The 42,396-nt window shown below is 64.6% G+C and carries 35 protein-coding genes and 1 CRISPR repeat array (1 of these 36 cut by a window edge); of the genes, 22 read left to right on the plus strand and 13 right to left on the minus strand.

All coding sequences use genetic code 11. The features are described from left to right. Both cas1e and cas2e read left to right on the plus strand, forming a co-directional pair. On the plus strand, positions 1-43 hold the final stretch of the coding sequence (gene cas1e, locus CYR32_RS09725; protein ID WP_101824194.1) for a type I-E CRISPR-associated endonuclease Cas1e. 833 nt of this gene lie to the left of the window's left edge; the window shows 43 of its 876 coding nt (coding positions 834-876); the start codon falls outside the window, past its left edge; the stop codon is at positions 41-43. Continuing rightward, positions 21-305, plus strand: a complete 285-nt coding sequence (gene cas2e, locus CYR32_RS09730; protein WP_101824195.1) for a type I-E CRISPR-associated endoribonuclease Cas2e — start codon at positions 21-23, stop codon at positions 303-305. Before cas1e ends, cas2e begins: the two co-directional genes overlap by 23 nt. A 168-nt stretch (positions 306-473) precedes the next feature. Beyond that, positions 474-1,355: a CRISPR direct-repeat array (repeat unit 28 nt; unit sequence GAAACACCCCCACGCACGTGGGGAAGAG). Positions 1,356-1,488: 133 nt separating this feature from the next. Here cas2e and CYR32_RS09735 read toward each other — a convergent pair. After that, positions 1,489-3,288, minus strand: a complete 1,800-nt coding sequence (locus CYR32_RS09735) for a thiamine pyrophosphate-requiring protein (RefSeq protein ID WP_101824196.1) — start codon at positions 3,286-3,288, stop codon at positions 1,489-1,491. Positions 3,289-3,510: 222 nt separating this feature from the next. Between CYR32_RS09735 and CYR32_RS09740 the strand changes: the two genes are divergently transcribed. The 4 genes from CYR32_RS09740 (at position 3,511) to CYR32_RS09755 (ending at position 5,618) form a co-directional block, all read left to right on the plus strand. Beyond that, positions 3,511-3,762 (plus strand): type II toxin-antitoxin system Phd/YefM family antitoxin, encoded by a 252-nt coding sequence (locus tag CYR32_RS09740; RefSeq protein ID WP_101824197.1) that lies wholly within the window; start codon positions 3,511-3,513, stop codon positions 3,760-3,762. Next, positions 3,763-4,146: a type II toxin-antitoxin system RelE family toxin gene (locus CYR32_RS09745; RefSeq protein WP_101824198.1), complete on the plus strand. Its 384-nt coding sequence runs from the start codon at positions 3,763-3,765 to the stop codon at positions 4,144-4,146. It abuts the gene before it with no gap. Continuing rightward, positions 4,139-4,546: a VOC family protein gene (locus CYR32_RS09750; protein WP_101824199.1), complete on the plus strand. Its 408-nt coding sequence runs from the start codon at positions 4,139-4,141 to the stop codon at positions 4,544-4,546. Before CYR32_RS09745 ends, CYR32_RS09750 begins: the two co-directional genes overlap by 8 nt. Before the next feature lie 100 nt (positions 4,547-4,646). Further along, a complete protein-coding gene (locus tag CYR32_RS09755; RefSeq protein WP_101824200.1) occupies positions 4,647-5,618 on the plus strand; it encodes an XdhC family protein in 972 nt (323 codons plus the stop codon). Between the two features lie 159 nt (positions 5,619-5,777). On the opposite strand, the gene CYR32_RS09760 is transcribed toward CYR32_RS09755, so the two are convergent. Genes CYR32_RS09760 through CYR32_RS09770 form a run of 3 tightly spaced genes read right to left on the minus strand, consistent with a single transcriptional unit; the run spans position 5,778 to position 9,581 of the window. After that, the gene (locus CYR32_RS09760) at positions 5,778-8,105 is read right to left on the minus strand and encodes a xanthine dehydrogenase family protein molybdopterin-binding subunit (RefSeq protein WP_101824201.1); all 2,328 of its coding nucleotides are present in this window, start codon (positions 8,103-8,105) and stop codon (positions 5,778-5,780) included. Continuing rightward, the gene (locus tag CYR32_RS09765; protein WP_101824202.1) at positions 8,102-9,097 is read right to left on the minus strand and encodes an FAD binding domain-containing protein; all 996 of its coding nucleotides are present in this window, start codon (positions 9,095-9,097) and stop codon (positions 8,102-8,104) included. The genes CYR32_RS09760 and CYR32_RS09765 overlap by 4 nt, the downstream gene beginning before the upstream one ends. Next, entirely contained in the window at positions 9,084-9,581 is a 498-nt protein-coding gene (locus tag CYR32_RS09770; protein ID WP_101824203.1) for a (2Fe-2S)-binding protein, read from the minus strand. Before CYR32_RS09770 ends, CYR32_RS09765 begins: the two co-directional genes overlap by 14 nt. A 190-nt stretch (positions 9,582-9,771) precedes the next feature. Between CYR32_RS09770 and CYR32_RS09775 the strand changes: the two genes are divergently transcribed. Both CYR32_RS09775 and CYR32_RS09780 read left to right on the plus strand, forming a co-directional pair. After that, entirely contained in the window at positions 9,772-10,116 is a 345-nt protein-coding gene (locus tag CYR32_RS09775) for a hypothetical protein (RefSeq protein WP_101824204.1), read from the plus strand. A 125-nt stretch (positions 10,117-10,241) separates the two neighbouring features. Continuing rightward, a complete protein-coding gene (locus tag CYR32_RS09780; protein ID WP_101824205.1) occupies positions 10,242-10,451 on the plus strand; it encodes a hypothetical protein in 210 nt (69 codons plus the stop codon). Here the strand turns inward: CYR32_RS09780 and CYR32_RS09785 are convergent. The 4 genes from CYR32_RS09785 to CYR32_RS09800 form a co-directional block, all read right to left on the minus strand. Continuing rightward, positions 10,448-11,935, minus strand: coding sequence for a carboxylesterase/lipase family protein (locus CYR32_RS09785; RefSeq protein WP_101824206.1), 1,488 nt, complete (start codon positions 11,933-11,935; stop codon positions 10,448-10,450). The genes CYR32_RS09780 and CYR32_RS09785 overlap by 4 nt on opposite strands. Next, positions 11,932-13,038, minus strand: coding sequence for an amidohydrolase family protein (locus CYR32_RS09790; protein WP_101824235.1), 1,107 nt, complete (start codon positions 13,036-13,038; stop codon positions 11,932-11,934). The genes CYR32_RS09785 and CYR32_RS09790 overlap by 4 nt, the downstream gene beginning before the upstream one ends. 135 nt (positions 13,039-13,173) lie before the next feature. Then, entirely contained in the window at positions 13,174-13,821 is a 648-nt protein-coding gene (locus CYR32_RS09795; protein WP_101824207.1) for a TetR/AcrR family transcriptional regulator, read from the minus strand. A 72-nt stretch (positions 13,822-13,893) separates the two neighbouring features. After that, the gene (locus CYR32_RS09800; protein ID WP_101824208.1) at positions 13,894-15,033 is read right to left on the minus strand and encodes an MFS transporter; all 1,140 of its coding nucleotides are present in this window, start codon (positions 15,031-15,033) and stop codon (positions 13,894-13,896) included. Positions 15,034-15,132: 99 nt separating this feature from the next. Between CYR32_RS09800 and CYR32_RS09805 the strand changes: the two genes are divergently transcribed. The 3 genes from CYR32_RS09805 (at position 15,133) to CYR32_RS09815 (ending at position 18,455) form a co-directional block, all read left to right on the plus strand. Then, positions 15,133-15,864 carry an IclR family transcriptional regulator gene (locus tag CYR32_RS09805; protein ID WP_101824209.1) on the plus strand — a complete coding sequence of 244 codons (732 nt, stop codon included), beginning with the start codon at positions 15,133-15,135 and terminating at the stop codon, positions 15,862-15,864. A gap of 287 nt (positions 15,865-16,151) precedes the next feature. Next, entirely contained in the window at positions 16,152-17,465 is a 1,314-nt protein-coding gene (locus tag CYR32_RS09810; protein ID WP_101824210.1) for a carbohydrate porin, read from the plus strand. Positions 17,466-17,474: 9 nt separating this feature from the next. Next, positions 17,475-18,455 carry a nucleoside hydrolase gene (locus tag CYR32_RS09815; RefSeq protein WP_101824211.1) on the plus strand — a complete coding sequence of 327 codons (981 nt, stop codon included), beginning with the start codon at positions 17,475-17,477 and terminating at the stop codon, positions 18,453-18,455. Between the two features lie 57 nt (positions 18,456-18,512). Here CYR32_RS09815 and CYR32_RS09820 read toward each other — a convergent pair whose 3' ends face one another. Continuing rightward, positions 18,513-20,756, minus strand: a complete 2,244-nt coding sequence (locus CYR32_RS09820; RefSeq protein ID WP_101824212.1) for a TonB-dependent receptor — start codon at positions 20,754-20,756, stop codon at positions 18,513-18,515. Between the two features lie 186 nt (positions 20,757-20,942). On the opposite strand from CYR32_RS09820, the gene CYR32_RS09825 reads away from it, so the two are divergent. Then, on the plus strand, positions 20,943-21,407 hold the full coding sequence (locus CYR32_RS09825; RefSeq protein ID WP_101824213.1) for a hypothetical protein: 465 nt from the start codon (positions 20,943-20,945) through the stop codon (positions 21,405-21,407). Positions 21,408-21,456: 49 nt separating this feature from the next. On the opposite strand, the gene CYR32_RS09830 is transcribed toward CYR32_RS09825, so the two are convergent. Further along, the gene (locus CYR32_RS09830) at positions 21,457-21,870 is read right to left on the minus strand and encodes a DUF2000 domain-containing protein (RefSeq protein ID WP_101824214.1); all 414 of its coding nucleotides are present in this window, start codon (positions 21,868-21,870) and stop codon (positions 21,457-21,459) included. Positions 21,871-22,008: 138 nt separating this feature from the next. On the opposite strand from CYR32_RS09830, the gene CYR32_RS09835 reads away from it, so the two are divergent. After that, positions 22,009-22,473, plus strand: a complete 465-nt coding sequence (locus CYR32_RS09835) for an Lrp/AsnC family transcriptional regulator (protein ID WP_101824215.1) — start codon at positions 22,009-22,011, stop codon at positions 22,471-22,473. A 218-nt stretch (positions 22,474-22,691) separates the two neighbouring features. Here CYR32_RS09835 and CYR32_RS09840 read toward each other — a convergent pair whose 3' ends face one another. Both CYR32_RS09840 and CYR32_RS09845 read right to left on the minus strand, forming a co-directional pair. Beyond that, entirely contained in the window at positions 22,692-23,675 is a 984-nt protein-coding gene (locus tag CYR32_RS09840; RefSeq protein WP_101824216.1) for an NAD(P)H-quinone oxidoreductase, read from the minus strand. Positions 23,676-23,760: 85 nt separating this feature from the next. Further along, a complete protein-coding gene (locus tag CYR32_RS09845; protein ID WP_101824217.1) occupies positions 23,761-24,888 on the minus strand; it encodes a DUF1615 domain-containing protein in 1,128 nt (375 codons plus the stop codon). Between the two features lie 242 nt (positions 24,889-25,130). On the opposite strand from CYR32_RS09845, the gene CYR32_RS09850 reads away from it, so the two are divergent. Both CYR32_RS09850 and CYR32_RS09855 read left to right on the plus strand, forming a co-directional pair. Continuing rightward, the gene (locus CYR32_RS09850; RefSeq protein WP_101824218.1) at positions 25,131-27,425 is read left to right on the plus strand and encodes an FdhF/YdeP family oxidoreductase; all 2,295 of its coding nucleotides are present in this window, start codon (positions 25,131-25,133) and stop codon (positions 27,423-27,425) included. Between the two features lie 155 nt (positions 27,426-27,580). After that, positions 27,581-28,027: a GNAT family N-acetyltransferase gene (locus CYR32_RS09855; protein WP_165698217.1), complete on the plus strand. Its 447-nt coding sequence runs from the start codon at positions 27,581-27,583 to the stop codon at positions 28,025-28,027. Between the two features lie 4 nt (positions 28,028-28,031). On the opposite strand, the gene CYR32_RS09860 is transcribed toward CYR32_RS09855, so the two are convergent. After that, complete coding sequence (locus CYR32_RS09860) at positions 28,032-28,601, minus strand: hypothetical protein (protein ID WP_101824220.1); 570 nt, start codon at positions 28,599-28,601, stop codon at positions 28,032-28,034. Positions 28,602-28,817: 216 nt separating this feature from the next. Between CYR32_RS09860 and CYR32_RS09865 the strand changes: the two genes are divergently transcribed. The 7 genes from CYR32_RS09865 (at position 28,818) to CYR32_RS09895 (ending at position 42,358) form a co-directional block, all read left to right on the plus strand. Next, complete coding sequence (locus CYR32_RS09865; RefSeq protein ID WP_101824221.1) at positions 28,818-30,584, plus strand: sensor domain-containing diguanylate cyclase; 1,767 nt, start codon at positions 28,818-28,820, stop codon at positions 30,582-30,584. 172 nt (positions 30,585-30,756) lie between these two features. Next, positions 30,757-31,704, plus strand: a complete 948-nt coding sequence (locus CYR32_RS09870) for a magnesium and cobalt transport protein CorA (RefSeq protein WP_241523799.1) — start codon at positions 30,757-30,759, stop codon at positions 31,702-31,704. 91 nt (positions 31,705-31,795) lie between these two features. Further along, on the plus strand, positions 31,796-33,052 hold the full coding sequence (locus CYR32_RS09875) for an acid phosphatase (RefSeq protein ID WP_101824223.1): 1,257 nt from the start codon (positions 31,796-31,798) through the stop codon (positions 33,050-33,052). A gap of 300 nt (positions 33,053-33,352) precedes the next feature. Further along, complete coding sequence (locus CYR32_RS09880) at positions 33,353-34,633, plus strand: MdtA/MuxA family multidrug efflux RND transporter periplasmic adaptor subunit (protein WP_101824224.1); 1,281 nt, start codon at positions 33,353-33,355, stop codon at positions 34,631-34,633. Then, on the plus strand, positions 34,630-37,791 hold the full coding sequence (locus CYR32_RS09885) for a multidrug efflux RND transporter permease subunit (protein ID WP_101824225.1): 3,162 nt from the start codon (positions 34,630-34,632) through the stop codon (positions 37,789-37,791). Before CYR32_RS09880 ends, CYR32_RS09885 begins: the two co-directional genes overlap by 4 nt. A 32-nt stretch (positions 37,792-37,823) precedes the next feature. Beyond that, entirely contained in the window at positions 37,824-40,943 is a 3,120-nt protein-coding gene (locus CYR32_RS09890; RefSeq protein ID WP_101824236.1) for a multidrug efflux RND transporter permease subunit, read from the plus strand. A 2-nt stretch (positions 40,944-40,945) separates the two neighbouring features. Further along, entirely contained in the window at positions 40,946-42,358 is a 1,413-nt protein-coding gene (locus tag CYR32_RS09895; RefSeq protein WP_101824226.1) for an efflux transporter outer membrane subunit, read from the plus strand. Positions 42,359-42,396 lie beyond the last annotated feature (38 nt).

Here is a 42,396-nt window from a genome sequence, read left to right on the forward strand (position 1 = left end):
CACACTGATGGAGGGAAAACGTGCTGGTCGTCGTCGCCAATGATCTGCCGCCGGCGGTACGCGGGCGCATGAAACTTTGGTTCGTTGAACCGAAACCTCATGTTTTTGTTTCCGGTTTAAAAGACGCGGTCGCGATAAAGGTAACGGAGTATTTGATTCGTCATTGCCCGGCAGATGCAGGCGTCATCATTTTCCGCTCTCTTCTTGTGCCGCCCGGTTATGTTATCCGGGTGATCGGCACACCTAAAAAAGAGCACACGGAGCTCTCAGGCCTGCAACTGGTGTTTGAGTCTTTTCTCCCCTAATCCCTGCCCCACACTGTGGGGCAGTTTCTTTTTTTATCTCTCAGAATAAATGGCCTCCTACGCAGGCGGGAAGAGTGACCGACGTCTTAGAAGGCCGTTTCCTTCCGAGAAACACCCCACGTACGTGGGGAAGAGATCATCTTGCCTTTAGTGCTTACTGCCACCTTGGACACACCCCTACACACGTGGGGAAAAGACCTGGGCCGCAGCAATCTCTAAGGAGAGCTAGGAAACACCCCCACGCACGTGGGGAAGAGTCCAAGGCTTTAGGCTTGGCATTCGATAAGGCAGAAACACCCCCACGCACGTGGGGAAGAGGGGCGCTGCCTTTTGCAGCCGGCACTTTCCCTGGAAACACCCCCACGCACGTGGGGAAGAGTCAATGCAGGAGCTGCGCGCCCTGGTCGAGGCAGAAACACCCCCACGCACGTGGGGAAGAGCTGGCTGGAGTGACAGAACCCACACCAGAGCGGGAAACACCCCCACGCACGTGGGGAAGAGCGACCTGAGTTTCTGTCCAGTCAGCAATCTGGGGAAACACCCCCACGCACGTGGGGAAGAGCCCGTTTGACAGCACGGACAGTGGAACGCCTGAGAAACACCCCCACGCACGTGGGGAAGAGACCCGGCGAGCACGCCCACGAACGCGGACACAAGAAACACCCCCACGCACGTGGGGAAGAGAGATCTGCACAGGACAGATTAGCGGCGCGCAGGGAAACACCCCCACGCACGTGGGGAAGAGCGAGTGGACGCTATACAAGGCATCTATCAACAAGAAACACCCCCACGCACGTGGGGAAGAGCTCATGACGGGTCAACAGGTCGTGAATCGCTGGGAAACACCCCCACGCACGTGGGGAAGAGCTTTGGCGGCCGCCTCGCGCACTTTGTCATACAGAAACACCCCCACGCACGTGGGGAAGAGCATGGTCAACTATCAGGACTTGTCCGAGGTGTGGAAACACCCCCACGCACGTGGGGAAGAGTTCCCACGCGTCCTTGAACGTATCCTGCGCCAGGAAACACCCCCACGCACGTGGGGAAGAGACCACTATCCTATGGTGAAACTGCCGCTGACCGCAATATGTTGTGGTCAGCGGCGTTCAGGTGCTGCTGAAGATACGCCGATACCCAGATAAAATAAAGGGGCACTCTGTGGCGGCAGGCACTTAACCTCGCCTTACTTCTTCTCTTTATGCGGCAGCACTTCGTTGATCAGCTGGCGGGCGGTGTCGGCGATCACCTGCCCGGCCCCGCGGTCGCCTTTGACCAGCGCGGAGGTGAAGCCTTTGACCTGCTCCAGCGTCAGGTGCGGCGGGAACGGCGCGATTTCCGGGTCGGTTTTCACTTCCAGCACCACCGGGCGGTCGGCGCTGAGCGCCTCGGCCCAGGCGGCCTGTAAGGAGTCCGGCTCATCCACGAAGATCCCGCGCAACCCCAGCAGGTTGGCAAACTGGGCGTAGGGCACGTCCGGCAGCGCCTGGCTGGCCGGGTAGCGCGGGTTGCCCTCCATCACCCGCTGCTCCCAGGTGACTTCGTTCAAATCCTCATTATTGAACACGCAGATGATCAGCCGCGGGTCGTCCCAGCGCCGCCAGTATTTCTGGATGGTGATTAACTCAGCCATGTTGTTCATCTGCATCGCGCCATCCCCCACCAGCGCCACCACCGGGCGATCGGGGTGGGCGAACTTGGCGGCGATGGCGTACGGCACCGCCGCCCCCATCGACGCCAGCCCGCCGGAGAGCGAGGCGCGCTGCCCCGCCTTGGCCTGGTAGTCGCGTGCAAACCAGTTGGCGCAGGAGCCGGAGTCGGAGGTGACGATCGCGTTGTTCGGCAGCAGCGGCGACATCTCCCACACCACGCGCTGCGGGTTCACCGGTTTGGCCTCCGCCATCGCCCGGTCGCGCAGCGTCTCGCGCCAGCTCTCCATCTGTTTGGTGATGTTCTCCTGCCAGCGCCGGTCGTCGTTGTACTTGAGCAGCGGCAGCAGCGCGCGCAGGGTAGCGGCGGCGTCGCCGTGCAGGTTGATGTCCACCGGGTAGCGCAGCCCCAGCATCCCCGGGTCGATGTCGATCTGTACCGCCCGCGCCTGCCCATCTTTCGGCAGGAACTCCGCCCACGGGAAACCGGTGCCGATCATCAGCAGCGTGTCGCAGCCGGACATCATATCCGACGAGGGTTTGGTGCCGAGCATCCCAATCGCGCCGGTGACGAACGGCAGGTCGTCCGGCAGCACATCTTTGCCGAGCAGCGCTTTCGCCACGCCTGCGCCCAGCGTCTCCGCCACGTGGATCACCTCCGCCTCTGCGCCGCGCGCCCCGGCCCCGATCAGGATGGCGATTTTTTTACCGTGGTTCAGCAGATCGGCCGCCTGTTGCAGGTCAGCCTCCTGCGGCACCATCACCGGGCGGCGGTAACCGGCGCCGGAGCGGGTAAAGCCGTGCGCCTGTTTTGGCTCTTCCCAGGGCTCATCCTGCACATCTTTCGGCAGCACCAGCACGGTGACGCCGTTATTGGCGATGGCGATGCGCACCCCGCGGTCAACCAGATGGCGCACCTGCGCCGGGGCCGCCGCCTCCTGCACGAAGTCCGCCACGTCCATAAAGACGCGGTCGAGGTTCAGCTCCTGCTGATAGTGCGCGCCGCGCGCGGTACTCTCCGCCTGCCCGACAATCGCCAGCACCGGCGCGTGGTCCTGTTTCGCATCATAGAGGCCGGTGATCATATGGGTGGCACCCGGCCCGCCGGTGGAGAGGCAGACGCCCAGCTCGCCGGTGAACTTGGCGTGCGCGGTGGCCATAAAGGCCGCCATCTCCTCGTGCCGCACCTGGATAAAGTCGATCCCTTCGCCCTTTTTCCCTGCCCGCTGCAACGCGCCCAGCACGCCGTTGATGCCGTCACCGGGGTAACCATAAATACGCGTCACCCCCCATGCTTTCAGGCGTTCCACAAAAAAGTCGCTTGTCATCTTCGCCATCGCCGTTTCTCCTGTTATGGCGTATTTACGCGGGCCGCAGCCCGTCAGCCTGCATTAACCATAGTTTATTTAGCGGCAGGTGCCGTTGAGACAGGAAGGAACGCGCATGGCTTCCCCCTTTGTCCACGTTGTAAACAGGTGCAACGTACTGCATCCGGCTTGTTTAATTTTTCTCCTCTCGTAAAATAAGACTGAAATTAAGACCATTTTAAGGAGCGAAAAATGGGTGCAACCGCCATTTTTGCCAGCCATGTTGCGTCAATTACCGAGCTGAAGAAAAACCCCACAGCGACCGTCGCCTCTGCCGAGGGGGAGCCGGTAGCGATCATGAACCACAGTAAAACCGCCTTTTACTGCGTACCTGCCCCGCTGTTTGAAATGATGATGGACATTATTGATGAACGGGAATTAGCCAAACGCGTGCGCGACCGGCTCCATGAAGACGAGGTTGAGGTCAGCTGGGAGGATCTCTGAGTGCAGCAGCCTAAAAAGGAATTCAGGACACGGCTTACCTTCAAAAAGAGCGCGAAAAAGGAGTGGGATAATCTGGGCAGCACTCTCCGTGAAAAGTTTAAAAAGTTGCTGCGTAAGCGGGCAGCTTCCCGGGAAGCCCTGACCCCCAAAAAGCATCAGCTTTCCGGCGTGGATCGCTGCTACAAAATCAAACTCAAACAAGATGGTTACCGTTTGGTTTATCAGGTTACTGAAAATAAGGCGGGTGATATTACCGTCACCGTGACCGTTATTACTGTCGATCGGCGCGAAGATGTGTACGAAGGGCTGAAAGCCAAACTGGGAAGCCTGGATGCACTGTTTGAGTCGCCGTTGTTCGCCACACAGGAGGAAGAGGATGAGTAACGCTGGCCGGCATGCCATTTTACGTATCGCGCGCCCGGTGACGGAGCTGGCGGCGCGCAGTGCGCTTTACCAGGCCGGGCTGGGGCTGGAGAAACTGGGAGAGTTCATTGATCACCAGGGGTTCAGCGGCGTGATGCTCGGTTACCCCGGCGCGGCCTGGCATCTGGAGTTTACCCACTGTCCGGCGCACCCGGTCAGCCCGGCCGCCACGGCCGAGGATCTGCTGGTGCTCTACCTGCCTGATGAGGCGGAATGGGCCGCCCGTTGCCGGGCGATGGCGCAGGCCGGTTTCCGGCAGACTGCCGCCTTCAACCCCTACTGGGACAACGCCGGCCGCACCTTCCTCGACCCGGACGGCTACCGCACGGTGCTTCAGCGGCAACAGTGCCCGGTGGCGTAAACGCGTTGCCGTGTGGCTCCGTTAGCCTCCCGGTTTCCCTTTTCCCCTGCAGCGGCCATACTTTCTGCCGGAGACGTTTTTCAATCAATGGGATAGCAGAATGCAGAGTCTTGATCTCACGGTGGTGCAGCAGGCGGCGCGCTGGATCACCACGCAACCGGTGTGGCTGTGTACGGTGCTCTCGACCTTTGGCTCCTCGCCGCGTTCGCCGGGCGCGCTGATGGCGGCCACCGCCGACGGGCACTACAGTGGCTCGCTGTCGGGCGGCTGTGTGGAAGAAGATTTCATCGTCCGGCTGCGGGCCGGGGCGTTCCGGCAGGCGAGCCAGGTGGTGCGCTACGGCGACGGCGGCCTGGCACCCAACCGCGCGCTGCCGTGCGGCGGCGTGCTGGACATCCTCATTGAGTACCTGCCCTGCAACGACGCAGGCGCGGACTACCTGGCCCGGCTCGGGCAGGCGCTGGCCGGCCACGGCGCGCTGGTGAAACAGCTGACGCTGCCCGCAGCCTGCCATGCGCTCACGCCGGACAGCGGCCCCGGGGCCACCCGCGTGGCGCGTGACGGCAACCACCTGACGTTGCACATCGCCGCCGCGCCGCGGCTGGTGATTGCCGGGCTGTCGCCGGTGGCGGTCTACTGCGCCGGGTTTGCGGTGGCGCTGGGCTTTGAGACGGTGGTCTGCGAGCACCGGCCGGAGGAGCTGGAAAACCTGCGGCCGCAACTGGCCGAGGGGGTGATCGTCGAGCCGCAGTTCCCGGCGAAATTTATTGAGCAACAGGGCTGCCACGCCCACACCGCAGTGGTGGCGCTGACGCACGACCCACGCATCGATGATCTGGCGCTGATGGAGGCGGTGCAGACGCAGGCGTTCTACATCGGCGCGATGGGGTCGATGAAAAACAGCCAACGGCGGCGTGAACGGTTACAACGGATCGGCGGGTTGACGGAGGCGGAGCTGGCGCGGGTGCATGCGCCGATTGGGCTGGACCTCGGCAGCAAAACCCCGGCGGAGATTGCGCTGGCAGTGATGGCCGATGTGGTGGCGCATAAAAACCGCCGCCCGGTGGCCTGACGGCAGTGCCGCACCGGGTAGCACGGTGTGGAATGCCGCGTGCCGGAACGGCATGGCGATAGCGAAAGCGCCGTGCCGGAACGGCGTAACAGCAGCGAAAGCGCCATGCCGGAACGGCAGTAAACGCGGCGCGCCATAAGGGCGCGCCGCGGAGGGCCGTCAGATCAGCTTATCAAGGGTGATCGGCAGCTCGCGGATGCGTTTGCCGGTGGCGTGGTAGACGGCATTGCTCACCGCCGCCGCCACGCCGACAATCCCCACTTCACCCACGGTTTTCCCGCCCAGCGTGCTGGCCTGATAATCCGGCTCGCCGACGTTGATCACCTGAATCTCCGGGATGTCGGCGTTGACCGCCATCAGGTAGTCCGCCAGGTTGGCGTTGAGGATGCGCCCGTCACGCGCGTCGATCATCCCCTCCTCCAGCAGCGCCTGCCCGATGCCCATCACGATGCCGCCAATCCACTGGCTTTTGCCCAGCGTCGGGTTGTAAAGCCGCCCGCAGTCGAAGGCGCTCACCACCCGCTTGACGCGCACGGTGCCGAAATCCTCATCCACCGCCACTTCGACAAAGTGCGCGCACCAGCTGTGCGCCCCTTTGGTGCTCTCCATCATGCTGGCGCTCTGATCGGCGGTATCGCGGTCTTTTTCACCGGCATCCGGTTTGAAGGTGTCCTGATGCACCACCAGCTGATCGCGATCCGCCAGTTTCAGCAGCTCGGCGAAGGCGATGCTGTGCCCATTGGCGCGGACGTCCCCCCCGGCGAGGATCGCCGTGTCACGCGGCACGCCATACAGCGGCGAATCCGGCTCCGTCACCGCCAGCTCCAGCAGCATCTCCCGCGCTGCGCCTGCGGTTTTATGCACCGCGGCGGTCAGCAGGTTGGCGAGCTGCGAACCGCCCGCCACCGGCGCGCGCGGCAGCGCAGTGTCACCCAGCTTCACGCTGATGTCAGACGACGGCACACCCAGCACCTCAGCCGCCGTCTGCGCCAGGATGGTGTAAGTGCCGGTGCCGATGTCCGCGCCGCTGCTCTGCACCTCAATCCGCCCCTGGCGGTCGATGATGATTTTCGCCTCGCCCGGCGTGGTGTGCACCGGGTAGGTACCGGAGGCCATGCCCCAGCCGATCAGCTCCCGGCCGTTGCGCATTGAGCGCGGCTCCGGGTTGCGCTGCGACCAGCCAAAGGCGTCGGCAGCGGCGTGGTAAGCCTCGCGCAGGCGGCGGCTGGTCCACGGCACCCCTTCCGACTGATCCCGATCGGCCCAGTTGCGCAGCCGCAGTTCCAGCGGGTCGAGTGTCAGCGCGTCGGCCAGCTCATCCATCGCCACTTCCAGCGCATAGGCGCTGGGGTTCTGGCCGGGCGCGCGCATCCAGCCGGGGTTCACGGTGTTCACCCGTACCAGCCGGTGGCGGGAGAAGAAGTGTTCCGTGGCGTACATCAGCGGCGTCACCGAGTTGCACGGCTCCTGGTGCGTGTCTTCGATCGCCGTCTCGTTCCAGCTGTCATGCACCATCGACAGCAGCCGCCCTTCGGCGGTCGCGCCGAGTGACAACGCCTGCCGGGTGCGCGGCCGCCCGCCGTAGCCGGTAAAGGTCTGCGGCCGGGTCAGCACCACTTTCACCGCCCGGCCCAGGGCGCGCGTGGCGAGGCAGGCCAGCGCCACATGGCCGTGCGGCGCGCCTTTGGAGCCGAAGCCGCCGCCGACGTAGGGTGAGATCACCCGTACCTGGTCGATCGCCAGCCCAAACCACTCGGCGATGTTGTTGCGCGCGCCGCCGACCCACTGGCTCGGCTCCCAGACGGTGAGCAGGTCATCCTGCCACTGGGCGATGCAGCCGTGCAGCTCAATCGGCGAGTTGTACTCGCGCGGCGTGGTGTAGACGCCGTGTACCCGCACCGGCGCGTCGGCCATCGCGCGGTGGGCGTCGCCCCACTCCACGTCGAGATCCTCCACCGGCTCCGGCTGCGCCTGCGGGTCATCCGGGTTGATCAGCGCCGGTTCGGGCGCGTAAGCCACCTTCACCCGCGTGGCCCCTTCGGTGGCCTGCTCCAGCGTTTCCGCCACCACCAGCGCGATGTGCTGGCCGTTCCAGCGCACTTCATCGCTCTGCAACGGCACGTAGGTCGCCGCCGCCGAGCCGCCGCCGCTGAACGGGGTGCCGGGGTTGAGTTTCAGCCCGTCAAGGTGGGTGTAGACCGCCACCACACCGGGGCACTGTTTCGCCTCCTCTGTCTCAATCGAGGTGATGCGGCCATGCGGCACGGTGGCGTTGACCACCACACCGTAGAGCAGGTCGTCCGGTTTGAATTCGGCGGCGTAGCGCGCCTCCCCCTTCACTTTCAGCCGCCCTTCCAGGCGTTCACGCCCCTCGCCCAGCGCCTGCAATGGCGGTTCGGCGGTGACCGGCGTGGCAAACGGCGGGGTCAGGGTTTCACTGGCGGCGGCCTGCGGCGGGCGCTGCGTCTGTTCTGTTGGCGTGGTCATGCGAGGCCTCCGGCAATCATCAGGGCGCGGGCAATCACGCGCGGAAGAAGGGTGAGCTTGTAGCCGTTGTGCTGGTGGGCCACCGCCCCCTGGGTGATGGTCTCTGCCGCCTGCCGCAGCACCGCTTCGTCAAACGGCTGACCGCGCAGCGCCTGCTCCACCTCGCGGGCGCGCCACGGCACGGTAGCCACGCCGCCCACGGCGATCTGCACCTCAGCGATGGTGTTGTCTTTCGCCAGTTCCAGCCCTACGGCGGCGCTGGCGGCGGCGAACTCATAGGAGGCGCGGTCGCGCACTTTGAGGTAGTGGGAGCGCTTAAGCGCCGCGGTCACCGGGATCTCAATGGCAGTGATCAGCTCACCGGGGGCGAGGTCGTGCTCGAGATCGGGCCGGTCGCCGGGCTGCCAGAAGAAGGTGGCGATGGGGGTCTGGCGGCTGCTGCCGTCCGGCGCGCGCAGGTGCAGCACCGCGTCGAACGCCGTCAGCGCCACAGCCAGGTCACCGGGATAGGTGGCGATGCAGTGCGCGCTGGTGCCGAGCACCGCATGGTTGCGGTTCAGGCCGTCCAGCGCCGCACAGCCGGAGCCGGGGTTACGTTTGTTGCAGGCGTCATAGCCCTGCGGGTCGCGGAAGTAGCTGCAGCGGGTGCGCTGCAACAGGTTGCCGCCCAGCGTCGCCATATTGCGTAACTGCGCCGAGGCGGCCAGCGCCAGGCTGTCGGCTACTGCCGGGGCGGTGGCGCGGATCTGCGGGTGGTCAGCCACCCGGCTCATCTTCGCCAGGCTGCCGAGCAGGATGCGTTCGCCGGTGACGTGGATGGCGTCCAGCCCCGGCAGGTGGGTGATGTCTACCAGCCGCTCCGGCCGCTCGACTTCGCACTTCATCAGGTCGAGCTGGGTGGTACCGCCCGCCAGAAAACGGCTGCCCGCCCCGGCGGCCTGCTGCTGGGCGTCGGCTAGATCGGTGGCGCGCTGGTAATCAAAGGCTTTCATGGGCGGCCCCCTGGAGCTGGTCGGCGGCTTCGCGCACCGCAGCGACGATATGGGTGTAAGCCCCGCAGCGGCAGAGGTTGCCGCTCATGTATTCGCGGATTTCATCGTCCGACCCGGCATGCCCCTCGCGGATGCAGGCCACGGCGGACATAATCTGCCCCGGCGTGCAGTAGCCGCACTGGAAGGCATCATGCGCCAGAAATGCCTGCTGAACCGCATGCAGGGTGCCGTCCGGGGCGGCCAGCCCCTCGATGGTGGTGATCTCGGCCCCGTCGGCCTGGGCGGCCAGGGTCAGGCAGCTGAGCACCCGCTCGCCGTTCACATGCACGGTGCAGGCACCGCACTGCCCCTGATCGCAGCCCTTCTTGGCACCGGTGAGATCGGTGTGTTCGCGCAGGGCGTCGAGCAGGGTCACGCGGGAGTCCAGCGTCAGCGGCGTCTCCTGCCCGTTAATCCTGAGGCGTAAGGTCTGTTGCTGTGCCATGGTGTCCTCCTGAAAAAAGGCGGCAGAGGCGGTCTGCCGTATGGGAAATAGCCCATTAAGTATTGCGGCTATTCGCCAGAGAGCCAGCCCGATGCGGCAGGTTGCGGATTTTCCGCACAATTCCCTCCCGGCAGGAAAACGGCAGGCGCACTATACTCAAGGCTTTACCCCCCTGACCAAGGAGCCGGAGATGGCACAACCCGACCAGAGCAAACGCCGCCACTACACCCTTTACCTTGCCGATAACCATATCCTGGCGCGCAACAGCGACCAGCACCTGATCGACCTCGGCCCGGTGGAGCAGCGCGACGGCGGCTACCACTACGTGCTGGATGGCGACAACAGCCAGGGCGACGCCCTGCCCAACGCCAATGCAGTGCTGGAGGACGTGGAGCGCAACCTGACTTTCCTGTTCCTCGACGGCCAGTTTACCAGCCTGCCGGACCTCAGTGAGGAGTATGGCGAGGCCGTGGAGACCGCCCCGGCGCGGGAGATCGCGCTGGACGAGCTGGCCACCGGGCTGGACCCGGCCTGATCCCCCGCCCTTACATTCCCTTACAGTTACCCGGTGGTTTTTTCGCCCGCGCTGCGTTTTATTTAACAGCTATTTAACAGACACCCGGCCCCGCGCCGGGTCTCCGCACGCTGACACAAGGCTTTATGACCGCACCGCGCAAACATTTCCTGCTCAATTTCCTCTTTGCCCTTGCCCTGTTTTCGCTGGTGAACCTGACCCTGTTCAGCCACCGCCCCCACCCGCTGCTGCATGCGCTGGTCGCCGCGCTGTTTTTTGCCGCGCTGGTGGCGCTGGTGACCAGCGGCCGGGGCGCGCGGCTCTGGCAGCGGCTGAGGAAAACCGTGCGCCGTTAGTTCATCCTGAACTGTGTTTGCGCCTCAAGAAAATCGAGGCGCGCCGGGGCCGGTTCCGCGATCGCCTCACTGCCGTTGTTGCCGATTTGCCATATCCCCTGCCCCTGCGGGCGGTAAGGCGGCCAGGCGGCATAGCCGCTGGGGTTCGGCGCGCCGCTGCGCGCAAAGGCGAGCCAGCGTGCCATCAGCTCCCGCGACAGCGCCTGGGAGGCGGCGTCCGGCGTCATCTCCGTGTCCAGCGTGCCGAACACATAGGGGATTTCCGCCGTGTGGATCGCGCCGGGCTGGCTGCCCCGCTGTGACGCAGGCAGGTAGCGGAAGTAGTAGCGCCAGGTCGGCAGGCCGTGCTGCGCCGAGGCGGTGGCCAGCGCGCGGGTGTTGACGGTGGCAAACTTGTCGGTGGCGATCTGCGCGGCGCGCAGCGCATCCTGTCCGCTGCCGTAGCCGTCGGTGAGCTGCCGCGCCTGCTGCCACGTCGCCTCCCCCAGCCGCGCCGGGACGGAGGCGCGCCACGGCGGCGGGAAGAACCCCGCCTCATAATCATTGCTGCCGATCAGCAACGGCACGCGCCGGGTCTGCCCCTGCGCAAAAGCGTCACGGGTATGCTGCGTCAGCGTCCGGCCATCGATAAACGGCATGGTGGCGCTTCCCGGCAGCGGCAGCGCCAGCAGTTGCGCGGCAGGCAGTGCGCGCAGCGCCTGCGCCGTCGGGGCCGTTACCTTCGCCAGTGCCTGAACGAACACCGCTTCCGCCTGCGGGCGCGACGCCTCTGGCAGATCGATCGCCCCGGACTGCATAATCGCCTTGTTGAACAGCCCCGCAGCAAGCGGCGAGGCCATCAGGTAGCCCACTGACGCCCCGCCCGCGGATTCGCCCCACACCGTGACGTTGTCCGGGTCACCGCCGAACGCGGCGATGTTCTGCTTCACCCACTTCAGCGCCGCCATCTGATCCAGCAGGCCGTAGTTATTGCCGCCGTCCGCGCCCAGCGCCGGGTGGGCGATAGTGCCGAAAATGCCCAGCCGGTAGTTGAGGCTTACCACCACCGCCCCCTGCGCCGCCAGCGCCGCGCCGTTATAGAGCGGCAATGAGGCAGCCCCGAGCCGGAACGCCCCGCCATGTATCCAGACCAGCACCGGCAGGCGCTTCCCCTGCTGCGGCTGCCAGACGTTGAGCGTCAGGCAGTCTTCACTCATCGGCTGCTGCGCCAGCGCCGCTTCCGGCCCCTTGTCCGGCGGCGTCTGCATACAGGCGGCACCAAACTGCGTGGCGGCCCGCACGCCCGGCCACGGTGCGGGCGGCTGCGGCGGCTGCCAGCGCAACGCCCCCACCGGCGGCGCGGCATAGGGAATCCCGAGGTAGGCGGTGGCGGCACCGTCAGGTTTGCCCTGCACCTGGCCCTGCGCCGTGGTGACCGGTGCCTGTGCGTGGGCGGCGGTGGCCGCCATCAGCCCGGCGAGGCAGGCTAACGTTCTGCTTTTCATGCTTTTCCTTGTTTCTCCGGGGCCAGGTGTAAAATGCGCTCAGCGTTGCCACTGGCCACCGCGTGGCGCTCGCTGTCAGTGAGGGCAGCCCGTTTAAGCCATGCTACGGCGGTTTTACTGTCCTCAAACGGGTAGTCGATGGAGAACATCACATTCTCACTGCCGAAGGCATCCAGCGCACAGCGCAGGGCGCTGTCCGAGCAGACGCCGGAAGTGGTGAGGCGGACATTCTGTTTCAGGTAGTAAGAGGGCGGGTGCGGCAGCGTATGGGTGGTGTTGCTGATGGCGATGCGGCTGTCGAGCCGCCAGAGCTGGATCGGCAGGGTTTCGCCCATATGGCCCAGGATCACCTGCGCGCGCGGGAAGCGCTCAAACACCCCGCTGAACACCAGCCGCAGCGCATGGCTGCAGGTTTCCACCGCCCAGCTCCAGACCGGCCCCCACATCTCCGGGTGATCGCTGTACATGTGCGATTTGTCCGGCGGGTTGCCGGGGTGGAGGTAGACGGGCACATCCAGCGCCTGCACCCGCTCCCAGAAGATGTCGTAACGCCGGTCGTCGAGGTAGACGCCGTTGGTCTCGCCGTTGACCAGCGCGCCCTGGAAATTGAGCTGTTTCACGCAGCGCTCCAGCTCATCCGCGGCGGCTTTCGGGTCCTGCAACGCGAGGTGGGCGAAGCCGCCGTAACGGGTGGGCTGTTTCGCCACCTCCTCTGCCAGCCGGTCGTTGGCCAGCCGTGCCAGGGCGACGGCGCGCGCGCTGTCCGGCTCGATCTGCACCCCCGGCCCGGAGAGCGACAGCACGGCGAAATCCACGCCGTTTTTATCCATCACCTCCAGCCGCCGCGCCCCGAAGTCCGAGAGGATCGGCACCACCTTATCAAACAGCGCCGGGCGGATGTTCTGTTTGGTTTCTGCCAGATAATCAACAAACTCCGGCAGGATAAAGTGTTCCTCCAGCGCGATGATGCGCCGCGGCGCGGCCGGTACCGGAACAGGGGCCGGCTGCGGTGCGGCGCGCGCCGCCCCCGGCAACAACAGGCCGCTGCCCGCGGCCACGGCGGTCACGGCCGCCGAACGGATAAATTCTCTGCGATTGGACATCATGCTCTCTCCCTGTGACAAAGCCAGGCACAGAGGCGCGGCGGCCTCCGGCGAATTAGGAAACGTATTTTGTTTCCTAATTGGTTTTAACGCAGGCCGATGCCGCCGCACACTGAAAATGTGTAACCAGCTGTTTTACGCCGGGGCGGGGGTGAGCAGCAGCGGGGCCACAAAGTGCAGCACCGACCGGATGTGCGGGCGCAGGTCGGTCTGCGGCACCGGCGGCAGCACGCCCAGCGCCATATCGCGCAGCGGGGCGGCAATCGCCATAGAGAGCAGGTGGTTGCCGTCCTCCGGCTGCCAGTGCGGGTTGAGCAGATGGTGCGCCCGCAGTGTGGCGAACCACTCGCGCAGCAGCCGCCGGGCGTTGTCGATGCCTTTGGCACGGTAGAGCGCCAGCAGCGCCTCGCGGCCGGTGAACGGCGTCTGCAACAGCTTATAGAGCGCGACCGCCTCGGCGGAGAGCACCCGTTGCGCCAGCGCGCAGAGCATCTGCTCCAGCTGCGGCAGCACCGCGTCGCGGCTCGCCGGTATTTCACCGGGCAGCGGCACAATCGACGCTGACCAGAGCAGGATCACCTGTTCAATCAACCTGTCTTTGTTGGCATAAAAGCGGTAGATGGTCTTTTTGGCCATCCCGGCGGTACGTGCGACCTCATCGATGGTGGTCGCCTCATAGCCGCGCGCCTGCAGCAGGCTGATGGTCGTCGCGTGGATCTTATCCAGCAGTTCCTGTTCCGGTACCAGCGGGCGGCCGCGCCGGGCGGGCATGGTGTTTGGCATTCTCTCTCCCCTCTATTGGCGGCCCTATCTTAAAGGCTTATCCGGGGGGCGTCTCGCCTGAATGCCGCCCCGTTACCGCCGCGCCAGCAATGGTGCCAGCAGCAGCGCCAGCAGCGCCGTGGCCCAGAACGCCGGTTGGGTGCCGGGCAGCAGCGCCATAAACGAGGCACAGAACTGCCCGGAGAAGATCGCCATCGACAGCCGCGCCAGGTTTTTCCCGCGCGCGGCGGCGTGGCTCTGCGCCACTGTCTGGTGGTTCACCAGCGGCACCGACAGGCCAAAGCCCAGGCCGAGCAGCACGCCGCCCGTGACAGAGAGCGGCAGCGCCGCCGACACGGCAAACAGCAGGTGCGCGGCGGCGTAGGCGAGAAAGGCCAGCGCGAGCGTCACACGTTCACCGGCGCGCGCCACCACCCGCGGCATCCGCCAGGCGGCCGCCACCGCCACCAGCGAGACAAAGGAGAGGAAATAGCCGGTCTGCGCCTCGCCCAGCCCCAGCACATGCAGGCGCACCGGCAGGGTGATCACGGCGCTGAAGAAACAGACCATGGCAAAAAAGGCCGCGGCGTAGACGCGCCACAGCGCCCCGGCAGCGCCCGCCGGGGCGTGCGCCTCTGCGGCCTCCGGCGGGCGCGGCACCCACGCCCAGAGCATCAGCAGAAACAGCCAGGCGACCAGATAGAGCGCGAACGGCCAGCGCCAGCCCAGCGTCGCCAGCACCCCGCCGAGAAACAGGAAAATCACCCCGCCCAGCTCAATCGACATCCCCTGCCGGGCGATCATCGTCAGCCGGGCCGGCCCCTGGTAAAAGGCCGAAAGCAGCCCGGTGCCGGCGGCCATCACCAGCGCGGTGGCCCCGCCCAGCAGCACCCGGTCCGCGACGATCAGCGGCAGCCCGTGCAGCAGCGCGCCGCCCGCGCCCAGCAGCCCGTAGGCGCACAGCCCCACGGCCAGCGCCCGGTAGGCCCCGAGCCGGGCGATGCAGGCCCCGGCCAGCGGCCCGAGCAGCACCACGCCCAATGACGGCAGCGTCACCAGCCAGCCCGCCGCTTCACTCATGTGAAGATGCGCGGCGATGGTCGGCAGCCCCGGCACGATCACGCAGCCGACCATAATGGTCAGGCAGGCGATTGCCAGCAGGGTAAAGGCCCCGGCGGGGGATAACCCGGTCTTCGCCGGGCGGGTGGAAGTCTCAAGGGAGGCTGAGGGCATAGGGTGTCCAGGCTGTCCGAATAGTGGATGGTAATTCCGAATAGTGGTATAAGTGTGCGCCCGTTGTTTAAAATGTCAACGTTTAAAGGAGACTAACCCGTGGGAAGTGATACTGAATCGGGCGTGATCGCCCGCGCCGCCCTGCTGTTAAAGGTGCTGGAAACCCGGCCTCACGGCGTCAGCCTTTCTGAGCTGGCGCGCCTCAGCGGCCTGCCGCGCACCACGGTGCACCGGCTGGTGGGGTCGCTGGAGGCGCAGCAGTTTGTCAGCAGCGGTGACCGCGGCGTGAGCCTCGGCCCGGCGATGGCCCGGCTGGCGGCGGCGGCGCACACCGACATCACCGCCCTCGCCCGCCCGGCGGTTGAGGCGTTGGGAAAACGCACCCGCGAGACGGTGGATCTTTGCGTGTTCCGCGGCCTGCACGCGATCTCGGTGGATCAATACGCCTCCGATCAGGAGCTGCGGGTGATCTCGCCGATCGGCACCGCTTTCCCGATCCACACCACCGCCCACGGCAAAGCGCTGCTGGCCGCGCTGCCGCCGGAGCAATTGGGCACGCTGCTCACCGCCCCGCTGACGCCACGCACCGCCCAAAGCCTCTCTGCGGAGGCGTTACCCGCGGCGCTGGCCGCGATCCGCACGCAGAGTTACGCCACCGACCATGAGGAGCACGCAGGCGGCGTCTGTGGGCTGGGGGTGGCGCTGCGCACGGGCACCAACGAACGTTACGCCGTCTCGCTGGCCGTCCCGGCGTACCGGTTCAACGACAATAAAGAGCGCCTGCTGCGGGCGCTGATGCAGTGCAAAGCGGAGATTGAGGCGCTGGGATAAGTGAGGGGGTGCCCTGCGCCCCGGCTGGCGGGGTAAGCGGGCCGTAAACCGCGACCGCAATCACGGTTCCGGCGCGGCTGCCTTGCGAATTTTATTCAGCTGGTGAATGATTCGCGGCGTCGGATTGCTACTGCACCGCAGGCAAAACCCAGACCACCACCCCTTGACCAGGGGGTTGGCGGTCTGGGTTTTTTTTTGCCCCTTACCCGGCACGGCCCCCTTTTTTCGGCTGCACGCGCGGCCAGGGATCGCATTGCCTTTTTTTCACCCCTGACAGGGCTATAACAATGAAAATACCATCTGCCGCTTTACTGATCCCCCTGCTATTCAGCGCCGCCGCCCCGGCCGTGACCCCCGCGTGGAACGGCACCGTGCTCGGTTTTGAGGCCCCGCCCGCCCCTCTGCTTGGCGAGATGCTCGGCATCCGCCCGATCCTGACCAACCACGGCTTCAACTACCAGCTTGGCTACCTGAGCCAGCTCGCCCTGAACGCGGGCGGCGGTTATAACCACGACAGCCACGCCGCCTACATCGACCAGTTTTCGCTGACCTTCACCCAGGATCTGGAACGCTACACCGGCATCCCGGACGCGCAGATCGAGGGCAACATCGTCAACCGTAACCACAACGACAACCTCACCCTGAAGCGGTTGCAGGACAACCGGGTCAACTTCAACGATCTGGCGCAGGAGAGCTACGGCGGCCAGTCGATCACCCGCCTCGGCTGGCTGACCTTCGCCCGCAGCTTCGACCAGCGGCGGCTCACCTGGCGCGTCGGCCTGATGAACAAAGTGCAGACTTTCGACCAGATTATCCCCTGCGATTTCCAGATGCTGACGCAGTGCGGCGGCAAATCAGCCAACTCGCTGAGCTGGAATAACTGGAACGTCCACACCTGGGGCACCACGCTGTCCTACCGCCTGACACCGGCACTGACCCTCAAAGGCGGCATCATGGAGCAGAACAGCTATGCCGCCGACCGCAGCCACGCCTGGAGCTGGTCAACCAAGGGCAGCAAAGGGATGCTGCTGCCGCTGGAGCTGGAGGCGCGCACCCACGTCAACGGCCTGCCGGGGGCCTATAACCTCGGTGTGCTGTTTAACAACGCCACCCGCACCGACCTCTACCGGGCGCAGGCGGAATACCACCGCACCTGGTTCCTCTACAGCGGCCTGAACCAGCAGGTGACGCAGCGCGGCGGTGACCCGGACCGCGGCATGAGCCTCTCCTGGAGCCTGGGTGTCGCCGACCCGCGCAGCACCTACATCCACTACACCACTGCCGCCTCGATGCGCTACCGCGGCCTGTTTGATGCCCGCCCCGACGACTGGCTCGGCCTGGGGGTCAGCTATATCGAAATGAGCAACCATTACGCGCGTAACCAGGCGTACCAGAATGAGGTGCAGGGCGTGACGGACTACGGCAACGCGCTCTACAGCCCGCTGCCGGGGCATTCGATCAACGCTGAGCTTTACTACCGCTTCCGCCCTGTCGGCTGGCTGGAGCTGCAACCCGGCCTGCAATACTGGCACCACCCCGGCGGCGTGCGCGAAACGCAGGATGCCTGGGTCACCGGGTTGAAAACCGTTATTTCATTCTAAGGAGCACCGATGATCCGTGTACTGATAGTGATGTTTACCCTGCTGGCCGCTTTTGGTGCCTCAGCAATGCCGGGGAGGCCGCTGCCCTTTACGCCTGATCCGGCCAAACAGCTGCGGGTGATAATCAGCAGTGACGCCAAAAATGAGGCCGATGACGATTTCGCCGTGGCCCATGCGCTGCTGACACCGACCTTTGCGATCCGCGGGCTGATTGCCGCGCATTACACCCGCACCGCAGCCATGCTTGGCAACCACCAGCCCACTGAGCCGGAGAGCTACGGGGAATTGCAGCGGTTGCTGAAGGTAATGGGCGCGGATGCCCCGCTTTTCCACGGTGCGCAGCGCCCGCTGGATGCCCGCACGCCGGGGCTGAGCGAGGGCGCGCGGGCGATCATCACTGAGGCGGAGCGGGATGATGCCCGCCCACTGTTTGTGCTGGTGCTCGGCCCGGCCACAGACGTCGCCCAGGCGCTGATAGCCCGGCCCGCGATTGCCGGCAAGCTCACGGTGGTGTGGATTGGTGGTAACCCCTACCCGGCAGGTGGCTGGGAGTACAACCTTTACAATGACCCGCGCGCGGCAGACGCGCTGATGCGTTCACAGGCCGCACTCTGGCAGGTGCCGCACAACGTCTATATGTCGATGCGGGTATCGCTGGCGGAACTGGCCGCCAAGGTCAGGCCGCAGGGCGCACCCGGCCGCTACCTGTGGCAACAGCTGATCGGCTTTAACCAGTGGGCCTCAGAGCATATCAAGGGGGTGCCGTGGCCGAAAAGTGAGGTATGGGTATTGGGTGATAACCCGGCGGTAGGCCTGCTGCTGGATGACCACGAATACCGCTACCAGACCCGCCCCGCTCCGGTGATCAATGCTGACCTGAGCTACGGCGCAGGTAACCCGGCGCGTACCCTCCGTGTTTATGAGCAGATCGATCCACATTTTGTGCTGGAGGATTTCTTCGCCAAACTGGCCCTCGCCTATGGCGGCTGATGCCCGTCAGCCCATAAAAAAAGCACCCGGCCGGGTGCTTTTTTATTTATCGTCACATCAGAAATCCACTGTCATGGAGAGCTTCAGCTCACGCGGGTCGCCCTGGGTGAGGTAGCCGCCGGCGGCAGAGGCCCAGTAGTGCTCGTTGGTGACGTTCTCCACCCCGGCGCGCCAGACGATGTTGTTTTCAGTGCGCTGCATGTCGTAACGCACACCCAGATCGAGGCGGGTCCAGGCCGGGAGTTGCAGGGTGTTGGCTTCGTCCGCGTACTGGGACCCGGTGCGGATAAGCTTGCCGGTGGCGGTGACGCCCGCCAGGCCGGGGAGGTCATACTCGCCGGAGACCACCCAGTGGTAGCGCGGCACGCCGACCGCTTTTTTGCCGTCGTAGGTGCCGTCCTGGGTTTTGGTCATTTTCGGGTCGAGCAGCGTCAGGCTGCCGTTGAGGCGCACGCCATACACCGGCTCGCCGAACAGATTCAGCTCCAGCCCGCGGTTACGCACTTCGCCGTAGTTGCCGTAGTCGTAGTGGTCGCCCGAGAGCTGGTACATGCTCTCCGGCTTGGTGATCTCAAACAGCGCCAGCGAGGCGGCCACGCGGCCGAAATCGGTTTTCACGCCGATCTCATCCTGTTTGGAGGTGATGATCCCCGCCGTCTGGCCGCCGTTGCTGACGCGCAAACCGTTGTAGGTGGTGGCCCCGCTCTCCCCGGCCTGCAACGCCTCAATGTGGTTGGCGTAGAAGGAGACGTTCTCCCACGGCTTAAGCACCAGCCCAAAGGCGGGCGTCACTTTGGTCTCATCAAAGGTGCCGGACTCCACGCCGTCGTAGCCGTAGTTGCGCACCGCGATGCTCTGGCGGCGCAGGCCGGCGATCAGCTGCACCCGCTCATCCAGCACTGACAGGGTGTCGGAGATCGCGTAGCCCTGGTTGCGGGTGCGGCTGCGCACGTGCGGGTCACCCATGTCGCCGCCGGAGAAGCGGTTGGTCAGCGGCTCGCTCTGCGCCACCGGTGCGTAGATATTGCTGCGCACCGTGGCGGAGGTCAGGGTGTAGGCGGAGCGGGTTTTGGTGTAGGCGTTGGAATAGCCGATATTGACGCTGTGGCTGACGGCGCCGGTGTCAAAGGTGCCGCGGATGCCGGTGTTGCCGGAGACGTTGTCCGAGAAGTACGGCACGGTCATGCGGCTCATGGTGGTGTCGCCCGCGTCATTGGCCAGCGTCGGCGAGCTGTATTTGCCATATTCGTGGTTATGGCTGCCCCCCAGCGCGCCGTAGATCGTCCAGTTGTCCGCCACGTCATACTCGCCTTTCAGCATGCCGAACTCGGTTTCGAGATCGGTATAGGCCCACTGCTGGCCGTAGTTGGTGGTGGCGGACGGCGCATCCGGGATGCGGGTAATGCTGCCGGTGTAGACCACCGGGCGGCCGCCGTGCACCGTCTGGTGCGTCACGCCCATATCCAACGATCCGCGGAACCGGTCGCCGCGGTAGTCCAGCCCCAGGCTGCCGCCGGTGAGGCGGCGTTTTTCGCCATCCACTGCCGTTTCGCCTTCGCGGTGAATCAAATTGACCCGCGCGCCGAAGCGGTCATCCTCACCAAAGCGGCGCGCCAGATCCAGCGAGCCGCCGACCTGCGAGGCGGAGGTGTAGTCCAGCGAAACGCGCGTCAGCGGCGACGCGTCGGCCCGTTTGGGTTCGATGTTCACATTGCCGCCCACGCCGGTGCCGCCCGGCGGCACACCGTTCAGGAAGGCGCTGGAGCCTTTGAGCAGCTCCACGCGCTCGGCAAAAAAAGTCGAGACAATCTGGCGCGGCAGCACGCCATACAGGCCGCCGTAGGAGATGTCATCGGTGGCGAGGGAGAAGCCGCGTATCACATAGTTTTCTGAGAAGTTGCCGTAGCCGTAACTGCTCTCCACCGAGGCGTCGTTATCAAGCACGTCGGAAAGCGTGTGCGCCTGCTGGTCCTGCAACAGTTTGCTGGTGTAGCTGACGATGCTGAACGGCACGTTTTCCGCTTTCTGCTCGCCCAGGAAACCGAGGCGGCCGCCGTTGGCGATCTGCCCGTCCAGGTAGGCGGGCACCAGGTCATTACTCCCGGCGTTAAAGGTGCTCTCCGGCGCGCTGGCGGTGACCACCAGCGTGTCATCCTGTTGTGCCTGTTGTGTTTGTTGTGCCTGTTGTGCCTGTTGTGTGGTGGCTGCGCCCTGTTCTGCGGCGTTCGCCGCCCCGGCTGCGGCCGCCAGGGCCAGAACAATCTGGCTGGACAGCATTGTTTTTTTTATGGTTGCGTGCATCTGCAGAGTCCCTGATAAAAGAAATGATAACTGTTATCATTATCACCGCGCATTATCAGGAGTTGCCGGAGTGTTTGCAAGATGTAACAAGATGATATTCAGAATCGGTACAGCACGGGTGTACTCTGTCAGCGGAAGAAAATATCGCCTGTTTTAAGAACATCATTAATTCATCAAGGAGCGTGTATGAAAATCCAGCATTCGACACTAACGATTGAAGATGAAAAGCAGAAAATTTATACATTAAAATGTACTTATAATGCGGCGGGTGAGATAGAAGAGATTGTTTTCCCGAATGATAATGTTATCCCTACAGGTCTCCGTAATAGCTTTATCAGCTATTTTCAGACGCTGGGGAAAAATATTGCCCTGCCGAACGATTTCACCCTGACACGTATGGATATCACCCAACGTAATGCCACCCTCTCTACATTCAGGCCGCGTTATGATGACGAAAATCGCCTGACACATTTTACTGATGGGCAGGATTATTCGCTGATAACGTCAGAAGAAGAGAGTCTGTTGGCCAGCTTAAAAAAAATACCTGCCCACCTGCCCAATGCGTTTCAGGAGCAGGATGCGCACCCTGATCTCCCGGAAAAGACAGTAAAAAATAGCCTGGGCAACAAGCCTGGCCCTGTCCGCCGGTAGCCACACGGGTGCATCGCTGCCCATATGGTGTGTGCCGATGCCCCGGTTCCTAACGCAGTAACTTCAGCGCGCCGGTCAGGGAGCTGACCCACTTTTTCGGCCCGCAGAGGGCAATGCCGTCCAGCGTTTCCCCCGCGAGGGTGCGCTCCGGCAGCGCCTGCCCGTACTCGTTGAAATCGTGCATCCGGCGGGCGAAGGCCGGGAAAACCACCACCGCTTTGATCGCATTCGCCCCTTCGCTGCGTTTCAGCAGCGCCTGCAGGGTCGCTTCGTCCGCCTGCAACACCGGCATCGGCAGTTTCGAGCTGACATCAATCTCCAGCCCGGCGGCGTCCGTGAGTTTGCCGCCAAACACCTGCGGGTGGCGCGCCCCCAGCCCGGCCGCCAGGGTGGCGGCGGTATTGGCCACCAGCCCCACCGGCAGTGCCGGGTTTACGATAATGGCCACACGGTAATCACTCATTTTCACACTCTCCTGCGGGGTTAACGTCTGGAACCAGTGTAAGCCGCCGTGCCGGGTAAAAATTTTCTTTCTCACCCCTTATATGCAGGTTTGTGGTAAGAATAACCGGTATCCCCTTTTTCACAGGAAAATAATTTCATGGCTTTGACGCGTCAGGACAGGCTCTTGCTGAACGCCCTTCAGGCGGACAGCCGCATCACCAACCAGGCATTAGCGGAGACGGCGGGCATGGCCCCCTCGCCCTGCTGGCGGCGGGTCAGGCAACTGGAGGAGACAGGGTTGATTACCGGTTACCGGGCGCAGCTTGACCGGAAAAAGCTGGGGCTGGGGCTGCTGGCGTTTATCCGCATTAAAATAGACAGCCACAGCGAACAGGAAGCGCTGCGGTTTGAGGCGGAAGTGCAGCAATTGCCGCAGGTGATCGCCTGTTACGCCACGGCGGGCAGCGCCGATTTCCTGTTGCAGGTGGTGGCGCAGGATCTGGAGCACTATTCAGATTTTGCGATGGCGGTGATCCGGCGGTTGCCGGGCATCAAAGAGATGGAAACGTCGTTTGTATTAAAAGAGATCAAGCCCTACACCGCGCTGCCGCTCGGGCTGTAAACTGCCGGGCAGCGCGGGGGGGCCGTTACCGCTGGATAAATTTTAACCCGGCTGAATGCGCCGATCCCGGCCCGTTATCCCACCGGCCGGGATCGTCGCTATACCGCCCGGGGCGCGGGCTGCGCGCCACGGCCTGTGGCCTTTTTCCCGCTTACCCACATCCTCACCGCCTATTTATCCACAGAAATTGTGGATAACTCTGGGCGGGAAGGAAAACTTTATTCCGCCACCTTCAGCACAATCTTGCCGATGTGCTCGCCGTTTTCCATGCGGCGGTGGGCGTCGGCGACCTGCGCCAGCGGGTAGACTTTGTCGATCATCGGCAGGCAGCGGCCGGCGGACAGCGCGGGCCAGACCTGCTCGTGCAGTGCGTCAGCGATCTCCGCTTTCTGCGCGGCGGTGCGCGAGCGCAGCAGCGAGCCGGTGACGATCGCCTGTTTCGCCAGAATCGGCATCACGTTGATCTCTTTCGCCACGGCCGAGCCGAGGAAGCCGATGATCACCAGCCGCCCGAACTGTGCCAGCGAGGCGATGTTCCGCTCAAAATAGGGGCCGCCCATGATGTCGAGGATCACGTCCACGCCTTTGCCGTCGGTGTGCTGTGCGATCGCCTCAGCAAAATCCTGCTCGCGGTAGTTGATGGCCGTTGCGCCCAGTGCGCGGATCGCAGCGCATTTCTCCTCGCTGCCCGCCGTGGCGAATGCCTCAATGCCGCGCTCGCGGCAGAGCATCAGCGCGGTGGTGCCGATGCCGCTGGTGCCGCCGTGGATCAGCACCTTGTCGCCTTTTTTGGCGTTGCCCATCGCGAACACGTTCGCCCAGACGGTGAAGAAGGTCTCCGGGATCGCGGCAGCGCTCTCCATCGACATCCCTTCCGGTACCGGCAGCGCCTGAGTGGCGGGTACGGTGCAATATTCAGAGTAGCCGCTGCCGTTGGTCAGCGCGCAGATGCGGTCACCCACGTTATAACGGCTGACATTGCTGCCTACGGCGACCACTTCCCCGGCGATCTCCAGCCCCGGCACCGGGTCCATGCCCGGCTTCATCGGGTAGTGGCCGGCGCGCTGGAGCACGTCCGGCCGGTTAACGCCCGCCGCGTGCACCTTCACCAGCAGTTCACCCTCCGCCGGTTGCGGCACCGGGGCGGTCTGCGGTTGCAGCACCTCCGGCCCGCCCGGCTCGGTGATGGCGATAAAGGTCATGGTTTCCGGCAATGTTACCTGTGACATAGGTTCTCTCGTGGTTTGTGCATGTCTTTACAGCGTAGGCGATTCTGCGGCCGGGCGATTAGCTGGATGTGGCCTTTGTCATGCAGCGCTGGTAACGATCGTTGACGCGGTTGGCAAACCAGGCGGTGGTGAGCTTACGGGTGATCTTCGGGCTTTCCAGCGTAATCCCCGGCAGCACGGCGCGCGGCACCCGCTTCCCGGCCAGCTTATCGGCGCGGGCGTAGACCTTGCGGTAGAGCGCGGTGTCAGCAAAGCCCTGTTCCTCCCCCTGCTCCAGCGCGCGGCGGATCTCACGTTCGCTGAGATCCAGCGTCTTCCCCAGCGTGCGCACCGCCAGCTCAGTGGTGCCGGGGGTATCGCTGTCGTAGCGGATCAGGTCGCCGTCCAGCGCCAGCGGGATGCCGCTTACCTGGCTTACCGCTTGCTGGAAAGCGGCGTTGCGGCTGGCGTACCAGCCGGCGTTGAAATCGGCGAAGCGGTAGAGCGGCTGCGGGTAGTCGGTGGGGTAACCGAGCAGGTGCAGGGTGCCGAAGTAGATCCCGCCGCGGCGGCTGAAGACTTCCTGGCGGATCGTGCCGCTGACCGGATAGGGGTAGCCTTTGGCGTGCGCCTCGGCAAAGGCGATGCTCACCTGCATCGGCCCGCCGGTATGCACCGGGTTGAGGTTGCCGAACAGCCGCTGGCCCATCGGCACCATGCCGATGAAGTCATCGAAAATGTCGCTCAGCTCTTTCTCATTGCGCACCTTGTCGAGCCGCGCACTGTAGGATTTCCCATTAGAAGACGGGATCAGCAGCGCGGTGCGCACCACAAAGGCGGGGATATGTTTCTCCCCGGCGCGGCGCTCAATCTCCTTCCAGGCGATCTTGCCCAGCCCCGGCACCGGCGCATCCGCCTTGAAATTGGACTCCTGCTCCGTCACCGCCAGCACCGCGCAGAGGTTGCTGCGGCTGGGGGTGAGCTGCTGGGCGGCAAAGGCAGCGGTGATGTCGGTGGCCCAGCCCTGCCGGTCTGCGGCGGAGGGCGGCATCAGGCTCACCACCTCGGCGCGCACATCAGCCGGGCGCAGCGCCGGGGTCTCCGTTTTCGGTTTGCTGGTGCAGCCGGCCAGTGCCAACAGGGCGGCCAGCGCCAGCGGACGGGCAGAAAAACGCACAGGCGGCAAAGAAAAGGCAGTCAGTTCCATACATTCCCTATTGTGTCTGGTAAAGCGGGCATCACGTCTCCCTGGGCGGTTACGGTAACAAATCCTTGTGGGGCGAACCAGCCTCCCCGCGCCAACGATGCCCGGCGCTTATCGGTTTCAGGCGATTCCCGGCCATTCCGCGCGATTTTCTTAACATGCACTACAATTTTCCTAATCGTTTCTAAAAAGCCCTGATGTCTGAAAGGCGACTATTTCTTAAGAGCAAGAGTGAGAGCAAAACAATGAAAGAGAAAAATGGAGCGATTGGGATTGCCCCTTATGGCGGTTCAGCCGGTGGCTGGGGCGCGTTGAAAGCGGTGGCGGATGCGATCCGCGGCCAGATGGCCGTGAAACAGGATGTGATCGCCCTGTTCAGGATGAACCAGCCGCAGGGGTTTGACTGCCCTGGTTGCGCCTGGCCCGACCCGCTGCACACCTCGTCGTTTGAGTTTTGTGAAAACGGCGCAAAAGCGGTCTCCTGGGAGGCCACCGGCAAGCGTGCCGCGCCGGACTTTTTCAATGAGCATACGGTGAGCGAGCTGTGGGAGCGCCACGACTTTAACCTGGAAAATGAAGGCCGCCTGACCCATCCGATGAAGTATGATCATGCCACTGACAAGTATCAGGTCATCGAATGGGAAACGGCTTTCCGTGAGATCGGCGCGCTGATGCAGGGTTACGACGACCCGGACAGCGTGGAATTTTACACCTCCGGCCGCGCCTCCAACGAGGCGGCGTTCCTCTACCAGTTATTCGCCCGCGAGTACGGCACCAACAACTTCCCGGACTGCTCCAACATGTGCCACGAGCCGACCAGCGTCGGGCTGCCGGTGTCGATCGGCGTCGGCAAGGGCACCGTGGAGCTGGAGGATTTCGACCACTGCGATCTGGTGCTCTGCGTCGGCCACAACCCCGGCACCAACCACCCGCGGATGCTCGGTACCCTGCGTGAAGTCGCCAAACGCGGCGGCACCATCATCGCCTTCAACCCGTTGCAGGAGCGCGGCCTGGAGCGCTTCACCTCGCCGCAAAGCCCGCTGGAGATGCTGACACTCAGCTCCACCCGCCTCTCCTCCACCTACTACAAGGTACGGGTCGGCGGCGATGCGGCGATGGTCAAAGGCATCATGAAATCCCTGCTGTCGCTGCACAACGAGGCGCTGAGCAAAGGTGAACCGGGGGTAATTGACGAGGCGTTTATCGCCGACCACACCCTGGGGTTTGAGGAACTGAAAGCCGACCTCGAGGCCACTGAGTGGGCCGACATCGAGCGCATCTCCGGCTTGAGCCACAAAGACATCCTGCACATCGCCCGCCTCTACGCCAAGGCGGAGCGCACCATCCTCTGTTACGGCATGGGGATCACCCAGCACCAGTACGGCACCAAGAACGTGCAGCAGCTCGCCAACCTGATGCTGATGCGCGGCAACATCGGCAAAAAAGGGGCCGGGATCTGCCCGCTGCGCGGCCACTCCAATGTGCAGGGCGACCGCACCGTCGGCATCACCGAGATCCCGAACCAGACGCTGCTCGACGGCATTGAGCGCACCTTCGGCTTCACGCCGCCGACCAAGCATGGCCACGGCGCGGTGGCGGCGATCCGCGCGATGCATGAGGGCAAATCGAAAGCGCTGTTCTGCCTCGGCGGTAACCTGCCGGTGGCGATGCCGGAGCCGGACACCTGCTTCGAGGCGATGCGCAAGCTGGATCTGGCGGTGCATATGGCGACCAAGCTTAACCGCTCGCACCTGGCGGTGGCGAAACACACCTACCTGTTCCCGGTGATCGGCCGTACCGAGCGCGATACCCAGGCCTCGGGCGACCAGTCGGTCACGGTAGAGGATTCGATGTCGATGGTGCACGCCTCGCGCGGTTCGCTGGAGCCGGCCTCGCCGCACCTGATGTCGGAACCGGCGCTGGTGGCGGCGCTGGCGAAAGCCTCTCTGCCCAACACCGTGGTGCCGTGGGACAGAATGGTGGCGGATTACCACGTCATCCGGGATGCGATTGAGTCGGTGTTCCCGGCGTTTAAGGATTTCAACAAACGCATCATGCACCACGGCGGCTTCCGCCTCTACAACGCCGCCTCTGAGCGCAAATGGAACACGCCGAGCGGTAAGGCCCAGTTTATTGTGATGCAAGGCATCAACGAAGACCCGCGCTCCGCCCAGGGGCACGATCTGGTGCTGACCACGCTGCGCAGCCATGACCAGTACAACACCACGCTGTACGGCATGAACGACCGCTACCGCGGCGTGACCGGCCGACGCGACGTGCTGTTCATCAGCGCGGACGAAGCGGAGAGCCGCCGCCTGCGGGTGGGGGACAAGGTGAACGTGGTGGCGCTGGCCCCGGACGGCACCCCCACTGACCGCCGCATGGAGAGCCTGACGGTGGTGGTCCACGACATGGCTTCCGGCTCGGTCGCCACTTACTACCCGGAAGGCAATGCGCTGGTGCCGCTCAACAGCTACGACGACGAAAGCGGCATCCCGGCCTACAAAAGCGTGCCGATTGCGCTGGAACGCTGCGCCTGATTGCCCGCCGCATTCAGCCGTGCTGTGCTCCGCCGCCCCTGATGGGGCGGCTTTTTTTTGGCGGCAGTCCGCTTTTCACCGCGCCCACGGCAAAACCCCGCGACAACCCCGGCCGCGGCACGCCACAATGGGCTTTTACCCCACGGAGTCAGGCCATGCTACGAAAAATGAGTGAGCCGGAATTTGCGCCCTGGGCGCAGCTGTTTCTGGCGGATTACGCAGAGGATCTCCGCGCCAATTACGGGTTTGATGCCCTGCGGGCGCAGGCTGAGGCGCAACAGGCGCTGCAGGCGGTGCTGCCGCACGGCGTCGAGACCGAACGGCAGGTGCTGCTGGTGATTGAATCCCGACACGAGGTCGTGGGTTACCTCTGGTACCAGCGCAATGAGGCCAACGCCTTTATCATGGATTTTCTGGTGCTGCCGCCGTTCCGCGGCGCAGGACACGGGCGGCGGGCGCTGGCCGAGCTGGAAGCGGCGCTGGCCGGGGAAGGCATTCACGAGCTGCGGCTGCGGGTGGCGGCAGACAACCCGCGCGCCCGGCAGCTTTATGAGGCGTGTGACTTTCAGGTCACCGGCTATAACATGAACAAACGGTTCTGAGGCGCTACGGGCGGCGCAACGCCGGGGCCACCGGGTCGACCCAGGCCAGCCGCCCGGCGGCGGCGTCATAGCGCACGCGCAGCACCCCGTCCGGGTGCTCCGCCGCCCCCGGCCCCAGGTCATCCAGCGTGGCGCGGCCCGCCCGGCAGGCCACAGCAAATTCCAGGAATGCGGCGGCGGCCGCCTCATAGGCAAAGGCCGGGTCATGGGCCGGGAACAGCAGCCGGATCAGCGCGTCACCGGCCTCCGCCTCCAGCGCCAGCGGCGGCGCATCCCCGCCCATCACCCCTTCGCGCGGCGGCTGTTGGGCCGCTGCCTCACGGGCAAAGGTACCGAGCCGCTGCTTGAGCCAGTCGTAGGCATCTTTCGCCAGCTCCCCCACCAGCGCCGCCAGGAAGGTCTGGGCGAAGGCGATCACCACCAGCGCCGGGGTGGTCAGCTCAATCGTGACCGGCGCGCCCGGCGGCGCACGGTGCAGGTGGAGATCGATCCCGCGGGCGGCGAGGTCAGCCTGCAACCCGGCAATCGCCTCACCGGCACTGTCACGGTAGTGGGTCAGCTCAATCCGCTGCATGGTGTTTCTCCAGAGAAGCGCCGGACGGCGCAGGTTTCAAAGGTATAACACATTTTTTCCGCCCCGCCGGGGGTGCGCCGCGTACAGAGAGAAATTCGCCGCATTTCCTCAGGAAAATTTGGCTTACCCCGCGCTTTAGCCGCTTATTTTCCGGCTCTCCTTGTATTTTCTGCATAACCGTCTGTAATGACCGGTCTAGACTCTAAGGTAACTACCATGCTCAGCTCCACCCGACAGGACGATCAACCGCGTTTGCAGGCGTTAAAAGATCTGCAGATCCTTGACGCTTCCCAGGATGAAATCCTCAATAAAATCACTGTGCTGACCTGCAAATTGCTGGATATGCCGACCTGTCTGGTGACGCTGATCACCGATGAAAAGCAGTGCATCAAAGCCAAAACCAACTTCCCGCTGGATGAAACCGCCCGCGACGATGCCTTCTGCCAGCACACCCTGCACCACCAGGGGGTACTGGTCTGCCCCGATACCTGGCTGGATGCCCGCTTCCGTGACCTGCCGCTGGCCCGGCAGGCCGAGCAGCCGCTGCGCTTTTATGCCGGCGCGCCGCTGACCACCGATCAGGGCGTGGCGATCGGCAGTTTGTGCGTGATCGACTACCAGCCGCGCACCTTCAGCGAGGCGCAGTGCCGCACGTTGCAGGAGATGGCTGCCGTGGTGATGGCGCTGTTGCAGTCGCGCAGCGCCGTGGGGCTGGTGGACGCCGTCACCGGCCTGCCGAACCGCCAGCGGCTGATTGCCGACCTGCATGAAGCGCAGTGCGGGCCGAGGGACTGTGTGCTGTTCCTGATTGACGGCATCGACATCACCTACGCCTATGAAATGGGCCGCTCGCTGGGAATGCCGATGGTGGAGCGGGTGCTGTGTGAACTCGGTGACGCCCTGCACCGCGCCTTCTGTGGGCGGGAGAAGATCTACTGCATCGCCACCGGCCGCTTTGCCCTGTGGGTGCCGCAGGCGCGGAGCGAAGCGGCGTTGCAGACGCTGATGCAGTGCGCCGAATCCTTGCCGGGCGGGCTGAGCCTGCCGGTGCCGATCCGGCTGGAGATGCACATCGGCTATACCGGCTTCAGTGTGCCGGTGGAGGCACCGCAACAGGTGCTGCGCAAGGCGCTGAGCGCCCTGCATGACGCCGCCGAGCAGGATGTGGTGCTGCTGCCCTACCGCCAGGAGAGTGACGAGGCGCAGCGCCGGGCGTTCCGCCTGCTGAGCGACCTGGTGGAGTGCCTGGACCGCGATACCGGCCTCTACCTGATGTACCAGCCGAAATTTGATCTGCTGAGCGGCGAGGCGGTGGGCGCGGAGGCGCTGCTGCGCTGGCAGCACCCGATGTTCGGCGCGGTCTCGCCGGGGCAGTTTGTGCCGCTGGCGGAGAACACGACCCTTATCCGCCCGCTGACCCAGTGGGTGATTGCGCAGGCGACCCGGCAGCTCCGCCAGTGGCGCAACCAGGGCATTATGCTCCCGGTGGCGATCAACGTGGCGGTGAGTAACTTTGCCGAGCCGGACTTTGTTGAGCGGCTGATGGTGCAACTGGACGCACACGGCCTGACCCCGGCCGACCTTGAGATCGAGTGCCTGGAGACGCAAAAGCTCCTCGGCAGCCCGGCGGCTATGGCCTGCCTGCGGCGGCTGCGGGAGGCGGGGTTTGTGCTGGCGCTGGATGATTTCGGCAACGGCCACAGCAACCTCACCTACCTGAAGCGCATCCCGGTGGAGGTGATTAAATTAGACCAGTCGCTGATCCGCCCGCTGCACTACGATGCCGACTGCCGGATCATCGTTGAACAGGTGATCGGCATGTTGCACCGGCTCAACTATGTGGTGGTGGCGGAGGGCGTGGAGGATGCCGCCACGCTGGACTGGCTGCGCCGCGCCCGCTGTGACCGGGTGCAGGGCTTCCACCTCGCCCGGCCGATGCTGCCGGAGGCGCTGAGTGCGCTGATGCTGCCGGAAGCCGTCTAAGCGCCGGGTGTAATAAATGTATACACCTTGCCACGCCTGCTTACCTTGCCGCCACGCAAAGGGCACCAATACCGGCTACGCTGTGGAGGGAATCTTTTATTTCTTAACAGCGTAGGACGTTATGCAGCCGAATAAAGAACAACAGAAGCCATCATCACAGGTGGTCAGAAGCATGGCTTACCGCCACGGCAAGGCGGTGGGCGAAGTTACCTCAGAGAACATCAGCGGGATGCTGGCCGACCCGGAGACCTTTATCTGGCTCGGGCTGTGGCAGCCGGACAATGATTACCTGCGCCACATCCAGCAGGAGTTCAACCTGCACGACCTGGCGATTGAGGATGCCCTCACCGCCCATCAGCGGCCCAAGATTGAACAGTACGGCGACACCTTTTTCATCGTGGCCCATACCGCGCAGAAGATCCGCGACCGCATCGAATATGGTGAAACCCACCTCTTTTACGGCAAAAATTTCCTGATCACCGTGCGCCACGGCGCCTCCTCCAGCTATGCGCAGGTGCGCGAGCACGCCGAGCAGTGCCCGGAGCAGCTGGCGCGCGGGCCGGGCTACGCGCTTTACTGCGTGCTCGACTTCATCGTGGATAATTACCTCAGCATCGTCGGCGAATTCTCCAGCAAGTTTGAGGAGATTGAGTCGCAGATGTTCAAAACCGAGTTTAACCAGAAAGCGGTGCGGCAGGTCTACCACCTGCGCCGCCACCTGCTCTCCCTGCGCAATGCGGCGGTGCCGATGCAGGACATCTGCGGCCAGCTGCTGCACCACGACGGCCTGCTGCCCAAGCAGTTACGCGACTACATGCGCGACGTGCAGGACCACGCGCACCAGGTGATCATGCAGACCGATGACATGCGCGAAATGCTGACCAACGCCACCCACGTCAACCTGGCGCTGGTGTCGGTGCACCAGAACGAGGTGGTGCAGCGGCTGGCGGGCTGGGGGGCGATCCTCGCCCTGCCCACGGTGGTGTTCAGCCTCTACGGCATGAACTTCAAGGATATGCCGGAGCTGGATACCTCCTGGGGCTACCCGCTGACGATCGGCATCACCGTGGTGGGCTGTCTCTGGCTCTACCTGAAACTGCGGCGCGCCGGCTGGCTGTAGGCGGGTTATGGCGGGGCGTGACTGACATAAAAACGTCATCTGTGAGGGGTACCCTGCTGGCGGCAAGGTAAACTTAACAAGGACTTAAATCATGCGCTTTTCCCGCACGTTGATCGCCGGCGCGTTGCTGGCCGCCCAGACCGCCGTGGCCGCCCCGGCCATAACCTCCCTGACCCCGGTAGTGGAGAGCACCACGCCATCGGCGGATTCCCCGGCATTTGTGTCGCTGGAGGCCACCATTCTGGCAGATCTGCAGCACGCGGTTCAGGGCGCGGCTCCTGGATTGAGCCGTGACCAGCTCGAACACGCGAAACAGCAGCAGCAGGCGGACAACGCCTGGCTCAAGGCCAGCGGCTATGACTTCGGTACCCAGGCCAACCAGCAGGCGGGGATCGCGCTGCTGGAACCGTTCAACGCGCTGCCGGCCGCCGTCAAGGCGCAGAGCCTGGAGACGGTAACCGCCATCAACCGCGACGCCACCCAGGGCGAGCGCCATCAGGCCCTGGCCGATGCCGAAGGGATCAGCTACCTCTATTTCTTGGCGGACGCCCTCGGCCCACGGCTTGGGCAGGCGTTCCTGACCGCCTATGACAGGGGTGAACTGGGCAAGGCGGCGGCGCTGATCAAGGCCAGCGAAATCAGTACCGGCGCGGCGAAAAAACATTTCAGCTATGCGCGCCCGTTCCTGCAAACCGGCAACACTATCCACCTGGTGCCGGACACAGTCGTGATCGGCGACGGCCACCCCTACACCGCTGACGGCGGCGCGTTCCCCAGCGGCCACACCAACACCGGCTACACCGACGCGCTGCTGATGGCGGAGATGATCCCGGAGCGCTTTGTGCCGCTGCTGGACCGCGGCGCGCGTTACGGCTTCTCCCGCGTGGTGCTGGGCGTGCACTACCCGCTGGATGTGATGGGCTCGCGCATGGTGGCGGAGCGCAATGTCGCCCACTACCTCAACGACCCGGCCTACCGCACGCTGTTTGAGCAGGCGAAAAGCGAGCTGCGCACCGCGCTGGAAAAGGCGTGCGGCATGAGCCTGGCGGAATGCGCCGCGCCGCAGGGGCAGGATGATCCCTACACCGCCCCGGCGATGCGCAGCTTCTACCGCTTCACCATGACTTATGACCTGCCGAAAGCCACCGCCGCGGCAACGCCGCTGAAGGTGCCCGCCGGGGCCGAAGTGCTGCTGGAAGCGCCGCTGCCGCAGCTCAGCGCCACCCAGCGCCGCGCGCTGATGCGCCACACCGCCCTGGCGGACGGCTACCCGCTCTCCGGCGGCGCGGGCGAGCAGAACTTCTGGCAGCGCCTCAACCTGCATGACGCGGTGCTGGCCGCGAAATAGCCCCTTCCCGCCAGGCCGCCCGGCCTGGCGATATTTTCGCCACACTTCAGCAAAAAATAACAATTCGCGTGCTTATCTGATGGCGCGCATACCGCGTTTTCTGCTAAAACCCCGCGTCGCACGGTGCTTGTTCGTGCGCTTTCAGGGCGCTGCGCCCGGCTTTTCCGGAGCAGACCCACAAAGCGTGCTAATCTGTTAGCCACACAATTTTACGCAATGCTTACGGTATGCGGCCTATAACCGCGCCCCCGGCCCTTGGCATAATGCTCTTCTTTTTTTACAGGACGATTCGGCTCTGGCATGAAATCCCACGCACACTCCCCGTTTTCCCGGCGTAACCTTCTGCTCCTCTTGCTTGTCATCGCGCTGATTGCCGGTGGCTGGCTCTACTTCTCCCGCCAGCCGGCGGCACCCGGCGGCATGGGCGGCGGCCCCGGCATGGGCGGCCCCGGCATGATGGGCGGCGGCATGGCGACGCCGGTGCAGGCGGGCGTGGCGAAACAGGCGGATGTGCCGGTTTACCTTTCGGCGCTCGGCACCGTGGTGCCCAATGCCAGCGTCACCGTCACCAGCCGGGTCGACGGCGAGCTGATGAAGGTCTACTTCACCGAGGGGCAGCAGGTAGAGGCAGGGCAACTGCTGGCGCAGATCGACCCGCGCAGCTACCAGGCCACGCTGGCCCAGTACCAGGGCGCGCTGGCGGAGAACCAGGCGCTGCTGAAAAGCGCGCAATTGACCCTCGCCCGCTATAAAACCCTCTACGCGCAGGACTCGCTCTCCCGGCAGGATCTCGACACCCAGACCGCCACCGTCGGCCAGTACCTCGGCACCATCAAGGCCGATCAGGCGCAGATTGACGCCGCGAAGCTGAACCTGGCGTTTACCCGCATCACCGCGCCGGTGAGCGGGCGCGTCGGGCTGCGGCTGGTCGACCCGGGCAACATGGTGCACAGCAGCGACACCACCGGCATCGTGACCCTGACCCAGACCCAGCCGATCGCCGCCACCTTCAGCGTGCCGCAGGCCAACCTGCAAACCGTGCTGAAGCCGCTGCACCGGGGCGAGACCCTGCCCGCCACCGCCATCGACCAGGACGGCAGCAGCGTGCTGGCGCAGGGGAAACTGAGCTTTATCAGCAATGAGATCGACACCGCCACCGGCAGCATCAAGCTCAAGGCGCTGTTTGATAACCAGGACGAGCAGCTCTACCCGAACCAGTTTGTGAATATCCGCCTGCAGACCAGCACGCTGAAAAACGCGGTGGTGATCCCGGCGCAGGCGTTGCAGCTCAGCAGCGACGGCGATTTCGTCTACCTGGTCAACAGTGACAACACCGTGACCCGCAAAGCGGTGAAGAGCGGCCCGGCCTTCGGCAACACCTGGCAGGCGATCCTCTCCGGCGTGTCAGCAGGCGACCGCGTGGTCACCACCGGCATCGACCGTTTGCAGGACGGCGCGAAAGTGCGGGTGGTCACGGCGCAGGCTGCCACCCCCGGTGCCACCCCGGCCACGGGCGCAAACCCCACCGGCAGCAAACCTGCCGCGGACAAGCCCGCTGCTGACGGGAACGCCGCGCGATGAACCCGTCCCGCCTGTTTATCCAGCGGCCGGTCGCCACAATCCTGCTGATGGTGGCGATTCTGCTTTCCGGCCTGTTCGCCTACCGGATGCTCTCCACCTCGGCGCTGCCGCAGGTGGACTACCCCACCATCCAGGTGACCACCCTCTACCCCGGTGCCAGCCCGGATGTGATGGCCTCTGCCGTCACTGCCCCGCTGGAGCGCCAGCTCGGCCAGATGGCGGGGCTGAGCCAGATGTACTCCACCAGTTCCGGCGGCGCGTCGATCATCACGCTGAAGTTCAGCCTGGATCTCTCGCTGGATGTGGCGGAACAGGAAGTGCAGGCGGCGATCAACGCCGCCGACAGCCTGCTGCCCAGTGACCTGCCCAACCCGCCGACCTATAAGAAGGTCAACCCGGCGGACAGCGCGGTGATCACGCTGGCGGCCACCTCAGGCTCCCTGCCGCTGGTCAAGGTGCAGGATCTGGTCAACACCCGCATCGCGCTGAAGCTGTCGCAGATCTCCGGCGTCGGCATGGTGACGCTGGCGGGCGGCCACCAGCCCGCAATCCGCGTGCAGGTCAACCCGCAGGCGCTGGCGGCGCACAACCTGACGCTGGAAGATGTCAACACGCTGATCGGCAACAGCAACGTCAACGGCTCCAAGGGCGGCTTTGACGGCCGCTACCACTCCATCACCATTGACGCCAACGACCAGCTGCGCACCGCCGACGAGTACGGCAACCTGATCCTGGCGTACCAGAATGGCGCGGCGCTGCGGCTGCGTGACATCGCCACCCTGACCGAGGCGGAAGAGAACCGCTACCAGTCCGCCTGGGCCAACCGCCAGCCGGCGATTGTGCTCAGCGTGCAGCGCCAGCCCGGCGCGAACGTGATCGCGGTGGTCGATGCGATTAAAAAACAGTTGCCGACACTCCAGGCGGCGCTGCCGGACGGCGTGACCCTCTCCATTCTTTCTGACCGCACCCAGACCATCCGCGCCTCGATCAGCGACGTGCAGTTCGAGTTGCTGCTGTCGATTGCGCTGGTGGTGATGGTGACCTTCCTGTTCCTGCGCAACCTCGCGGCGACGCTGATCCCCAGCATCGCGGTGCCGCTGTCGCTGGTCGGCACCTTCGGCGTGATGTACCTCGCCGGGTTCAGCCTGAACAACCTGTCGCTGATGGCGCTGACCATCGCCACCGGCTTTGTGATCGATGACGCCATCGTGGTGGTGGAGAACATCTCGCGGCGGCTGGAACAGGGCGAAACGCCGATGCAGGCGGCGCTCAACGGCTCGAAGCAGATCGGCTTTACCATCATCTCCCTGACCTTCTCGCTGATTGCGGTGCTGATCCCGCTGCTGTTTATGGGCGACGTGGTCGGGCGGCTGTTCCGCGAGTTCGCCATTACGCTGGCGGTGTCGATTCTGGTGTCGATGGCGGTCTCCCTGACGCTGACGCCGATGCTCTGCGCCTACCTGCTGCGCCACATCCCGGAAGAGCAGCAGAGCCGCTTCTCCCGTAAGGGCGGCGCGCTGTTTGACCGGCTGATCGCCGGGTACGACCGGCTGCTGACAGTGGTGCTGAACCACCAGCGGCTGACGCTGCTGGTGGCGCTGGCGACGGTGGCGCTCACCGCCCTGCTCTACCTGGTGGTGCCGAAAGGCTTCTTCCCGGCGCAGGACACCGGGCTGATTCAGGGGATCACCGTGGCCTCGCAGGATGTGTCGTTTGAGGAGATGAGCCGCCGCCAGCAGGCGCTGGCTGACATCATCCTGAAAAACCCGGCGGTGGAGAGCCTCTCCTCGACGCTGGGGATTGACGGCACCAACACCAGCCTCAACAGCGGGCGCATCCAGATCAACCTGAAATCTTTTGAGGAGCGCGACGAACGGGCCGACGCGGTGATCGCCGAGCTGAAGCAGGCGGTGGCGCAGGTGCCGGGCATCCAGCTTTACCTGCAATCGGCGCAGGATCTCACGGTGAACGATCAGGTGACGCCGAGCCAGTACCAGTTCACGCTGGACGACGCCGACAGCGAAAACCTCGTCACCTGGACGCCGACGCTCATGGCGGCGATGGCCGCCCACCCGACGTTCCGCGACGTTACCAGCAACCTCCAGGATCAGGGCCAGGTGGCGTACGTGGAGCTGAACCGCGATGCGGCGGCGCGTTACGGCATCACCGCCGCTGACGTTGACACCGCGCTCTATAACGCCTTCGGCCAGCGGCTGATCTCCACCATCTTTACCCAGTCGAACCAGTACCGCGTGGTGCTGGAGGTCGCGCCGCGCTTCCAGCAGTCGCCCGCCTCGTTTGATGATATCTATCTGGCGGCCAGCAGCAGTGACAGCAGCACGGCCACTGACGGCACCAGCACCAGCACCAGCAGCACCAGCAGCACCCCCGGCATGGTGAAACTGACGTCGATTGCCACTGTCCACCAGCGCACCGGCGCGCTGGTCAATGCGCGGCTCAACCAGTTCGCGGCGGTGACCTTCTCGTTCAACCTGAATGAAGGTTACTCGCTGGAGCAGGCGCAGCAGGCGATTGCGGAGATCAGTAAGCAGATCAAGATGCCGTCTGAGATCACCCTGCGTTACCAGGGCGAAAGCGCTGCCTTCCAGAGCGCCACCGGCAACACGCTGTGGCTGATTCTGGCGGCGTTGCTGACCATGTATGTGGTGCTCGGCATCCTCTATGAGAGCTTTATCCACCCGGTGACCATTCTCTCTACCCTGCCCTCGGCGGCGGTCGGCGCGCTGCTGACACTGCTGCTGGCGGGCACCGAATTCAGCCTGATTGCGCTGATCGGCGTGATTTTGCTGATCGGGATTGTGAAAAAGAACGCCATCATGATGATCGACTTCGCGCTGGAGGCGGAGCAGAAACAGCACCTGTCGCCGCGCGAGGCGATCCACCAGGCCTGTTTGCTGCGTTTCCGGCCGATTTTGATGACCACCATGGCGGCGCTGCTCGGTGCGCTGCCGCTGATGCTGGCACACGGCTCCGGCGCGGAGCTGCGCCAGCCGCTGGGGCTGGTGATCGTCGGCGGGCTGGTCTTCAGCCAGGTGCTGACGCTGTTCTCCACGCCGGTGATTTATCTCTGTTTTGACCGGCTGGCGATCCGCGGCCGGGCGATCTGGCGGCGTAAAGGCCCGCAGGGGGCGCGATGAGCGAACCGCGTGAACCGCGCCGGGCGCGGCCGCTGAACCTTTCGCGGCTGTTCATCTTCCGCCCGGTGGCGACGCTGCTGCTGACGCTGGCGGTGCTGCTGCTCGGCGCGCTCGGCTACCGGCTGCTGCCGGTGGCCCCGCTGCCGCAGGTCGATTTCCCGACCATTATGGTGAGCGCCAGCCTGCCGGGGGCCAGCCCGGAGACCATGGCCGCTACCGTCGCCACGCCGCTGGAGCGGGCGCTGGGGCAGATTGCCGGCATCACCGAGATGACCTCCAGCAGTTCGCAGGGGTCGACCAACGTGATCCTGCAATTTGAGCTGAACCGCGACATCAACGGCGCCGCGCGCGATGTGCAGGGGGCGATCAACGCCGCCCGCAGCCTGCTGCCGAGCAGCATGCCGTCGCTGCCGACCTACCGCAAAGCCAACCCGTCGGAGGCACCGGTGATGATGCTGGCGCTGACCTCCGCTACCCGCACCAGCGGCGAGCTGTATGACCTCGCCTCCAGCCAGATCAAACAGAAAGTGGCGCAGGTGCAGGGGGTCGGCGAGGTGTCGCTGCTCGGCAGCGCCCTGCCCGCGGTGCGTATTGACCTCGAACCGCAGCGGCTGACCCACTACGGCCTGTCGCTGGACGCGGTGCGCAGCGCCGTCGCCAACGCCACCAGCAACCAGCCGAAAGGGATTATCCAGGGCGGCACGCAGTCCTGGGTGGTGGACAGCAACGGCCAGCTCGACAAGGCGAAAGCCTACCGCGCGCTGGTGATCCGCTACCAGGACGGCAACGCCGTGCGCCTCGGCGACGTGGCGAAAGTCTATGACGCGGTGGAGGACAACTACAACGTCGGCTACTACAACCAGTCGCGCTCGGTGCTGCTGGGGGTAACCCGCTCCGCCGGGGCCAACATGCTGGAGACCATCGACGCCATCAAGGCGCTGATCCCCGAACTGCGCGAAAAATTGCCGGGCGATGTCGGGTTGCAGATTGTGGTTGACCGCTCCCCCAACATCCGCGCCTCGCTGCGCGACACCGAAGAGACGCTGCTGATTGCGGTGCTGCTGGTGATCGCGGTGGTGTTCGTGTTCCTGCGCAACGTCAAGGCGGTGGTGATCCCGGCGCTGGCGCTGCCGGTGTCGCTGATCGGCACCTGTGCGGTGATGTACCTGCTCGGCTACAGCCTCGACAACCTCTCGCTGATGGCGCTGATCATCGCCACCGGCTTTGTGGTGGATGACGCCATCGTGGTGCTGGAGAACATTACCCGCTACATCGAAGAGGGGCTGGGGCCGGTGCGCGCCGCGCTGAAAGGGGCGCAGGAGGTGAGCTTCACGGTGCTGTCGATGACGCTGTCGCTGGTGGCGGTGTTCCTGCCGCTGCTGCTGATGGGCAGCATCGTCGGGCGGCTGTTCCGCGAGTTCGCCGTGACGCTTACCGTGTCGCTGGTGATCTCAATGGTGGTCTCCCTGACCCTGACGCCGATGCTCTGCTCGCGCCTGCTGCGGCGCAAACCGCCGGTGACCACACGCCCGCACCCGCTCTACCTGATGATTGAGCGCGGCCTCACCGGCCTGCTGGCCGTCTACAGCCGGGCGCTGAACTGGGTGATGCGCCACCAGCGGCTGACGCTGTTCAGCCTGCTGCTGACCATCGTGCTGAATCTGTTCCTCTACAGCGTGGTGCAGAAAGGTTTCTTCCCGAACCAGGACACCGGGCTGCTGATGGGGATGCTGCGCGCCGACCAGAGCACCTCCTTCCAGGCGATGAAGCCGAAAATGGAGGAATTCTCGAAGATGATCCAGGCCGACCCGGCGGTGGACGGCGTGATGGCCTCAATGGGCAGCGGCGCGTTCGGCTCGCGCAACAGCGCCAACTTCTTCGTGCACCTGAAAGATTTCGACAAGCGTGACGCCAGCGCCGCGGAAGTCGCCAACCGGCTGACGATGAAAGGCATGAGCCAGCCGGGGCTGCAACTCTTCCTGATGCCCGCGCAGGATCTGCACATCGGCGGCCGCAGCGCCAACGCCTCCTACCAGTTCAGTTTGCAGGCCGACGCCCTCGATACGCTGCGGGTCTGGACGCCGAAGGTGAAAAAGGCGCTGGAGGCGCTGCCGCAGCTCACCAGCGTCGACAGCGATTCGCAGACCGGCGGCCAGGAAGTGATGCTGACCATCGACCGCGACGCCGCAACCCGGCTGGGGGTGGACGTCAACACGCTGGACACCATGCTGAATAACGCCTTCAGCCAGCGGCAGGTCGCCACCATTTACAAGACGCTGAACCAGTACCATGTGGTGATGAACCTCAACGCGGACTTTACCGGCGACCCGGCGATCCTGAACTCACTGTATGTGGTAAACGATCAGGGCGCACAGGTGCCGCTCTCCGCCTTTACCCGGCTGAGCGGAGCCAACGCGCCGCTGTCGGTGTCGCACCAGGGGCAGTCTGCCACCAGCACCGTGGCCTTTAACCTGGCGGACGGCGTGTCGCTGGAGCAGGCGCAGCAGGCGATTGACGAAGCGATGGCGAAAATCGGCCTGCCGGACAGCGTGCAGGCCGGGTTCCAGGGCACGGCGAAAGCCTTCAGCGACCTGACGGCCAGTATGCCGTGGCTGATCCTGGCGGCACTGGCGGCGGTCTATATCGTGCTGGGGATGCTCTATGAGAGCTACATCCACCCGCTGACCATTCTCTCGACCCTGCCCTCGGCCGGGGTCGGCGCGCTGCTGCTGATGCTGATGACCAACACCCAGCTCACGGTGATTGCGCTGATCGGCATTTTGCTGCTGATCGGCATTGTGAAGAAGAACGCCATCATGATGATCGACTTTGCGCTGGCGGCGGAGCGTGACCGCGGTCTGACGCCGGAGCAGGCGATTGTGCAGGCCTGCCTGATGCGTTTCCGCCCGATCATGATGACCACGCTGGCCGCCTTCTTCGGCGCGCTGCCGCTGGCGCTCGGCAGCGGCGGTGATGCTGACCTGCGCAGCCCGCTGGGGCTGGCGATCGCCGGTGGCCTGGCATTGAGCCAGCTTTTGACCCTGTTTACCACGCCGGTGGTCTACCTCTATATGGACCGCCTGAGCGCCCGTACCACGCGGCTGTGGCAGCGCCTGCGCCACCGCCCGGCCCCAACCGGACATTCTGAATGAGCATGAAATCTTCCCCGTTTATCCCGGCGCTGCTGGCGCTGCTGCTGGCAGGTTGCACCGTCGGCCCCGATTACCAGCGCCCCAGCGCGCCGATGACCGCGCAGTTCAAAGAGGCGAAAGGCTGGACGCAGGCCACGCCGCAGGACGGTGCCGCCAAAGGCGAGTGGTGGGCGGCCTACCACGACCCGGTGCTCTCCAGCCTGCTGGCGCAGGTGCAGATCGGCAACCAGAACGTGGCGCAGTATGAGGCGCAGTACCGGCAGGCGCAGGCGCTGGTGAGCGGCGCGCGCGCTGACTTCTTCCCGACGGTGAGCGGCACGGTAAGCAGCAGCCGCAGCGCCAGCCGGGCGGCCACCTCCGGCAACGGCAGCAGCATCAGCAACAGCCATCAGGCGCAGGCCAGCGCCAGCTGGGAGCTGGATCTCTGGGGCAAGCTGCGCCGCCAGCTTGAGGATGACCGCGCCAACGCACAGGCCAGCGCCGCCGAGCTGGCGAACATCACCCTCAGCGCCCAGTCCTCGCTGGCGCAGGACTATTTCCAGATCCGTATTATGGATGAGCAGATCGCGCTCTATCAGCAGAGCGTGGAGGCGTACCAGCGCTACCTGACGGTGATTGAGAACAAATACCGCGCCGGCAGCGAGTCCCGCGCGACGCTGGCGCAGGCGCAGACCCAGCTCGAGAGCGCGCGCGCCTCGTCGCTGGATCTGCAGTGGCAGCGCGCCCAGCTGGAGCACGCCATCGCGGTGCTGATGGGCCGCCCGCCTGCCGATTTCACGCTGGCCGTGGCGAAACTGGACGCGACCCTGCCGCCGATCCCCACCGCCCTGCCCTCGCAGCTGCTGGAGCGCCGCCCGGACATCGCCTACGCCGAGCGCAATATGGCCGCCGCCAATGCGGCGGTGGGGGTGGCGATCGCCGGGTATTATCCCGACCTGACGCTGAGCGCCAGCGGCGGCTACAGCAGCTCGACGCTGCACAAGCTGATTTCCGCGCCGAACCGCGTCTGGTCACTCGGGCCTGAGCTGAGCGGCACCCTGCTGGACTTCGGCGCCACCCGCGCCAGTGTGGAACAGGCGAAAGCCAGCTATGACGCCAGCGTCGCCGCCTACCGCCAGAGCGTGCTGAGCGCCTTCGAGGAGGTGGAGAACTACCTGGTGGAGCTGCACACGCTGGAGGGGGAGATCGCCGCCCAGCGCGCCGCCGCCGACGCGGCCGCCGAGTCCGCCCGCGTGACCTATAACCAGTACCAGGCGGGGATGATCGACTACCTCGACGTCGCCACGACACAAGCGACACGCCTGTCGCAGCAGCAGAGCCTGCTGTCGCTGCTGGCAGACCAGCGGGTGACCAGTGTGAAGCTGGTGGCGGCCTTAGGGGGCGGGTTTGGTGCTGCGCGCACAGCGGAGGAGTGATTTGCCTTAGGATGCTGGGGTTTTTTTTTAGATCAAGG

The sequence above is a fragment of the Chimaeribacter coloradensis genome, from assembly GCF_002858715.1.
Lineage (GTDB): Bacteria > Pseudomonadota > Gammaproteobacteria > Enterobacterales > Enterobacteriaceae > Chimaeribacter > Chimaeribacter coloradensis.

Excerpts from the sequence above, each read along its gene's own strand:
- CYR32_RS09735 (WP_101824196.1), bottom strand. The coding sequence starts at position 3,288 with ATGGCGAAGATGACAAGCGACTTTTTTGTGGAACGCCTGAAAGCATGG.
- CYR32_RS09740 (WP_101824197.1), top strand. The coding sequence starts at position 3,511 with ATGGGTGCAACCGCCATTTTTGCCAGCCATGTTGCGTCAATTACCGAG.
- CYR32_RS09750 (WP_101824199.1), top strand. The coding sequence starts at position 4,139 with ATGAGTAACGCTGGCCGGCATGCCATTTTACGTATCGCGCGCCCGGTG.
- CYR32_RS09755 (WP_101824200.1), top strand. The coding sequence starts at position 4,647 with ATGCAGAGTCTTGATCTCACGGTGGTGCAGCAGGCGGCGCGCTGGATC.
- CYR32_RS09760 (WP_101824201.1), bottom strand. The coding sequence starts at position 8,105 with ATGACCACGCCAACAGAACAGACGCAGCGCCCGCCGCAGGCCGCCGCC.
- CYR32_RS09765 (WP_101824202.1), bottom strand. The coding sequence starts at position 9,097 with ATGAAAGCCTTTGATTACCAGCGCGCCACCGATCTAGCCGACGCCCAG.
- CYR32_RS09770 (WP_101824203.1), bottom strand. The coding sequence starts at position 9,581 with ATGGCACAGCAACAGACCTTACGCCTCAGGATTAACGGGCAGGAGACG.
- CYR32_RS09775 (WP_101824204.1), top strand. The coding sequence starts at position 9,772 with ATGGCACAACCCGACCAGAGCAAACGCCGCCACTACACCCTTTACCTT.
- CYR32_RS09780 (WP_101824205.1), top strand. The coding sequence starts at position 10,242 with ATGACCGCACCGCGCAAACATTTCCTGCTCAATTTCCTCTTTGCCCTT.
- CYR32_RS09785 (WP_101824206.1), bottom strand. The coding sequence starts at position 11,935 with ATGAAAAGCAGAACGTTAGCCTGCCTCGCCGGGCTGATGGCGGCCACC.
- CYR32_RS09790 (WP_101824235.1), bottom strand. The coding sequence starts at position 13,038 with ATGTCCAATCGCAGAGAATTTATCCGTTCGGCGGCCGTGACCGCCGTG.
- CYR32_RS09795 (WP_101824207.1), bottom strand. The coding sequence starts at position 13,821 with ATGCCAAACACCATGCCCGCCCGGCGCGGCCGCCCGCTGGTACCGGAA.
- CYR32_RS09800 (WP_101824208.1), bottom strand. The coding sequence starts at position 15,033 with ATGCCCTCAGCCTCCCTTGAGACTTCCACCCGCCCGGCGAAGACCGGG.
- CYR32_RS09810 (WP_101824210.1), top strand. The coding sequence starts at position 16,152 with ATGAAAATACCATCTGCCGCTTTACTGATCCCCCTGCTATTCAGCGCC.
- CYR32_RS09815 (WP_101824211.1), top strand. The coding sequence starts at position 17,475 with ATGATCCGTGTACTGATAGTGATGTTTACCCTGCTGGCCGCTTTTGGT.
- CYR32_RS09820 (WP_101824212.1), bottom strand. The coding sequence starts at position 20,756 with ATGCACGCAACCATAAAAAAAACAATGCTGTCCAGCCAGATTGTTCTG.
- CYR32_RS09825 (WP_101824213.1), top strand. The coding sequence starts at position 20,943 with ATGAAAATCCAGCATTCGACACTAACGATTGAAGATGAAAAGCAGAAA.
- CYR32_RS09830 (WP_101824214.1), bottom strand. The coding sequence starts at position 21,870 with ATGAGTGATTACCGTGTGGCCATTATCGTAAACCCGGCACTGCCGGTG.
- CYR32_RS09835 (WP_101824215.1), top strand. The coding sequence starts at position 22,009 with ATGGCTTTGACGCGTCAGGACAGGCTCTTGCTGAACGCCCTTCAGGCG.
- CYR32_RS09840 (WP_101824216.1), bottom strand. The coding sequence starts at position 23,675 with ATGACCTTTATCGCCATCACCGAGCCGGGCGGGCCGGAGGTGCTGCAA.
- CYR32_RS09845 (WP_101824217.1), bottom strand. The coding sequence starts at position 24,888 with ATGGAACTGACTGCCTTTTCTTTGCCGCCTGTGCGTTTTTCTGCCCGT.
- CYR32_RS09850 (WP_101824218.1), top strand. The coding sequence starts at position 25,131 with ATGAAAGAGAAAAATGGAGCGATTGGGATTGCCCCTTATGGCGGTTCA.
- CYR32_RS09855 (WP_165698217.1), top strand. The coding sequence starts at position 27,581 with ATGCTACGAAAAATGAGTGAGCCGGAATTTGCGCCCTGGGCGCAGCTG.
- CYR32_RS09860 (WP_101824220.1), bottom strand. The coding sequence starts at position 28,601 with ATGCAGCGGATTGAGCTGACCCACTACCGTGACAGTGCCGGTGAGGCG.
- CYR32_RS09865 (WP_101824221.1), top strand. The coding sequence starts at position 28,818 with ATGCTCAGCTCCACCCGACAGGACGATCAACCGCGTTTGCAGGCGTTA.
- CYR32_RS09870 (WP_241523799.1), top strand. The coding sequence starts at position 30,757 with ATGGCTTACCGCCACGGCAAGGCGGTGGGCGAAGTTACCTCAGAGAAC.
- CYR32_RS09875 (WP_101824223.1), top strand. The coding sequence starts at position 31,796 with ATGCGCTTTTCCCGCACGTTGATCGCCGGCGCGTTGCTGGCCGCCCAG.
- CYR32_RS09880 (WP_101824224.1), top strand. The coding sequence starts at position 33,353 with ATGAAATCCCACGCACACTCCCCGTTTTCCCGGCGTAACCTTCTGCTC.
- CYR32_RS09885 (WP_101824225.1), top strand. The coding sequence starts at position 34,630 with ATGAACCCGTCCCGCCTGTTTATCCAGCGGCCGGTCGCCACAATCCTG.
- CYR32_RS09895 (WP_101824226.1), top strand. The coding sequence starts at position 40,946 with ATGAAATCTTCCCCGTTTATCCCGGCGCTGCTGGCGCTGCTGCTGGCA.